This window comes from Pantoea sp. alder81 (assembly GCF_020179835.1).
Classification (GTDB): Bacteria; Pseudomonadota; Gammaproteobacteria; order Enterobacterales; family Enterobacteriaceae; genus Pantoea.
In genome coordinates this window covers 748,349-805,670 of record NZ_JAIUDA010000001.1, presented here as the reverse complement: position 1 = coordinate 805,670, position 57,322 = coordinate 748,349, and the positions used below count along the sequence as shown (strand labels likewise).

56 protein-coding genes (2 of these 56 cut by a window edge) are annotated in these 57,322 nt (G+C 55.0%); 22 read left to right on the top strand and 34 right to left on the bottom strand.

The genetic code is table 11. The features are described 5' to 3' along the window. The 3 genes from LBW88_RS03880 to uxuR all read left to right on the top strand — a co-directional run. Positions 1-533: the 3' end of a fructuronate reductase gene (locus tag LBW88_RS03880; protein ID WP_224928527.1), read on the top strand. It extends 949 nt beyond the left edge of the window; only the last 533 of its 1,482 coding nucleotides appear in the window; its start codon lies beyond the left edge, outside the window; it ends in the stop codon at positions 531-533. Continuing rightward, positions 530-1,948, top strand: a complete 1,419-nt coding sequence (gene uxaC, locus LBW88_RS03875) for a glucuronate isomerase (RefSeq protein WP_224928530.1) — start codon at positions 530-532, stop codon at positions 1,946-1,948. The genes LBW88_RS03880 and uxaC overlap by 4 nt, the downstream gene beginning before the upstream one ends. A gap of 84 nt (positions 1,949-2,032) precedes the next feature. Further along, positions 2,033-2,800: a Uxu operon transcriptional regulator gene (uxuR, locus tag LBW88_RS03870; RefSeq protein WP_224928533.1), complete on the top strand. Its 768-nt coding sequence runs from the start codon at positions 2,033-2,035 to the stop codon at positions 2,798-2,800. Positions 2,801-2,836: 36 nt separating this feature from the next. On the opposite strand, the gene LBW88_RS03865 is transcribed toward uxuR, so the two are convergent. The 4 genes from LBW88_RS03865 to LBW88_RS03850 form a co-directional block, all read right to left on the bottom strand. Then, positions 2,837-4,024, bottom strand: a complete 1,188-nt coding sequence (locus LBW88_RS03865) for a PLP-dependent aminotransferase family protein (RefSeq protein ID WP_224928536.1) — start codon at positions 4,022-4,024, stop codon at positions 2,837-2,839. 666 nt (positions 4,025-4,690) lie between these two features. Next, positions 4,691-5,983 carry a PQQ-dependent sugar dehydrogenase gene (locus LBW88_RS03860; RefSeq protein ID WP_224928539.1) on the bottom strand — a complete coding sequence of 431 codons (1,293 nt, stop codon included), beginning with the start codon at positions 5,981-5,983 and terminating at the stop codon, positions 4,691-4,693. Beyond that, the gene (locus tag LBW88_RS03855; RefSeq protein WP_182057278.1) at positions 5,980-6,402 is read right to left on the bottom strand and encodes a DUF2231 domain-containing protein; all 423 of its coding nucleotides are present in this window, start codon (positions 6,400-6,402) and stop codon (positions 5,980-5,982) included. Before LBW88_RS03855 ends, LBW88_RS03860 begins: the two co-directional genes overlap by 4 nt. Positions 6,403-6,534: 132 nt before the next feature. Continuing rightward, positions 6,535-7,650, bottom strand: a complete 1,116-nt coding sequence (locus LBW88_RS03850; RefSeq protein ID WP_224928542.1) for an ABC transporter substrate-binding protein — start codon at positions 7,648-7,650, stop codon at positions 6,535-6,537. A gap of 299 nt (positions 7,651-7,949) precedes the next feature. Here LBW88_RS03850 and LBW88_RS03845 point away from each other — a divergent pair, with 299 nt between their 5' ends. The 6 genes from LBW88_RS03845 to LBW88_RS03820 all read left to right on the top strand — a co-directional run bounded on the left by LBW88_RS03845 (position 7,950) and on the right by LBW88_RS03820 (position 14,341). Next, the gene (locus LBW88_RS03845; protein WP_234473198.1) at positions 7,950-9,131 is read left to right on the top strand and encodes a mandelate racemase family protein; all 1,182 of its coding nucleotides are present in this window, start codon (positions 7,950-7,952) and stop codon (positions 9,129-9,131) included. Between the two features lie 165 nt (positions 9,132-9,296). Further along, positions 9,297-10,823 (top strand): ABC transporter substrate-binding protein, encoded by a 1,527-nt coding sequence (locus LBW88_RS03840; RefSeq protein ID WP_414004071.1) that lies wholly within the window; start codon positions 9,297-9,299, stop codon positions 10,821-10,823. After that, positions 10,820-11,845: an ABC transporter permease gene (locus LBW88_RS03835; protein ID WP_224928547.1), complete on the top strand. Its 1,026-nt coding sequence runs from the start codon at positions 10,820-10,822 to the stop codon at positions 11,843-11,845. The genes LBW88_RS03840 and LBW88_RS03835 overlap by 4 nt, the downstream gene beginning before the upstream one ends. A gap of 95 nt (positions 11,846-11,940) precedes the next feature. Then, entirely contained in the window at positions 11,941-12,747 is an 807-nt protein-coding gene (locus tag LBW88_RS03830) for an ABC transporter permease (protein ID WP_414004072.1), read from the top strand. Continuing rightward, positions 12,719-13,585: an ABC transporter ATP-binding protein gene (locus LBW88_RS03825; RefSeq protein WP_224928553.1), complete on the top strand. Its 867-nt coding sequence runs from the start codon at positions 12,719-12,721 to the stop codon at positions 13,583-13,585. Before LBW88_RS03830 ends, LBW88_RS03825 begins: the two co-directional genes overlap by 29 nt. An 18-nt stretch (positions 13,586-13,603) precedes the next feature. Beyond that, positions 13,604-14,341, top strand: a complete 738-nt coding sequence (locus tag LBW88_RS03820) for an ABC transporter ATP-binding protein (RefSeq protein WP_224930250.1) — start codon at positions 13,604-13,606, stop codon at positions 14,339-14,341. Between the two features lie 87 nt (positions 14,342-14,428). Here the strand turns inward: LBW88_RS03820 and LBW88_RS03815 are convergent, their stop codons facing one another. After that, positions 14,429-15,064, bottom strand: a complete 636-nt coding sequence (locus tag LBW88_RS03815) for an RpiB/LacA/LacB family sugar-phosphate isomerase (protein ID WP_224928557.1) — start codon at positions 15,062-15,064, stop codon at positions 14,429-14,431. Between the two features lie 127 nt (positions 15,065-15,191). Between LBW88_RS03815 and LBW88_RS03810 the strand changes: the two genes are divergently transcribed. Beyond that, positions 15,192-15,521 carry a cupin domain-containing protein gene (locus tag LBW88_RS03810; protein WP_224928559.1) on the top strand — a complete coding sequence of 110 codons (330 nt, stop codon included), beginning with the start codon at positions 15,192-15,194 and terminating at the stop codon, positions 15,519-15,521. Between the two features lie 313 nt (positions 15,522-15,834). Here the strand turns inward: LBW88_RS03810 and LBW88_RS03805 are convergent, their stop codons facing one another. The 7 genes from LBW88_RS03805 to LBW88_RS03775 form a co-directional block, all read right to left on the bottom strand. Next, positions 15,835-16,338, bottom strand: coding sequence for a protein disulfide oxidoreductase (locus tag LBW88_RS03805; RefSeq protein ID WP_224928562.1), 504 nt, complete (start codon positions 16,336-16,338; stop codon positions 15,835-15,837). Then, positions 16,335-17,057, bottom strand: a complete 723-nt coding sequence (locus tag LBW88_RS03800; protein WP_224930252.1) for a DsbA family protein — start codon at positions 17,055-17,057, stop codon at positions 16,335-16,337. Before LBW88_RS03800 ends, LBW88_RS03805 begins: the two co-directional genes overlap by 4 nt. Beyond that, positions 17,057-19,057, bottom strand: a complete 2,001-nt coding sequence (locus tag LBW88_RS03795; protein ID WP_224928565.1) for a protein-disulfide reductase DsbD family protein — start codon at positions 19,055-19,057, stop codon at positions 17,057-17,059. Before LBW88_RS03795 ends, LBW88_RS03800 begins: the two co-directional genes overlap by 1 nt. Positions 19,058-19,105: 48 nt before the next feature. Beyond that, on the bottom strand, positions 19,106-19,456 hold the full coding sequence (locus LBW88_RS03790) for a hypothetical protein (protein WP_224928568.1): 351 nt from the start codon (positions 19,454-19,456) through the stop codon (positions 19,106-19,108). A gap of 198 nt (positions 19,457-19,654) precedes the next feature. After that, positions 19,655-20,449, bottom strand: a complete 795-nt coding sequence (locus LBW88_RS03785) for an SDR family NAD(P)-dependent oxidoreductase (protein ID WP_224928571.1) — start codon at positions 20,447-20,449, stop codon at positions 19,655-19,657. A gap of 83 nt (positions 20,450-20,532) precedes the next feature. Further along, positions 20,533-21,702 (bottom strand): MFS transporter, encoded by a 1,170-nt coding sequence (locus tag LBW88_RS03780; protein WP_224928574.1) that lies wholly within the window; start codon positions 21,700-21,702, stop codon positions 20,533-20,535. Further along, on the bottom strand, positions 21,699-22,844 hold the full coding sequence (locus LBW88_RS03775; protein ID WP_224928576.1) for a serine hydrolase domain-containing protein: 1,146 nt from the start codon (positions 22,842-22,844) through the stop codon (positions 21,699-21,701). The genes LBW88_RS03780 and LBW88_RS03775 overlap by 4 nt, the downstream gene beginning before the upstream one ends. Positions 22,845-22,957: 113 nt before the next feature. Here LBW88_RS03775 and LBW88_RS03770 point away from each other — a divergent pair, with 113 nt between their 5' ends. Further along, complete coding sequence (locus tag LBW88_RS03770; RefSeq protein WP_224928579.1) at positions 22,958-23,848, top strand: LysR family transcriptional regulator; 891 nt, start codon at positions 22,958-22,960, stop codon at positions 23,846-23,848. Positions 23,849-23,933: 85 nt separating this feature from the next. Beyond that, complete coding sequence (locus LBW88_RS03765; protein WP_224928583.1) at positions 23,934-24,791, top strand: NAD(P)-dependent oxidoreductase; 858 nt, start codon at positions 23,934-23,936, stop codon at positions 24,789-24,791. Here LBW88_RS03765 and LBW88_RS03760 read toward each other — a convergent pair. The 7 genes from LBW88_RS03760 to LBW88_RS03730 form a co-directional block, all read right to left on the bottom strand. Beyond that, on the bottom strand, positions 24,764-25,348 hold the full coding sequence (locus LBW88_RS03760) for an AAA family ATPase (protein WP_224928585.1): 585 nt from the start codon (positions 25,346-25,348) through the stop codon (positions 24,764-24,766). The genes LBW88_RS03765 and LBW88_RS03760 overlap by 28 nt on opposite strands. Continuing rightward, complete coding sequence (locus tag LBW88_RS03755) at positions 25,345-25,782, bottom strand: PTS sugar transporter subunit IIA (RefSeq protein ID WP_224928588.1); 438 nt, start codon at positions 25,780-25,782, stop codon at positions 25,345-25,347. Before LBW88_RS03755 ends, LBW88_RS03760 begins: the two co-directional genes overlap by 4 nt. A 9-nt stretch (positions 25,783-25,791) precedes the next feature. Next, complete coding sequence (locus LBW88_RS03750) at positions 25,792-26,061, bottom strand: hypothetical protein (protein ID WP_034827286.1); 270 nt, start codon at positions 26,059-26,061, stop codon at positions 25,792-25,794. Positions 26,062-26,125: 64 nt separating this feature from the next. Then, positions 26,126-26,968 (bottom strand): class II fructose-bisphosphate aldolase, encoded by an 843-nt coding sequence (locus tag LBW88_RS03745; protein ID WP_224928591.1) that lies wholly within the window; start codon positions 26,966-26,968, stop codon positions 26,126-26,128. Then, positions 26,955-28,322 (bottom strand): PTS sugar transporter subunit IIC, encoded by a 1,368-nt coding sequence (locus tag LBW88_RS03740; RefSeq protein WP_224928594.1) that lies wholly within the window; start codon positions 28,320-28,322, stop codon positions 26,955-26,957. Before LBW88_RS03740 ends, LBW88_RS03745 begins: the two co-directional genes overlap by 14 nt. Then, positions 28,315-28,629 carry a PTS sugar transporter subunit IIB gene (locus LBW88_RS03735; protein WP_034827292.1) on the bottom strand — a complete coding sequence of 105 codons (315 nt, stop codon included), beginning with the start codon at positions 28,627-28,629 and terminating at the stop codon, positions 28,315-28,317. The genes LBW88_RS03740 and LBW88_RS03735 overlap by 8 nt, the downstream gene beginning before the upstream one ends. Positions 28,630-28,639: 10 nt before the next feature. Further along, positions 28,640-29,620, bottom strand: coding sequence for a 6-phosphofructokinase (locus LBW88_RS03730; RefSeq protein ID WP_224928597.1), 981 nt, complete (start codon positions 29,618-29,620; stop codon positions 28,640-28,642). Positions 29,621-30,055: 435 nt separating this feature from the next. Between LBW88_RS03730 and dld the strand changes: the two genes are divergently transcribed. Then, the gene (gene dld / locus LBW88_RS03725) at positions 30,056-31,750 is read left to right on the top strand and encodes a D-lactate dehydrogenase (RefSeq protein WP_224928601.1); all 1,695 of its coding nucleotides are present in this window, start codon (positions 30,056-30,058) and stop codon (positions 31,748-31,750) included. A 101-nt stretch (positions 31,751-31,851) separates the two neighbouring features. On the opposite strand, the gene LBW88_RS03720 is transcribed toward dld, so the two are convergent. From LBW88_RS03720 to LBW88_RS03680, 9 genes are all read right to left on the bottom strand, one after another. After that, positions 31,852-32,436 (bottom strand): YceI family protein, encoded by a 585-nt coding sequence (locus LBW88_RS03720; RefSeq protein WP_224928604.1) that lies wholly within the window; start codon positions 32,434-32,436, stop codon positions 31,852-31,854. A gap of 136 nt (positions 32,437-32,572) precedes the next feature. Beyond that, positions 32,573-34,897: a pyrroloquinoline quinone biosynthesis protein PqqF gene (pqqF, locus tag LBW88_RS03715; RefSeq protein ID WP_224928607.1), complete on the bottom strand. Its 2,325-nt coding sequence runs from the start codon at positions 34,895-34,897 to the stop codon at positions 32,573-32,575. Further along, positions 34,897-36,036: a pyrroloquinoline quinone biosynthesis protein PqqE gene (gene pqqE, locus LBW88_RS03710; RefSeq protein ID WP_224928610.1), complete on the bottom strand. Its 1,140-nt coding sequence runs from the start codon at positions 36,034-36,036 to the stop codon at positions 34,897-34,899. Before pqqE ends, pqqF begins: the two co-directional genes overlap by 1 nt. Continuing rightward, the gene (gene pqqD, locus LBW88_RS03705) at positions 36,023-36,301 is read right to left on the bottom strand and encodes a pyrroloquinoline quinone biosynthesis peptide chaperone PqqD (RefSeq protein ID WP_224928612.1); all 279 of its coding nucleotides are present in this window, start codon (positions 36,299-36,301) and stop codon (positions 36,023-36,025) included. The genes pqqE and pqqD overlap by 14 nt, the downstream gene beginning before the upstream one ends. A gap of 4 nt (positions 36,302-36,305) precedes the next feature. Further along, on the bottom strand, positions 36,306-37,061 hold the full coding sequence (pqqC, locus tag LBW88_RS03700) for a pyrroloquinoline-quinone synthase PqqC (RefSeq protein ID WP_224928615.1): 756 nt from the start codon (positions 37,059-37,061) through the stop codon (positions 36,306-36,308). Continuing rightward, the gene (gene pqqB, locus LBW88_RS03695; protein ID WP_224928619.1) at positions 37,058-37,984 is read right to left on the bottom strand and encodes a pyrroloquinoline quinone biosynthesis protein PqqB; all 927 of its coding nucleotides are present in this window, start codon (positions 37,982-37,984) and stop codon (positions 37,058-37,060) included. The genes pqqC and pqqB overlap by 4 nt, the downstream gene beginning before the upstream one ends. A gap of 55 nt (positions 37,985-38,039) precedes the next feature. Then, positions 38,040-38,111: a pyrroloquinoline quinone precursor peptide PqqA gene (gene pqqA / locus LBW88_RS03690; RefSeq protein WP_010617686.1), complete on the bottom strand. Its 72-nt coding sequence runs from the start codon at positions 38,109-38,111 to the stop codon at positions 38,040-38,042. A 150-nt stretch (positions 38,112-38,261) separates the two neighbouring features. After that, positions 38,262-39,287: a dipeptidase gene (locus LBW88_RS03685; protein WP_224928622.1), complete on the bottom strand. Its 1,026-nt coding sequence runs from the start codon at positions 39,285-39,287 to the stop codon at positions 38,262-38,264. 79 nt (positions 39,288-39,366) lie between these two features. Beyond that, positions 39,367-40,299: an ABC transporter substrate-binding protein gene (locus LBW88_RS03680; protein ID WP_224928625.1), complete on the bottom strand. Its 933-nt coding sequence runs from the start codon at positions 40,297-40,299 to the stop codon at positions 39,367-39,369. 312 nt (positions 40,300-40,611) lie between these two features. On the opposite strand from LBW88_RS03680, the gene leuA reads away from it, so the two are divergent. Beyond that, complete coding sequence (leuA, locus tag LBW88_RS03675) at positions 40,612-42,297, top strand: 2-isopropylmalate synthase (protein ID WP_224928628.1); 1,686 nt, start codon at positions 40,612-40,614, stop codon at positions 42,295-42,297. Here leuA and LBW88_RS03670 read toward each other — a convergent pair. Next, entirely contained in the window at positions 42,248-43,030 is a 783-nt protein-coding gene (locus LBW88_RS03670; RefSeq protein WP_224928631.1) for an AraC family transcriptional regulator, read from the bottom strand. The genes leuA and LBW88_RS03670 overlap by 50 nt on opposite strands. Then, entirely contained in the window at positions 43,031-43,894 is an 864-nt protein-coding gene (locus LBW88_RS03665; protein WP_224928633.1) for an NAD(P)-dependent oxidoreductase, read from the bottom strand. Between the two features lie 184 nt (positions 43,895-44,078). On the opposite strand from LBW88_RS03665, the gene LBW88_RS03660 reads away from it, so the two are divergent. Continuing rightward, positions 44,079-44,696 carry a TetR/AcrR family transcriptional regulator gene (locus tag LBW88_RS03660; protein ID WP_320442520.1) on the top strand — a complete coding sequence of 206 codons (618 nt, stop codon included), beginning with the start codon at positions 44,079-44,081 and terminating at the stop codon, positions 44,694-44,696. 154 nt (positions 44,697-44,850) lie between these two features. Beyond that, a complete protein-coding gene (locus LBW88_RS03655; protein ID WP_224928640.1) occupies positions 44,851-45,090 on the top strand; it encodes a biofilm development regulator YmgB/AriR family protein in 240 nt (79 codons plus the stop codon). A gap of 350 nt (positions 45,091-45,440) precedes the next feature. Here the strand turns inward: LBW88_RS03655 and LBW88_RS03650 are convergent, their stop codons facing one another. After that, positions 45,441-45,758, bottom strand: a complete 318-nt coding sequence (locus LBW88_RS03650) for a hypothetical protein (protein WP_224928643.1) — start codon at positions 45,756-45,758, stop codon at positions 45,441-45,443. A gap of 556 nt (positions 45,759-46,314) precedes the next feature. Between LBW88_RS03650 and LBW88_RS03645 the strand changes: the two genes are divergently transcribed. Together LBW88_RS03645 and pqqU are read left to right on the top strand one after the other, a co-directional pair. Next, positions 46,315-46,569, top strand: coding sequence for a biofilm development regulator YmgB/AriR family protein (locus LBW88_RS03645; RefSeq protein WP_224928645.1), 255 nt, complete (start codon positions 46,315-46,317; stop codon positions 46,567-46,569). A 312-nt stretch (positions 46,570-46,881) separates the two neighbouring features. Further along, positions 46,882-49,005 carry a TonB-dependent receptor PqqU gene (pqqU, locus tag LBW88_RS03640; RefSeq protein ID WP_224928648.1) on the top strand — a complete coding sequence of 708 codons (2,124 nt, stop codon included), beginning with the start codon at positions 46,882-46,884 and terminating at the stop codon, positions 49,003-49,005. A gap of 113 nt (positions 49,006-49,118) precedes the next feature. Here the strand turns inward: pqqU and LBW88_RS03635 are convergent, their stop codons facing one another. The 3 genes from LBW88_RS03635 to LBW88_RS03625 form a co-directional block, all read right to left on the bottom strand. Then, positions 49,119-49,673: an isochorismatase family protein gene (locus tag LBW88_RS03635; protein WP_224928651.1), complete on the bottom strand. Its 555-nt coding sequence runs from the start codon at positions 49,671-49,673 to the stop codon at positions 49,119-49,121. A gap of 17 nt (positions 49,674-49,690) precedes the next feature. After that, positions 49,691-50,116 carry a MarR family winged helix-turn-helix transcriptional regulator gene (locus LBW88_RS03630; RefSeq protein WP_224928654.1) on the bottom strand — a complete coding sequence of 142 codons (426 nt, stop codon included), beginning with the start codon at positions 50,114-50,116 and terminating at the stop codon, positions 49,691-49,693. A gap of 88 nt (positions 50,117-50,204) precedes the next feature. Next, entirely contained in the window at positions 50,205-50,750 is a 546-nt protein-coding gene (locus LBW88_RS03625) for a helix-turn-helix domain-containing protein (RefSeq protein ID WP_224928656.1), read from the bottom strand. Between the two features lie 97 nt (positions 50,751-50,847). Between LBW88_RS03625 and LBW88_RS03620 the strand changes: the two genes are divergently transcribed. From LBW88_RS03620 to LBW88_RS03605, 4 genes are all read left to right on the top strand, one after another. Next, positions 50,848-52,026 carry a benzoate/H(+) symporter BenE family transporter gene (locus tag LBW88_RS03620; protein ID WP_224928659.1) on the top strand — a complete coding sequence of 393 codons (1,179 nt, stop codon included), beginning with the start codon at positions 50,848-50,850 and terminating at the stop codon, positions 52,024-52,026. 153 nt (positions 52,027-52,179) lie between these two features. After that, on the top strand, positions 52,180-53,523 hold the full coding sequence (locus LBW88_RS03615; RefSeq protein ID WP_224928662.1) for an SrfA family protein: 1,344 nt from the start codon (positions 52,180-52,182) through the stop codon (positions 53,521-53,523). 2 nt (positions 53,524-53,525) lie between these two features. Then, positions 53,526-56,498 (top strand): virulence factor SrfB, encoded by a 2,973-nt coding sequence (locus tag LBW88_RS03610; protein WP_224928665.1) that lies wholly within the window; start codon positions 53,526-53,528, stop codon positions 56,496-56,498. Beyond that, positions 56,495-57,322 carry the beginning of a virulence factor SrfC family protein gene (locus tag LBW88_RS03605; protein ID WP_224928668.1) on the top strand. Its footprint extends 1,542 nt past the window's final position, so the window shows 828 of its 2,370 coding nt (coding positions 1-828); it begins with the start codon at positions 56,495-56,497; the stop codon falls past the right edge of the window. The genes LBW88_RS03610 and LBW88_RS03605 overlap by 4 nt, the downstream gene beginning before the upstream one ends.

Below are 57,322 nucleotides of genomic sequence, written 5' to 3'. Positions count from 1 at the left end.
ACACCATGCAACTTCCGGCCTATCGTCAGGCGGCATTAGCATTAATGCTGCAGGAGCAGGTGCCCACGCTATCGATGCCAGACGGAATTGATCTGCAAGCCTATGCCCATCAGCTGATCGAACGCTTTCGCAACCCTTCACTGCGCCACCGGACGCAACAGATTGCGATGGATGGCAGTCAGAAGCTGCCGCAGCGCTGGCTGGATTCTGTGCGCTATCACCTAAAGCACGGCAGTGACTATCGCCACCTGGCGCTGGGGATTGCCGGATGGATGCGTTACGTGCTTGGGCAGGATGAGCGTGGTGAGCCATTTGATGTGGTTGACCCATTACATGCCACCTTGCATGACATTAACCAGCACACGCCAGAAGGCGATGCGCGCGTTAGCGCCCTGCTCGCTGTGAAAACCATTTTTGGTGACGACTTGCCTGCCAATGCAGGATTCGTCAGTACCCTACAACAGGTGTACGCACAACTTTGCCAGTATGGTGCCCGCGCCACCGTTACATCCCTGAATCAGGAGCCGAAATGAAGCACTTTATGGATGACGATTTCCTGCTGCAAAGCGATGTTGCTCGTCGTTTGTACCATGACTTTGCCGCAGATATGCCGATCTACGATTATCACTGCCATCTTAATCCGCAGGAGATTGCCGAAGATCGTCAATTCGCCAACCTCGGACAGATTTGGCTGGAAGGCGATCACTACAAATGGCGTGCGCTGCGTGCGGCGGGCGTCGATGAATCGCTGATCACCGGTAAAACCACCAACGACTACGACAAATATCTCGCCTGGGCACACACCGTGCCAAAGACTCTTGGTAACCCGCTGTATCACTGGACCCATCTGGAACTGCGCCGCCCGTTTGGCATCACCGATACGCTGTTTGGACCCGACACCGCGCAACGCGTGTGGGATGAGTGTGCCGAGAAGCTGGCAACGCCTGCGTTTTCCGCGCGCGGCATAATGCGCCAGATGAAGGTGCGTATGGTGGGTACCACAGATGATCCGATTGATTCCCTGCAGTATCACCGCCAGATTGCCGAAGATAGCAGCATTGACATCGATGTTGCACCGAGCTGGCGTCCGGACAAGATATTTAAGATTGAGCTGGATGGCTTTGTTGACTATCTGGGTCGCCTGGAATCGGCAGCGGATGTCGCAATCAATAACTTTGATGCACTGCGCACCGCCCTGCTGCGCCGTTTAGATCACTTCTCCGCCCACGGCTGCCGGGCATCAGATCACGGTATTGAAGTGCTGCGCTTCGCCCCGGTTCCGGATGACAACGTGCTGGACGCCATTCTGTCTAAGCGCCGCAACGGCGACACGCTCAGCGAGCTGGAGGTCGCCCAGTTTAGCAGCGCAGTGCTGGTGTGGCTCGGCGCTGAATATGCGAAACGTGATTGGGTGATGCAGCTGCATATCGGCGCCATCCGCAACAACAGCACCCGCCTGTTCCGTCTGCTGGGTGCTGACAGCGGTTTTGACTCGATTGGTGATAACAATATTGCCCTGCCGCTTTCACGCCTGCTTGATGCGATGGATATCAACGATCAACTGCCCAAAACCATTCTCTATTGCCTCAATCCACGTGATAACGAAGTGCTGGCCACGATGGCAGGTAACTTCCAGGGCACAGGGATTGCGGGCAAAGTGCAATTTGGGTCTGGCTGGTGGTTCAACGATCAACGCGATGGCATGTTGCGTCAGCTGGAGCAACTCTCACAGATCGGCCTGCTCAGCCAGTTCGTTGGCATGTTGACGGATTCACGCAGCTTCCTCTCCTATACGCGCCATGAATACTTCCGTCGTATTCTGTGCAATCTGCTTGCCCAATGGGTGCAGGAAGGGATTGTGCCGCACGATGAAGCGGTGCTCGGCAGCATGCTGCAAGATATTTGCTTCAATAACGCACAGCGCTACTTCACCCTCAATCCGAAGTGAAAATCACGCCCTGTGCTATAGTGCAGGGCGCAAATGATGGCAGCGTCGGTGGTCGTAAACTTCTTAATCAGCAGAAAAGAGCTCATGAAAACACAAGCATCAGCACAGCGCCCTTATCAGGAAGTAGGGGAAATGTTGCGTAACATGATTACGCAAAAGCAGTACGCCGTGGGTGAACGGTTGCCACCTGAGCGTGAACTGGCTGCCTTGCTGGATGTGACCCGCACGCTGGTGCGTGAAGCACTGATCATGCTGGAGCTGGAGGGTTTGATCGAGGTACGTCGTGGTGCTGGGATCTACGTGGTAAACGACAGCCCCGCACCGCGCGCGACGGCTCAAGCCGCCTGTAATGATGCCGGCCCGTTTGAGATGCTGCAGGCGCGTCAGCTTCTGGAGAGTAACATCGCGGAGTTTGCCGCCCTTCAGGCCACGCGTGAAGACATCATCAAGATGCGTCAGGCGCTGGAACTGGAAGAGAAAGAGCTGGCTTCTGGTGCGGTCAACGAAAGCGAGAATGGCGACCGTAATTTCCATTTAGCGATTGCGGAAGCGACCCATAACAGCATGTTGGTCGAGCTGTTTAAACAATCCTGGCAGTGGCGTGAAGATAACGTGATGTGGAGTCAGCTACATCGACATTTGGTGAATAACGATTACCGCAAACAGTGGCTTGACGATCACAAGAAGATCCTCGCCACGCTGATCAAGAAAGACGCGCGCGCCGCCAAGCAAGCCATGTGGCAGCATCTGGAGAACGTGAAGCAGCGACTGCTGGAGTTTTCAGATGTCGATGACATCGATTTTGATGGTTATCTGTTTGAATCCTGGCCGCTGGACAGTGCCAACGGCTAGGATGAGCCCTTTCAGCAAAGGGCTCTTTCAGAACGCTTACTGCGGTAATGAGGCTTTCAAGCGCTGTGCTGCCACGGCCAGATTGGTTTCTGATACTGAGGCATACGAAATACGCAGCGTTGAAGTATCCGGATTATCACAGTAGAAGAACTCACCCGGCACATACACCACGCCGTTGCTCAGGGTGGTTTTCAGCCATTCTGTGGTGTTGAACGCTTCTTTGAAGGTTGCCCACAGGAACATCCCGCCCAGCGGACGATAGAAGTGCAGCCGGTCGCCCAGCTCTGTCTCAAGTGCCGTACACAGCGCATCACACTTCTGTTTGTAGGCCGCACGGATCAATTTAATCTGCTCCGGTAAACGCCCCGTTTCCAGATAATGACGCGTCATAGACTGCGACAATGAACTGGTATGCAGATCCGTTGCCTGCTTCAGGTTCACCACCGATGACTTCAACCAGCCCGGCATGGTGATCCAACCAACGCGTGCGCCCGGCGCCAGGATTTTAGAGAAGGTCGAGGTATAAATCACATTCTCGCTGGCACCCATGGCTTGCGCGTGGGATTTCAGCGGGCGGAAAGTCTGGTTGGTGAAGTTAATCTCGCTGTAGGGATCGTCTTCAAAAATCAGGAAGTCATACTGTTTCGACAGCGCGACTAACTGCTGACGACGCGCATCAGATAAGGTGACGCCGCTTGGGTTGCCAAAGGTCGGTACAATATAGACGGCTTTAATGGGCGTCTGTTTAACCAACTCTTCCAGCTCATCGACAATCATGCCTTCGCCGTCAGTACCTACAGATTTGAACTGCGCTTCAGCCAGCTGGAAAACCTGCAATGCGGCAAGATAAGTTGGACGCTCAACGACCACAATGTCGCCTGGGTTGATCAAGGCACGGGCGAGAATATCCAGTGATTGCTGTGAGCCAGAGGTGATTACAACGTCGTCCGGCGTGCAATCAATACCGCGGTCGGCTGAAATGCGGCAGATCGCTTCACGTAACAGCGGATCCCCTTCACTCAAGCCATACTGAAACGCGTTGTGGCCATCCTGCGATAACGCACGATCCATCGCAATCTGCAGGCCTTCGGTATCAAACAGATCCGGATTAGGGATACCGCCACCGAGTGAGATCACCCCTTCCATTTTGCTGTGTTTCAATAAATCACGAATGGCAGATGAATGAATGCGTTGAACGCTGTTGGACAATTTTTGCGACGACATAAAACCTTTACCTGATTATATTTTTCTAAGACTAAATTCATAACATAAGTTAGCTAAGCTGATAATCACATTTTCACTGAATGGCAAAGAGAATTTAGTGCCGGAAGGTAACTACAGGCATTGAGAAAAAATCACCTGGTGAAACTAACGAAAAAAGGCGGAGGGGTAAGCTCCGCCTTGTTTCAAGTTCCGGTCAGTGCGCCTGACCGGTCAGTTGCAAAAGGGCAACGATGATTTGCAGGACGACCCGGACCAGGTCCAGGAGCAATCGAACAAGTTCCATCACTTTCCTTCTCCTCTGACAGGAGCGCGTCTTTCGGCTACCGGGGCTTTGACTCCACCCGCCGATGGCCTAAGCACAATTGTGAGGAGTGCTGAGCGCCACTCATTGTGGAAGCCACAGGCCAGCACCACCTGAAACCTGCCGGGATTTGACAATCCGCGCCCCTGGGAGTCATCAGAAAACAATGAGACTGCGCTCGCCACTCAACACCTGTATAACCATACAGTACTTTTGCGAAACTTGAAATATTCCCCCGCACATTTTATGATTTGCTTTGTGAGGAGTGCTGAGCACCCCGTTCGCAGCGCGGTTACCAGCCGGTTAGCGAACATAAAAAAAGGATTTGGCTATCAAGCCAAGTCCTTTTTTATTGCCTGCAGAAATCAGTTGGCAGAGCTGATACGCCAAATGGCATTACCGGCATCATCCGCGATCAGCACACCGCCCTGCTGATCTGACGCCAGTCCCACCGGTAAGCCCCGTACCTGTTTTTGGTCATCGGTCAGGAATCCCGTGACCACCGGCTGTGGCTGCCCAACCGGTTTGCCGTTTTCGAATTTCACCCACACCACCTGATAGCCATTCAACGGCGTGCGGTTCCAGCTGCCGTGCTCACTAATAAACGCCCCACCACGATACTGCGGCATGTTGTCAGCGCCATAGAACAGCAGGCCGAGCGGTGCCACGTGCGAACTGAGCGCGTAATCTGGCTTGATGGCTTTATCTACTAAGTCAGGCCGCTGTGGCTGCGCCCGCACATCGACATGTTGGCCATAATAGCTGTACGGCCAGCCATAGAAGCCTTTGTCCTGCACCGAGGTCATATAATCCGGCACCAGATCCGAGCCAATCTCGTCACGTTCATTGACGATCGCCCACAGCTTGCCCGTTTGCGGCTCCCATTGCAGACCGGTGGGGTTGCGCAGCCCACTGGCATAGATACGGCTGGCACCGCTCGCCGCATCGACTTCGAGTACCGCCGCTCGACGATATTCGGCACCAATGCCATTTTCCGTAATGTTACTGTTCGATCCTACCCCGACGTACAGCTTGCTGCCGTCGGGGCTGGCCAGCAGTGACTTAGTCCAGTGATGGTTAATCGGCCCGCCGGGCAGTTCAGTCACCACCACGGGCGGCGTACGAATCTCAGTTTGTCCGGTTTCATACGGGAATTTCACCAGGCTATCGGCGTTGGCAACATACAACGTATTGCCCACCAGCTGCATGCCAAACGGCGCGGTCAGGTTATCGATAAATCGATGTTGCTCCCACTTGCCGTTCACATTACGCAACAGCGTGATGCGATTGCCGCCCGCCCCGCCTTTGCCCGAAGCATTTTTCACGAGGCCGGTAATGAGATCTTTCGGCGCGGTAGTGGGTTTCGGTGTGCCGTTGGATTCGGCCACCAGCACATCATTGTTCGGCAACACTAATACCTGACGTGGATGCTGTAAGTTATCCGCGATCTTTTCAATCTTCAGCCCGTCCGCCACTTTTGGCATTTCACCGGCTTTCCATGGGATACCCTCCGGCACCTGCATCGGCGGTACGAAGAAGTTTTGCGCCTGGGGGAGTTCAGGATTGGGGCCAATCTGTTTTTGCGGATCGATCAGTGCGCCATCATCACAGGCGCTGAGAAGCATAGCGAGGGTCACTGCACTCAGAATCTGTTTCATGCGCGACCTCCTGCTGTGGTGCGTCCACGCAGCGCTAACTGCACGTTGGCGAGCAACAGCAGTGCCACCACCAGAGTCGATAGCGTTACCCCTAGCGGTACCACGGCATACGCATCACGACTGTGAATGAAGGCATTTGCGATAGCCACGACGATGGCCAGGAGTGACAGCCAGAAATGGGTCTTCTCACTGGGATAAGGGCCGCGAAATAAGTAAACAAGACTGATTAATCTTGGCAGGATGGCGAGCACCAGACCGATAGCAATCAACCAACTGGCTGATTTGGTCCACATGATGACGAAGGTTTGCAGATAGATGATATCAAACAGCCAGGCTGCAACAAAAAAGCCCAGCGGTAGCGGTTCCAGCAGAGCGTAAAGCCCCACCGCAAACGCTGAACGTCCCGAGGTATACAACATTTCACTCTCCCTATTACGTTTATTATTCAGGCGATGGCTACGTTTCGCTTCCCCGAAATCGCAGTCAACCGCCTGTAAAATATTAGTAAAGATGAAGAGTAATGCGCGCTATTAGCGCAAAAAGCCTAAAGGTTATGACTTATCCGCAGGCAATGTCACCCAGTAACCCGGCTGATAAGGCAATGGCAGAAACTTCTCATGGAACTCGCGGAAAGTGGCGTCGGGATCGAGATCTTTGAACAGATCCGGATGCAGCCACTTGGCCAATGCCTGAATCGCGACGAACTGATACGGGCTATCGTAGAACTGGTGCCAGATGGCGTGTGCATTGCCGTTGTGGGCAACCGGCAGGGTTTTAAACGCATCGCGCATCATCAGCAACTTCAGACGTGCCGTGGCTTCTTTGGTGTCTGCGCCAGGGCCAACGCCCACCCATTTGCCCACGGTGTTGTAGTTCTTCCAGTTGGCACCGGTCACCACCACCACATCCGGGCGGCTGGCAATGATTTGCTCTGGGTTTAGCGTACCGAAGGTGCCAGGGATGAGATCTTTAGCGATATTGCTCCCGCCGGAGATTTCGACCATCTGACCAAAGTTTTCATCACCAAAGGACATGCAGCATTCGTCGGTGTAGCCGCCTGCACGGTCAATCATCACTTTTGGACGTGTGCCGGTGAAGTTTTTCAGGCGATCGGTCACCTTTTCAATCTCTGCGCGACGGAAGGCCACAATCTCTTCAGCACGCTGCGGATTATTCACCAATTCGCCCATGATGCGGATGCTTTTCTCGGCGTGCTCCATCGGCTTCTCGCGGAAGTCGATAAACACCACCGGAACGCCCACCGCCTGCAACTTCTCAATCAGCTTGCCTTCATCCGTGGCGGCTTTTGATTCGAGGTTCATCAGCACCAGATCTGGCTTTAACGTCAGCGCCTGCTCAACGTTGAAGGTGCCATCTTTCGCCCCACCAAAGGTCGGCAGCTTTTTGATCTCAGGATATTTTTTCTCGTACGCCATATAGCCGTCGTAGTCGGCTTTATGGAAATCATCACGCCAGCCCACTACGCGATGGAAAGGCGCGGCGGTATCGAATGCCGCCAGCAGATACATCTGGCGCCCTTCACCCAGAATGATGCGTTTTGATTCTTCTTTGACTTCAACCTGACGCCCGGCGATGTCAGTGATGATTTTTGCCGAAGCAGAACCCGTTACAGCCAGTAACCCCAGTGCTAACAGCCATTGTTTCATTTTGTCTACCCATACAAATGATAATGATTATTATTAAAATTTCGCGGCGTCACTATTACCTGGCTGAAAAGAAATGAAAAGCCCCAGCGACACATTTTTTTACATCCCCTTGCCGTTTTTCTTACTGTGTAGCCGCTCACAAAACGACCTCCTTTCGTGAAAGTGCTCACAGCACCCCATGCAACTGCCCAGGTAATCGCCCTCTCTTCCCGCATTTCAGCTAATGCGTAAACAAATTGTGAACGCTAAATTACGAATTGAAACGCTGTTTTATTTTTAATTTAACGCTCGCCCTGAGCATGGAAATCCTGTCTGGAGGTCTTACCGTGAAGATCAGCGCCATTGATGTCACTCTCTTTACCTACCCTACGCGCCGCGTATCAGATAGCGCGGGCCACTCGCACCCTGGTGCAGAAACCGATGCGCAAATGGCGCTGCTCACGCTGACAAGCGAAGACGGCGATTGTGGATACGCCTTTGCGCCAGCAGAAGTCATACGACCGCATGTGGTCAACGCCTTCTTCCGCAAGGTATTGATCGGGCAAAACGCTTTTGATCGTGAACGCCTGTGGCAGGATTTGGTGCACTGGCAGCGTGGCAGCGCGCACCAACTTACCGAGCGCGCCCTCTCCGCTGTCGAACAGGCGATGTGGGATCTGATTGGCCGCAAGCTCAAGCAACCGGTGCACAAACTGCTGGGCGGCTATCGTGAAAAAATTCCCGCCTACGGCAGCACCATGTGTGGCGACGAACTGGAAGGCGGCCTCTCAACGCCGGATGAATATGCACAGTTTGCTGAAAAGCTGGTGGCGCGTGGTTATCAGGCGATCAAGTTACATACCTGGATGCCGCCGGTCTCCTTTGCACCCAGCACCACGATGGACATCAAGGCCTGCGCGGCGGTGCGTGAAGCGGTGGGCCCGGATATCGCCCTGATGCTGGATGGCTACCACTGGTACAGCCGCAGTGAGGCGCTCACCATCGGCAAGGCGCTGGAAAAGCTCAACTTCGCCTGGTTTGAAGAGCCGATGGAAGAGGAGAGCATGGCTTCTTATGCCTGGCTGGCGGAGAACCTCAGTATCGATGTACTCGGCCCGGAAAGCCTCGGCGGCAAACACCACAGTCGTGCCGACTGGGTACGTGCAGGTGCCTGTGACATCCTGCGTGCCGGAGCCAACGGCGTTGGCGGCATTTCTGCCACCATGAAAGTGGCCAGCCTGGCAGAAGCCTTCGGCATGGATTGTGAAGTGCACGGCAACGGCGCGGCCAGCATCGCGGTGGTGGGTGCGATTCGTAACTGCCGCTGGTACGAACGGGGATTGTTGCACCCCTTCCTCGATTATGAACAGCCACCTGCCTATCTCAACAGTCTGGTCGATCCGATGGACGATCAGGGCTTTGTTCACCTGCCTACCCGGCCTGGACTTGGGGAGGACATTAATTTCAGCTGGATTGAAACGCATACGCTCAATCGCTGGTAAGCGTCGAACACAAGCAGTACGGCAAACAACTATAAACCTCTGACCTGCTGGACTTTGCTTATGAACATCTCTCGTTATTGCAGAGCGTGGTGCGCCGCGCTGTTGCTGCTCACGGGTAGCCCGTCGCTGCTGGCCGCCACGCCAGACGACCAGCTGATCGTGGGCATGAACATGAACAACCTGTTGACGCTGGACCCCGCCGCGATGACCGGCAATGAAGTGGTGGGCATTGTGGTCAATCTCTATGATGGGCTCGTCGAGTTGGATCCGCGCCAGCTCACCCACGTGCGCCCTGCACTGGCGGAACGCTGGGAGATCAGCGCCGATCATCGCCGACTCACTTTCCATCTGCGCGACGGCGTGCATTTCCATTCCGGTAACCCGCTCACCAGCGAAGACGTGATTTGGTCGATGCGCCGGGTGTTGCACCTTAATCTGGCGCAAGCCTCCGTGTGGAAATCCTACGGCTTCAGTAAAGACAACGTGGATCAGATGATCACTGCCCCCGATGCCCGCACGGTGGTGATCCAGCTGCCTAAGCCTAACGATCCGCAACTGGTGATCTATTCCCTGGCCGCACTTGGCAGCATGGTGGTGCTGGACAGCAAAACGGTGCAGGCCAACGCGGTGAACAATGATTGGGGCAACCGCTGGCTGACCACGCACGAAGCCGGTTCCGGCCCGTTCCGTCTTGATATCTGGCAGGCCAAAGATGTATTGCGCATGAGCAGGGATGAAAATTACTGGCGTGGCGCTCCCAGGTTAACCCGCGTGGTGTTCCGCCATTTGCAAGAGTCACAAACCCTGCGCTTGATGATGGAGAAAGGCGATATCGACATTGCCAGTAACATGGCGATCCCCGATGTGCAGGCGCTGCGCCACGATCCGGATCTCACCATTGATGCGGTGCAGAAAGGCACGATCTATTACCTGGCGATGAGCATGAAGGATGACCATTTCGCCAATCCGCAGGTGCGCGAAGCCGTGCGCTACTTAGTCGATTATCAGGGCATCAATAAAACGTTGATGGCCGGTTATGGCACCTTGCATCAGCGTCCGATTCAATCCGGTATGCCTGAGACACTGCCCGATCCCGGTTATCGCCTCGATGTGCCGCGCGCCAAAGCGTTGCTAGCCGCAGCGGGCTACCCTAATGGCTTCGACACCACCTTGCGCGTGCTGGCGGATCAGCCGTTCCTCAATATCGCCATCGCCATTCAATCCACGCTGATGCAGGCAGGGATTCGCGCCAAAATCATCACCGGCACCGGTAACCAGATTTACGGTGCGATGCGTGAACGTCAGTTCAATCTGCTGGTGGGACGCGGCGGCAGTGGTGTGGAGCCGCATCCGCACTCCAGCCTGCGCTCGCTGGTGTATAACCCCAACAATGCTGACAGCGCCCGACTCACCAACTTCCAGGGTTGGCGCACTGGCTTCTACGATGCTCAGCTTAATCAGATGATCGATCAGGCGCTGCTGGAGCGAGACACCACCAAACAGCAGCAGGATTACGTCGCGATTCAACAGCGTTACGACCAGTTGATCCCCGCACTGATGCCGATTTCGCAGATGACCGATTCGGTGGTGGTGAATAATCGCGTGCAAGATTATGTGCCGCATCCTTCTGCCACCACCTTCCTGCGTGATGTGTGGAAAACGCCAGACAGCCTGGCCGGAGGTGTCCAATGACCTTAACAAAACGCTACTGGAGGCGGGTGCGTAGCCGCGCATTGCAGGTCGCCATCACGCTGTTTGGCCTGTTGCTGCTGACCTTCTTTATTGGCCGCGTCATGCCGCTCGACCCGGTACTGGCGATTGTCGGGCCAGACGCCGACCACGCCACTTACCAGCAGGTTTATCACCAGTTAGGCTTTGATAAACCGCTGTGGATGCAGTTCTGGATCTACCTGCAAGGCTTGCTGCACGGCAACCTGGGCCTGGCGCTGCTCACTGGGCAGCAGGTGATCAACGATATCCTGCGCGTATTTCCTGCCACCCTGGAACTCGCCACGCTGGCGATTGTGCTCGGCACCGGACTCGGTGTGCCGCTGGGCGTCTGGGCTGCGGCACGCCGCAACAGCCTGGTGGATTATCTGGTGCGCATTATCAGTCTGGCCGGTTACTCCACGCCAATCTTCTGGGTCGGCATGATCGGTTTACTGCTGTTTTACGCGCATTTGGGCTGGGTCGGCGGTGCCGGTCGGGTTGATTTCAGTCTGGATGGCATTGTGCCGCGCCGCACTGGTCTGCTGCTGGTGGATGCGCTGCTGGCGGGCAATATCACGGTGTTTAACAACGCGCTCAATCACCTGATCCTGCCCGCTTCGCTGCTGGGTTTCCATTCACTCGCCTACATCAGCCGCATGACGCGCAGCTTTATGCTGGCGCAGTTGTCGCAGGAGTTCATTTTGACTGCGCGAGTGAAAGGCCTGACCGAGTGGCAGGTGATCTGGCAACACGCCTTCCGCAACATTCTGGTGCAACTGCTGACGGTGGTGGCGCTGGCATACGGATCGCTGCTTGAAGGCGCGGTGCTGATTGAAACCGTATTCTCCTGGCCTGGCTTTGGCTCTTATCTCACGGGCAGCCTGATGCTCGGCGATATGAATGCGGTGATGGGTTGCGTATTGGTGGTCGGCCTGATTTTCGTGCTGCTTAACCTGCTCTCTGACCTGCTTTATCAGGTATTCGATCCGAGGACCAAAGTATGACTGCCTCTCTCGATCTGCTTCATGCCAGCACCACCCGCGAACGCGTGGCACGCTGTCGTCGTACCCTCTCGCGTATAGGCCATTTCCTGTGGCAAATGGCCTGCAATCCCCTCACGGCCATCGGCGGAGGCATCATTTTACTGCTGCTGATCGTGGCGCTGTTTGCGCCGTGGATCGCCCCTTACCATCCATTGATTCAGGATTTGAATAACGCACTCACGCCGCCGAACGCACAGCACTGGTTTGGCACCGATGAGTTTGGACGCGATATCTTCAGTCGTTTGGTGTGGGGGGCGCGCATTACCTTGTATATCGTCATGCTGGTGTCGATTACCGTCGGGCCATTAGGCCTGCTGTTGGGCGTCACTGCCGGCTACTTTGGCGGCAAAGTGGACAGTGTATTAATGCGTGTCACCGATATCTTCATCTCATTCCCGAGTCTGGTGCTGGCACTGGCGTTTGTTGCGGCGCTTGGCCCGGGCCTGGAACATGTGGTGATGGCGATTACCCTCACCGCCTGGCCGCCGATTGCTCGCCTGGCACGCGCAGAAGCGCTGTCACTGCGGCAGGCAGACTTTGTTTCTGCCGTGCGCTTACAGGGCGCGTCTCCCCTGCGCATTCTGTGGAAACACATTATGCCGCTGTGCCTGCCCTCGGTGATCATCCGTATCACCATGAACATGGCGGGCATCATTTTGACCGCGGCAGGTCTGGGTTTCCTCGGTTTAGGCGCACAGCCGCCCGATCCGGAATGGGGCGCGATGATCGCCAGTGGCCGCACTTATATGCTGGAGTGCTGGTGGGTGGTCACCGTGCCTGGGTTAGCGATTCTGATTAACAGTCTGGCGTTTAACTTCTTAGGAGATGGCTTACGTGACATCCTCGATCCCCGCAGCGAATAGCGCTGCCCCCCTGCTCGACGTGCAGGATCTTCAGGTTAATTTCGTCAATGGCCGCCTGATTACCCCAGCGGTGCGCGGCATCTCTTTCCAGTTGGGCAAGGAGAAGCTGGCGATTGTCGGTGAATCGGGCTCGGGCAAATCCACGGTGGGTCGCGCGCTGTTGCAACTGCATCCGCGCAGCGCGCAAGTGACCGCCCAGCGCATGCAGTTTGCTGATGTCGACCTGCTGCGGGCTTCCCCTGCACAGATGCGTGCCGTGCGCGGCAAGCGTATTTCAATGATCATGCAGGACCCCAAATACTCGCTGAACCCGGTGGTACGCGTGGGCGAACAAATTGCCGAAGCCTGGCGCAGCCACCATCCCGGACAACGTGAGGAGGCACGCCAGCGGGCGCTAGAGATGCTTGAGGTGGTGCAGATCCGCGACCCAAAGCGCGTGTATCAGTGCTACCCACATGAGATCTCCGGCGGACAAGGTCAGCGCGTGATGATCGCCATGATGCTGATTACCGACCCGGAACTGCTGATTGCCGATGAGCCGACCTCGGCGCTGGATGTTTCCGTTCGTTTGCAGGTGCTGACGCTGCTGGATGAACTGGTGCAGCAGCGCGGGCTGGGTCTGATCTTCATCAGCCACGACCTCAATCTGGTGCGACGTTTTTGCGATCGCGTGTTGGTGATGTATGCCGGCCGCGTGGTCGAATCGCTGGCCGCCGATCAACTCGATCACGCTCAGCATCCTTATACCCAGGGATTGCTGGCCGCGCTGCCGGATATGGACGCACGCCGCTCGCGATTGCCGGTGCTACAGCGTCAGGCAAGCTGGTTACAACCTTAAGGAGAGAGCATGAACGAGATGATCCGTGTGAGTCACCTTAACCTCAGTTTCGGCGAAGACGAGCAGCGCAATCAGGTGCTGTATGACGTCAATTTGTCGGTGCGTGAAGGGGAAATTTTTGGCCTGGTCGGCGAGTCTGGATCGGGGAAAACTACGGTGCTGAAGTGTCTTGCCGGGCTGTTTACCCATTGGGATGGTGAACTTGCGATTGCCGGGCAAAAACTGGAGCATCGCATTGCTCGCGCCCGCTGTCGCGAGGTGCAGATGGTATTTCAGGATCCCTACGGCTCGTTGCATCCACGCCACACCATTGGCGATATTCTGGAAGAGCCGCTGCACATTCACGGTATCGGACAACGTACGCAGCGCGTCATTGCGATGCTGGAGAAGGTTGGATTGAACCGGGCATGGCAGACCCGCTATCCGCATCAGCTGTCTGGCGGTCAGCGCCAGCGTGTGGCCATTGCGCGTGCGTTGATCCTCAAACCGCGCGTGTTATTACTGGATGAGCCAACCTCAGCGCTGGACGTGTCGGTACAGGCGGAGATCCTGAACCTGTTGAGTGATTTGCAGCAGCAGGAAAATCTCACCTATTTGATGGTGACACACGATCTCGGCGTGGTGGCGCATTTGTGTCATCGGGTTGCGGTGATGCAGCACGGGAAAGTGCTGGAGACGCTGGATATCGATGCATTGGTGGGGAATCGGGCGCAGGTGGGTTATACGCAGATGCTGGTGGAGTCGAGTCGAACGTAAACGTTAATGGTGGCTTTAACGACAACGCTAAATGTTTAATCAGGTGCGCATCGATGCGCACCTGATTTGACGCTTAACGGTGCTGCTTTACAGCAATTCACGCACGTATCGCACAATATCCTGATTCTGTCCGTGCTCGAACAGGCACTCCTGCAGACGCGCCCCGCTCACGGCAGTTTTCACCAACTCAGGGTCCAGCGCGCGCAGTGAATCCAGGTAATTGTCTTTTAGCAGCGCGGCTTTGACTTCATTGAGAATGCCCGCATTGCGCACCTGCGGCTCTTTGCGCTCTGGCGGGTAACCCAGACCTTTTTCGCCGGTGAAGGCTTTCTCAAAGATAAAGCGCAGATTCAGTTCTGCACCCCAGCCAAAACCTTTGGCGAACGGCAGCGAAAGCGCGTTGCCATTGTTGATCTGAGCAAACAAATAGGCATCAGCAGGATCGATACAGTAGCCACACACCACGCCAGGATGCAGGTTGAGCGATACCAACGCGCCCTGCCCGGTACCGCAACCGGCGACCACAAAGTCCACCGCTTTGCTGTTCAGCAACACGCTGGCCATGATACCGAGGTGAATATAGGTCAGATGATGATCTTGCTCGTCGCTCATGCCGACGTTAAACACCTCATGGCCGAGCGGTTGCGCGACGGTTTGCAGTTCTTTCCATACGGTTGCGTTCTTTGCGGCCTGGCTATTTTCCATCATCAAAGCAATTTTCATGATCCGTCCTCAGATTAATTTGAAACACCGTTTCATTTTAATCAAGGTGCGCTAAAATGCAGCCTGAAATGTCTCTTTCGATGTGAGGCATGTCACACATTGATGAAGTCACTGGAGAGGAGAACCCATGTTTATTTATAAAAGTGCAACCACTCAGGAAGACCTCGGCAACGGCGTGACGCGACGAGTCATGGCCCACGGTGGGCGAATGATGGCGGTCGAAGTGACCTTTGAAAAGGATGCGGTTGGACCGTTGCATCATCATCCACATGAACAACTGACTTATGTACTGTCGGGACGTTTCGCTTTCACGATTGATGGGGTTACGCAGGAAGTGAGCGCGGGTGACACGTTATATAAAGCGCCCAGTGTGGTGCACGGTTGCGTCTGTCTGCAAGCGGGTACGCTGCTGGATACCTTTACGCCGCAGCGCGAGGATTTTCTCGGAGCGCGGTAGATAACGGATACACATGCAGGTGCATCCCTGGATAGAGCATGAGTGCCTGCTGGATTGCCGCTTGTCTGTTAAACGATCAGCATTAACGCAGTCTGGGGCCGCTTTGGGGCTGGCGGTCCCAGCCTGCTCATTAACTTCTGTGCGTGGTGTCAAAAGGATACAAAAACGGCGGGTAGCTCAGAGGTGACTGGATAGCATTCGCCTTAATGCGCAAAAAAAAAGCTGCCACTTCGGAAAGTAACAGCTTAACTAATAAATCGCCTAAACTGACAGCCAACGTATTGGTTTTGCCGATCTGGCGTGCACACTTGTGTTAGCTAAATTTTTCCGCCCACCAGAGTCGCAACTTCAATCCCCAACTGCTGCTCCAGCCGGTGGTGGTGCTCACCACTTTGCCCTGCTGCAATACGATAAAGGTCGGTGTCACGCTGATGTCCCAGCGTTGACTCACTGCACCGTTTTCATCGTTAACCGCCGGACCACGCAGACCTTTCTTCTCCAGCCAGGTCGCGACACGCGAGTCATCACCAGAGCGCAAGGCCACACTCACCACCTGCGTACCGTTCTGGCTCAGCGCCGCGACCGTTGGCGTGGTCAGTTTGCACACCCCACACCAGGTAGCCCACACATACACCAGCACCGGCTTATCCTGGCTTAACGTGGCCAGATTGACTTCGCCTTGCAGCGCCGTTAGCGGCTGTTGCGCCAGATCGGCAGGCAGCTGCGGAGATCGCAGCCAATCCATACCCCAAATGACAGCAGCGGCGATCAGCACCAGCCAGAGCGCTTCACGCAGCCAGCGCTTGATGCGCGTCATGGCTTCGCCTGCAACGCGCCCTTCACTGCCGCCTCCAGTTGCGCATACGGCACCGCGCCGCTGATCAACTCATTGCCCACCAGCGTGGCGGGTGTGCCCTGAACACCTAACTGCTGCGCCAGCGTCAGGTTTTCGTTGATGGTGTCGAGGCTGGCTTTGCTGGGTTCTTTCAGCTTAATGCCGGTTTTATCCAGCGCCGCTGCAATGCTCGCTTCATCGTGGTTACCCTTTTTCGCCATTAAGCGCTCATGCAATTTCAGGAAGTTTTTTGGTTGCTGCTCCCAGACAGTCAACGCCAGCCGCGCGGAGGTCAGCGAAGTTTCGGCGCGATACGGCAGTGGTTTCAACACCACCCCCACCTGCGGATAGGTTTTCAGCAATTTCTCGATGTCCGCATCGAATTTCTTGCAGAACACGCAGTTGTAGTCGGTGAAGTACACCAGCGTCAGCGCCGGTTTTTCTGCACCGATGCGCGGCGAGCCAGCGTCGTTAAACAAGGCATCGTGGTTTTTCTTCACCATCTGCGCGACAACGCTCTGCTGCTGTTTCGCTGCTTCTTTATCAAAGGCATCCGCCGCTTCGGCCAGAATTGCCGGGTTCTGCACCAGCGTTTCACGAATCAGCTCTTTAATACGCGCCTCCTGCTCCGGGGTAAAAGGTGCAGCCGCCAGTGCAGGCAGCGTCAGGAACATCAGTGGCAGGAACAGGGATTTTTTCATCATTTTTTGGCCTCAGAGAGAGTTGAAATCACCGCTTCACGACTCAGCAGCGGTGACAAAATGTGGCCATGCGGCAGTGCCGGGCCATAAATTTGGTTAAAAGGAATGGCGACACGATCGCGCTTGCGCAGGAATTCGCCAATGGCTGGATCAGGTTGGGTCCAGTCACCGCGTAGCAGCACCACATCGTCGGCTTTCAGTGCGGCGCGTACGTCAGGTTGATTCAGCACGCGGGATTTATTCACTTTGCAGGTGATACACCAGTCGGCGGTAACATCGACAAACACACGTTTATCTTGCTCCAGCGCCTGATTGATCGCCGCTTCGGTCAGTGGCTGCCAGTAAAGCGTTTCTTCCTCTGGCGCGATACGTGTCATCAGGAACACGGCACCTGCCAGCGTCAGGGTGATAAACACCACGCCAGCCTGTTGCAAAGCGCGACGCTGCACCAGCCATGCACACAGCACCAATAGCAAGACTCCGCCAAGTACCATGGCGAAAGTCTCCCCCCAATGCGGGATCAACAGCGAGACCAGCCAGAAGGTGGCGATCAGCATCAATAAGCCGAGCATGGTGCGCAGATGCACCATCCAGCGACCCGGACGCGGCAGACAACGCGCCAAACCTGGCAATGCCGCCACCAACAGCCATGGCAGGCTCATGCCAATACCCAATGCAGCAAACAGCAGCCACAGCTGCGGTAGAGGCGCAGTGAGCGCATAGGCCACGGCGGTACCCAGGAACGGCGCGCTGCACGGCGTCGCTAAAAAGGTGGCAAACGCCCCCTGGCCAAAATGACCCAGCAGCCCGTTACCGCCCTGCGTTGCCAGTTTGGTGTTGAAGCTGGAGGGCAAACGGAAGTGCAGCAAATCGAACAAACTGGCGGTGAACAGGAACATCACCAGTACCATCAAAAGCAGGAACCCACTGCTCTGGAACTGGATGCCCCACCCCAGCGCCTGGCCGCTGAGCCGCAGACCGGTCATTAAGGCGGCCAGCAGCAGGAACGAGAACAGGATTCCGGCGCTGGACGCGAGGAACTGCTGGCGGGTCTGACGGCGTGATTGCCCCTGTTGCTGCACGAGGCTACTGAGTTTGATCGCCAGCACCGGCAACACGCAAGGCATCAGATTGAGGATCAAGCCACCCAGAAGCGCCAGCAACATCACCGACCAGAGGGTTTGCGTTCCGCTGCCAGATACCAGCGGCTCAGAACCTATCATGACTGAACTCTGCTGAGCGATGCCCGCGTCTGCCACCACCAGCGACAAGGTTTTACCGCGCAAATCGGGCGCTGTTTCGCCCCACTCATCGGTGACCGCCACGCGCGCCGTTAAGGCATCGCCTTCGACACTGATCTGCGGTGCAGCTAGCATGCTGCCTTGCGGATAATCGAAGAACAGTTCTGGCTTATCCCAACCCTCCTGCCGTTGCGCACGAATCTGCAATTCACCCTGGCCATAGCTTGCCTGCAGTTGATCGGTCAGCCCGCTTTCAGGCGGTATTTGGCCTAATGCCTGCGCATAGTCACGGACAAAATCGCCATCAGCGGCTTGCGAAAGATCGAGGCTGAACGGAAAGTCGGTCAGGATACAGACGTCACTGCAGGTGGAGAGCGTCAGCGTGCCTGATAAGGTTTGACCCGGCACGTTTCCCAGCGCAATCGGCAGCGTGATGTTGCCTTTATAGCCTTGCGTCGTTAGCCCACTGACGTCGAAACGTGCGGGTGCGGGCCAAAGCCACTGCGCGTTGACGCCGGGGGTTTGCCAACGGATTGCCGGGGCTACGCCACCTTCCCCCGGCGATCGCCAGTAGGTTTTCCAGCCTTTCTCCAGGCGGATATCTATCAACAATTGTGCGTTATCGCCCTGGCTGGCGCTGCGCAAACGCACTTCGGCGTGGCTATTTTGCGCATTGCGCAGCCAGCCGCTGTCAGCGGCCTGCGCCACGCTGGCGTAGCACGTCAACAGGAGCAACAGGCTCCTGATAAGGATGTTCATATTTTTTCTCCGGTGAATAACAAGGTTTACGCGATGGAGTGCGTAGTGTTATTCCCGGAAGACGCAGAAGGTCAGATGCCGCCGCTGTACGGGCGGAAAGAGAGGCTCACGACGATAGCCTGTTGTTGGCTTAGATGAGAATAGCGTGGTGAGTAATGCGATAACCATCAACAGGAATGGCATGGTGCTGTCGATAACTGGCGCAGCCGCGTGCAGTGATTTGGCGCTGATTGAGCAGAGTTTTTCACCACCGACAGAATCGACATCACTGATGGATGACGCGCTGATAGTGGTCTGCGATGCAGTGGGCAAGTTAAAGCTACGCTGGGCGAGACAAAACGCCAGCACCAGACAGAGCAGTGCCAGAATCCATTTTGCGCGTTGTGATGATTTGGTCATGCCATCGCCCCAGAGTAAAGTGCGGGCATTTTATGCACATGCAGCAGAAACACCAAGCATTGCAGTGTAAACTTTTGTCTTAGTGTTCTTGCCTGTGCTTAACGTAGCGGCACAATGCGATGTCCTCTCTGGCAGCTTGATTGCTGTTAGAGGGCGAGATAAATCTCGCCGCTACGGTTTTGTCGGTGTCATTAATCGTTAAACAATATCGTCCACCACACCGCCATCGACACGCAATGCCGCGCCGGAGGTGGCTGAAGCTTGTTGCGAACAAACATACACCACCATATTCGCCACCTCTTCCACTGTGGCAGCGCGCTGGATTACCGAACTCGGACGCTGGGCCATCACGAACTCTTTTGCCAAAACCTCCAGTGATTTTCCGGTGCGTTTCACTTCCTCTTCCATCATTGCAGCAAAGCCATCGGAGAGCGTTGGCCCAGGCAGCACGCTGTTCACCGTCACGCCGCTGCCCGCCGCCACTTTCGCCAAACCGCGCGCCAATGAGAGCTGCGCGGTTTTGGTCACACCGTAATGCACCATATCGGCGGGGATATTGCGTGCCGATTCAGAAGAGATAAACACCACGCGACCCCAACCGCGTTTCACCATCTCCGGCAGCAAGGCGCGAGACAGTCGCACACCCGACATCACGTTGGTTTGCCAGTAGGCTTCCCAGGTTTCATCATCGGTGGCGTAAAAATCCTGTGGTCCATAAATACCGGCGTTGTTAACCAGAATATCGATGGGCGGTAATCCGTTTAGCAACTGCTTCACACCCTCTGCGCTGCCGAGATCGGCAATAAAAGTATGAATTTTGGCTCCCGCCACCAATCCATTCAGCTTCTCACGCGCCCGGCTCACTGAGGCTTCACTGCGCCCGTTAAGCACCACTTCGGCACCACTCTCAGCCAATCCCTGAGCAATCGCAAAACCAATGCCGCCTGTTGATGCAGTGACTAATGCGGTTTTACCGTGCAAATCGATTTTCATAAAGGTCTCCTTGATGGATGCGGAACATCCATCAAGCCTGGTTGAGACTGCAAAATATGCCTTATCAAATCATGCGGTTATTATTACGCCCCGGGATTAGCATACGCGCGAACGGCCCGCTTTCTACCTCGCCAAATCGCCCACAGCGCCATCGCCAGCAGCAATAAAAGCGCCGGGGCAAAACTACTGACGCCGACGCTTTTCAATAACGCACCACCGACGATTCCGCCACCGGCAATCGCCAGATTCCATATCGTGACCAGCATCGACTGTGCAACATCCACCGCTTTACCGGCATGCTCCACCATCGCGGTTTGAAACAGTGTGGCCACTCCGCCAAACGCCAATCCCCACAGCATCACGGCTAACCAGATCGCCATTGTCGTGGCGGGAAACAGTTGCAGCAACAGTGCGGCAACCATAAACAACAGAGTGCTGATCAACAGCATCGGCTGTAAGTAGCGATCCACCCACCAGCCAGTGATAAAAATGCTGATCAGCGAACTGACGCCAAACAGCAGCAATACCGCGTCGGCGCGGGCTGCCAGTCCGGCAGGTTGTAAAAACGGCACGATATAGGTGTAGAGAATGTTGTGCGCCAGTACGACACAGAGCACCAGCATGAGCACTCTTGCCACACCGGGAAGCATTAACACCTGGCGCAAAGGCAAACGCTGCTGCGCCAGCTGCCCTGGCCGCTCAGGCGCAGTCAGCCGCAATATCAACATCAGCAGAAGCGATAAACCACTCAGTGCGGCAAAACTCAGGCGCCAACCGATGACATTGCCCACCAAAGTTCCCAGCGGCACGCCGAACGCCAGCGCCAGTGGCGTACCGGCCATCGCTATCGCGATAGCTTTGCCCTTCTGCTCAGGCGGCACCATGGCGGCGGCATAACCCGCCAATAGCGCCCATAGCAAACCCGCTGCAATCCCGGCCAGTACCCGAGACACCAGCATTAACGGATAACTGCTCGCCAGCGCGGTTGCCGCGTTGGCAAGGGTAAATCCCACTAGCGCCAATAGCAGCAGGCGACGTCGCGGCACGCCCTGCAACATAGCCATCAACGGTATGGCCGCCAGGAAAGAACCTATCGCATAGGTCGATACACTCTGGCCCGCAGCAGCCACTGAAACCCGTAAGTCTTGCGCCATGGGCGCCAGTAGTCCGGCGGGCAAGGCTTCCGTAACGATGGTGACAAACGCCGCCAGACTGAGTGTTAATAGAGGCACTAAGGGTAGACGTGCGCTCATTGGGCCCCCTGTATCGCCAGGTAAACGGCATCGCGCAGGTCATTAACAAATTGTCCGGACATGCCTTCGTAAAGCGTGTTGGTAAAGGCCACCACACTCAGTGCCTGTTGCGGATCGACAAACCACGCATGACCGTAAGCGCCACCCCAGCGCCAGGTGCCAACGGATTCAGGTGAGTCCGCCAGCAGCGGATCGCGCAATACCGAGAAGCCCAGCCCAAAACCGACCCCGGGCATATCCGGCAATACGTGCTGGCTGACTTGATCACGCGCCATCTCTGCTACCCATTCAGCTGGCAATAAAGTGCTGCCTCCGTGGCGCAGCATTTCCAACAGCGTCATGAAATCGCTGACCGTTCCGACCATGCCTGCACCGCCGGATGGAAACGCCTGAGGATCGTACACGCGTGCGGGGCTGTACGGGATACCTACCGTCCCTTCAAACGGTGCCACCACTTCTCCCTCACGCAAGATATGTGGACGCGGCTGGTCGCTGACGTAAGCGGTTGCCACAGATTGATCGGCTGGCAGTGAGAAGCCCGTCTTTTTCATCCCGAGTGGCCCGGTGACCAGATGATGTATGGCTTCAGGCAATGGCTGTTGCTGGACCTGTTCAATAATCGCCCCCACAACATCAGTCGCCAGTGAATAGCACCACGCAGTTCCTGGTGCGAATAGCAAGGGGACAGTGCTAAGCCGCTGAAGATTCTCCTGCAGGGATAATGGGGTCGCATCCATTCCATCTGAGACACCCGCCCGCGCATAGGGTCCATTTGGTGTGGCTTCAAGGAAGCGATAGCTGAGACCGGCGCTGTGGCTCAGCAGTTGACGCAGCGTGATCAGCGCCCTGCTGCCATCAGGCTGCAGCGGTTTAAACGTTGGCAGCCAGCGGGTGATATCGCTATCCAGTGACAGCCTTCCTGCTGCGACCAGCATCATCGCCGCAGTACTGACTATCGGCTTGCTGACGGAGGCGAGGCGAAAACGCTCGCCCACAGTCATCGGTCGTTGGTTTTCGCGATCGGCATAGCCTGCTGCCTGATGGAACAGGGTTACGCCATCGCGCTTCACCATCACCTCCATCCCTACCAGACGCTGTTCATCCAGCGCCGTTTGCATCACCTGCTGAAGTATCTTTTGCATTATTTTCGCTCCTGATTCATGAGTTCGATTAAGGTAGCCACTTCCCGATTGCGGAAAAAGTAGGGTACATTTCATGACTCACCGGACATTTTTGTCCTGAATAAGGGGTCGAGATGGACAGCCTCAATGGATTTATGGTGTTCGTTCAGGTGGCGGAAACACGCAGCTTTGTAGCCGCGGGACGACATCTGGGGATTACGGCGTCGGCGGTTGGGAAAAGTATCGCCCGTCTGGAGGACCGGTTAGGAGTGAGGCTGTTTCATCGCAGTACGCGTAGCATCACCCTCACCGCTGAAGGCACGCTGTTTCTGGAGCGCAGCAGGCGCATTCTTGCTGAGATTGAAGCAGCTGAAAGCGAGTTGTCTCAGGCTGCACAACGTCCGACCGGGAGATTAAAACTTAGCCTGCCTATCGTCAGCTCACTGATTCTGCCCGCGCTGGGTGATTTTATGGCGGCTTATCCTGATATTCAGCTGGATCTCGATTTTAGCGATCGTCTGGTGGATGTGATTGCCGAAGGCTATGACGCGGTGATGCGGGGTGGCCCGCCAACGGACTCGCGCCTTTCGGCGCGCAAGTTAGGTTACGCCTATTCTGTTGCCGTCGCGTCACCCGAGTATCTGGCGCGTCACGGTACGCCACAGACGCCCGAAGCGTTACAGCAACATGCTTGTCTGCATTATCGCTTCAATACCACCGGCAAGCTGGAACGCTGGGTGCTGCGCGGTTATGAAGATGAACATGAGTTGGCCTTACCCCAGAGCATGGTGTGTAACAACATTGAGACGCGCGTCTGCTTTGCGATGCGAGGTTTAGGGATCGCCATGCTGCCGGATTTCTCAGTGCGGGAAGCCCTCGCGCAAGGCACGTTAGTTGAAGTCCTCAGCGATTATGCCTGTCACCGCAATGTGTTTCATCTGCTGTGGCCGGCCAGTAAGCACCCTTCACCTAAGGTTCGCGCGTTAATCGATTTTCTCAGTACGCGAGTCTTTTCGCCGGGTTAACGGTTGTATTTGCTTGCACTTCCCTGCGCACGATCCTTTTCGCACGTTCCATACTGAGAACATGAAGCCTAAAGGAGTTATCGTGATGACAACCATTGCTATCGCCGCACCCGGCGCTATGGGCGCGGCCATCGGGGGTGTACTTGCCCAACACGGGGCGCGGGTGATTGCCCCGTTGAGCCAACGCTCCGCCCAATCTCAACAGCGTGCACAACAGGCCAATATTGCCAACTGCAGCGCAGAGGCGATTTGCGAGGCCGATATTATCCTATCAATCCTGCCGCCCGAATCGGCACTCAGCTGGGCGCAGCAGATAGCCCCGCTTCTGCAAGCTGCCGCACATAAGCCGCTGTATGTGGATTGCAACGCCATCAGCCCCGAAACGCTAAAGCAGGTGGCGCAGGTGATCGAAAGCACCGGCACACCCTTTGCCGATGCGGCGATTATTGGCTTGCCGCCGGGCGAGCAGAATCCTTCCGGGCCACGCTTCTGGTTTGCAGGGCCCCATGCCGGGAAACTGGCACAGTTAAGCGATTTTGGATTACGCGTGCGGGTGATGAACGCTGAAAACGGTGCTGCTTCGGCATTGAAGATGGCTTACGCCGGTATCAACAAAGGTATCACTCTGCTGACCTCGGCAATGTTGATTAACGCCAGCCGCGTGGGTGCTGCGGATGCGTTACGTGAAGAGATGCAGGAGAGCCAGCAGGCTCTGCTGCAAAGAATGGCAAAAGCCACGCCGGATATGTTACCGAAGGCCTGGCGCTGGGCGGCGGAGATGGATGAGATTGCCACGCTAAATCAGGGCGAATTGGCCACCGAACAACTCTATCGGGCATTAGGCGAAATCTGCCGCCAGCTGGCTGATGATCAACAACACGATCAACAGTTCAGCGCCCTGCTGGCGGCCTTCTTTCAGCCTGAAGCGGATAAAGCGGGTTGAGCATTCACTGGTAAACGCAGTTGCCGTTGCAGCCAGGCCGTCGCAGCGCCCTCGTCAGGATCGCAGGCATCGAGTTGCAACACCGGCCCGAGCGCCATCGGCTGCGCCGTTTCCGCCAGCTTACGCAGTTCAGGCAGGTACTCGGCACCCGGATGCCCCGGCATACGATCGGTGAGTCGTGACTGATAACGCGCCACCGCTTCATCTGGTGTTATGGAAAGCCACAGCTCCAGTACCCGGGTAACACCCGCCTGCTGCAACCCTTGCTGCAACACGTCTTTGGGCTGGAAGCCAAACCAGGCGTCAATCAGGTAAACGCAGCAGCTGGGCGCTTGTCCAACGACCTTCCAAATCGCCTGATACGCGGCACAGCCCAATTGACGGTTGCGCAGACGATCCACTGGCGCAAAGCTTGCCATAAACGGTTCTTTAAGGCTGTCCAGCGTCAGCACTGGGAAACCAAACTGTTGCGCCATGGCCCGTGTTAGCGTGCTTTTACCCGATGCAGGAATGCCGTTGACCAGCACCACCACCTTTTCTTCAGTGTGAGAAGTCATAGAATTTCTATCACCTCCGCGACACTGCTGGCCCGGCGTAACCGCACCAGCGTTTCTTCATCCTCCAGCAATGAAACAATCGCGCGAATGCCTTCTTCAATGTGAGCATTGCTGTCACGCGCACCGAACATAATCACGATGTCGGCTTTGTCACTGCCTTCGAACGATATCGGCTCATCCAGCAGAATCATGCTGAAGCAATCCTTGAGCACGCCGGTCTCTGGACGCGCATGCGGAATCGCGATCCCTTCCTCAAATACATAATAAGCACCGTGCGTTAGCGTATTGGCAATCACCGCCTCTGGATACGAATCTTTCACATATCCACCGCTAACCAACGGTTGTGCGGCGAGCGCGATCACTTCGCGCCAGTCCGTGGCGCTGATTCCCACCTGAATCGCATTCGCTTCTTGCAGCAGTCGTTTAATACTCATACTGCCTCCTTAAATTGACTTGCGGATGGTATTACGCAGTTCATCAATTTTAACGAACAGCGGATCAATTTCCTGACGAAAACGGCGGCTTTTCGCAAAGATATTTAATGCGCGATTATATTCCAGCATTAATTGTTTCTGCGTATCGACCGCCTGCGGATTAACAGCGAGCTGTTGTTCCAGCTCGCTAATTTTTCCACTGATGGTTTCTGCCTGAAGATCTATTTCTTGTGAATCCTGGCTCTTATTCTCCGAGCCCTTTTTCAAGAATCCAAACATAGCGTCTCCTGCCCCGAATGGCGCCAGGGCACCTCAGGTTTATTACATCATGAGTGAGTCGTAATTAACGGAACAGTGAAATCTTTTCTACCAGCACATTGGTCACGGCATCGTTAGCGGGCACCAGGAAATTACGCACGCTGTCGTTCACCCGGCCTTTTTCAAACGTCTGCTTGCAGTTTGCCACCCACTGCACGTTCATTTCCGTGCCGACGTTCACTTTTTCGATACCGCTGCGTACGGCCAGACGCATATCTTCATCGCTGACGCCGGTGCCGCCATGCAGTACCAGAGGCGTTTTGGTGGCATCCGTGATATCCGCCAGACGCTGATGCTGAATGTGTGCCTTACCGGTATACAACCCGTGTACCGTACCGATGGAGATGGCCAGCATATCCACGCCGGTTTCTTCGACGAAGCGTTTGGCATCATCTACGGTGGTGAAGGAAGCATCGTTCATCTCCACTTCTTTACCGTCTTCAGAACCGCCAATCGCACCCAGTTCCGCTTCTACTGAGACGTGCAGTGGACGCGCCATATCAATTACGCGACGGGTATTGGCAATATTCTCTTCAATCGATAAATGTGAGCCGTCATACATAATTGAACTGAATCCGGCGTCCAGTGCCGTTTGAATGGCATCGAGATCTGAACAGTGATCCAAATGCAGGCACGTTGGCACATTACGACTTTCTGATAACGAGCAAATTGCATCGACTAATAATTTATGTCCGAGATATTTCGCCGTACCGGTTGAGATCTGAATCATTAATGGACTGTTGGTTTTCTCTGCTGCTTTAAAAAAGGCCGGTAACATTTCCAGGCAGTGCAAATTAAAGGAACCGAGCGCTTTAAATTCACGTTCTTTAGCCACCTGTAACAGATCGGTAAAGTTATAAAGTTTCATGAAGCTTTTCCTCGTGGGATTTAGGGGATTTTCCGTTAACAAACCAGGCGATCAGAGTGATGAAGAGAACAAACAGCGCGACGAACAACCAGTTGCCCTGGAACGCATGTCCCAATACCAGACCGGTACTGATGACGTCAGAGTCACTGAAGGTCACACCGGTGAAACCGTAGCTTTCGAGCATCGGCACCAGAATGGCCGGCAGGAAAGTGATGAACAGGCCGTGCACAAAACCGCCGATCATTGCGCCGCGACGTCCGCCCAGCGCGTTACCAAACACGCCTGCAGTGCCACCGGCAAAGAAGTTGGTCAGCAGCCCTGGCAAAATCATCGCCAGACCAAACATTGGGAACACCAGCATGCCGACCACAGAACCCAGCGTTGTCGCCAGGAAGCCGACGATCACGGCATTCGGCGCGTAAGGGAACATCACCGGGCAGTCGAGTGCGGGCTTAGCATCCGGGACCAGGCGCATGGCGATACCGCGGAAGGCTGGCACAAGTTCGTTCAGCAGTAAACGCACGCCGCTGTACAACACGAACACGCCAGCAACAAACTGAATCGATTGCATGAAGGCATACATCAGGTAGTTCATGCCGTTGCTGTACTGACCAATAAATTCCGGACCTGCTGCCACGGCTGGGATCAGGTACATCGGCACCATCACCACCGCCATCGACAGATAGGTGTCCTGCAGGAACTTAAAGTTGTCCGGCAGTTTAAGGTCTTCCGTCGAGCGAGAACCTTTGCCTACCACTTTCGCCACAGCCGCCGTCAGCAGATAGCCGATGGTGCAGAAGTGTCCAAGTGCCACGTCGTCAGAATCCGTGATACGACGTACCACAGGTTGTGCCAGCGCAGGCATCACCACCGCCATAATGCCGCCGAAAATGCCACCGGTAAGGATCAGAGGTAAACCTGTCAGCCCCGCTTTATAGCCAATCACCGCACCGATGGTCGCCATCCACAGCAGCGCTTGCCCGGTGAGGAAGATGTATTTGAACGGCGTCAGACGCGCGATGATGATGTTGACGATAAAGATCACCAACAATGTCAGCGCCACTTCTGAGCCCAGCTCGCGGCTCGCTAACCCGGCAATGGCGGCAACGTCGGTGATATAACCCTTCATGCCAAAACCGTGGGTGAAGATGGTGTTCAGGAAGGTCAGCGTACCCACAATAATGTTGATACCCGCCATCATGATTAAGAAGCCCAACAGGGTTTTAAAGGTGCCTTCCACCACCTTACCTGCGGATTTTTTCTGCAGTAGCAGACCAATCAGGGCAATAAAGGCGATCAGAATCGATGCCTGCCCTAATAAGTCTTTTACCAGGAAGTCGATCACACTATTCATGGTTAGCAACCTTCAGATTACGTTCTTTCATAAACGCCACGATTTTTTCTTCAATTTCTGCCTTGTCGGTCAGCTTATTGAGAATAATCACCCGTTTGATTTGCTCGGGGCTGGCATCGGCATTCAGGACATCGGCAAAGGCTTTCTGGGTCAGAATCATGTCGGATTTAAAAGCATTGGCTTCTGAAATCGTGGTGTGATCAATATCCGCTTCAATTTCGAGTTTCTTTAATACGGATTTGGCGCTCATTTCAATAGCGAAACTGGAACCCAGACCACATCCACAGACACATAATATTTTCAGCATGGTGTTTTCCTCACAGAATATGCAGTTGTTTAGCGAGTTTGTAATGATGCCCTTCGGTATCAACCAGGCGTTTTTTCATGCTTATAAGATCAATCGGTATCGGTCGATTACTGCCATTAATAATCACCGCTTTGTTGCGCATCCCCGACTGAATACAGCGCGCAACTTCACTGGCCATAATGGTGCCTTGATAAATCTCTTCACAGGTCGGGTCACCACTACGCAAGCCGTAACCGATGATAGTTTTACGAATACGTACACCAATCAGCGGTTCAATCTGTTTAATTAAGGTATCTATTGCTCCCTGAAAGCCCGGCGAATATTCACGCGTGTAACCTTCAGAGCAGAGAATCACTACGCTGTTCTGCGCGGCAAGGCGCTGTTTGATACGGTCTGCCAGCTCCTGCGGCGGAATCTGACACTCTGGAATCAGTGCGAAGTCAGCATTCGATTTAATCGCCGATTGCAGCGTCAACTCGCCACAATAGCCACCGAGTAGTTCCACCATAAATACGCGACCGGTTAACGCGCGGCCGGTATTTCTTAATTTCGAGACTTCTTTTAATACCTGCTCACAGGCGGTGGAAAAACCAATGGTGTAGTCACTGCCGAAAACGTCATTATCAATGGTCATGCCCACGCCAAAGCAATTCACGCCAAATTCACTCAACGTATGCAGGAATTGTAATGAGCCATCCCCCCCGGCCATGATTAATACATCGATACGCAGCGCCTTGAGGTGTTTAGTGATAATTTCATATTCCGGACGAATTAATTTCCTTGTGGTTCTCCCTGACTGCATAACCGGAATAGAAGTGATGGCATAATCCACTAAATCACGCTGCGATATTTCCTGATGCCGATTTTCCAGCAATCCTGGAATGCCGCCATTAAATAACACCATATTCGCCTGAGTCATGCGTGATAATTGAAACACGAAGTTATTGATTCCGGTTACATCGCCACCGCTGATCACTATGCCAATTCTCATTGTCATCCATCCGTATGCTGTGCGTCTGACATCCATTCTTCCGGTGAACGACTTTTCTATTTGCAATGAAGATCACATTTTCACCATGAATTTATCTGCCCGGATCATTGACACCGTCCCTGAAACTTAATTTTATGTGATATATATCACATTGAATATTTTGACCACTAATCTATAAAGTCATTAAAATCATTCAGTTAAATTTATTTTGCCCTGTAAAATGCACAGGCCGTTTAATCGCTTCGCCAGCTTCATTTCTTTCGATCCGAATTGTGATTGCCCACGCATTTTTATAGGAACGCAGACGTTTCCCCACGAAAGATAAAGGGATAATGATTCAGTGCGTTATTTCTTGATCAGTGCCGATGAATGATTGACGTCACGTTTATCTGGCTGTCCAATATCGCAGCAAATAAATGACGAAGAAGAGAAATTATGACCAACTCGCAGGAGATGTTGCGTCAGCTCGCTGGCATAGTGGGCGACAAACAGGTATTGACCCACGCCGATGACAAAGCCAGGTACACCAAAGGATTTAGAGTGGGCCGAGGCGAAGCGTTGGCGGTGGTGCTGCCGCTAAGCGTGCAGCATCTGTGGCAAACACTAGAAGTCTGCGTGGCACAGGGTGCCATTATTTTGATGCAAGCCTCGAATACCGGCGTGACCGGCGGGTCAACCCCGGATGGCAATGATTACGATCGCGACGTGGTCATCATCAGCACTCGCCTACTTAAGGGTGTACAGGTGATCGATCAGGCGCGCCAGGTGATCGCTTTCCCCGGTACTACTTTGACCGAACTGGAACAGACGCTGCAACCGTTGGGACGCGAACCGCACTCGGTGATTGGTTCCAGCTGCATTGGCGCGTCGGTGGTTGGCGGTATCTGCAATAACTCTGGCGGTTCACTGATTCGCCGGGGCCCTGCATTTACCGAGAAATCACTGTTTGCCCGCATTCATGACGATGGTCGCCTGGAAATGGTGAATCATCTGGGTATCGATTTGGGTGAAACACCCGAAGCGATGCTGAAGAATTTGGTTGCGCAACAGTATCAGACCGGCGATCAACCCGACTGGCAGGGCAAAATCTGGGCCGAAGATTACGCCGATCGCCTGCGAGATGTCACCGCCGACTCCCCTTCACGCTTCAATGGCGATCTGCGTTATCTGCACGACAGTTCCGGCAGCGCAGGCAAGGTGGTGGTATTTGCGGTGCGTTTGCCCACTTTTGAAGCCAGCGCGGGCAGCGATACCTTCTATATTGGCACTCACGATGAACAAGAGTTGGTGGCACTGCGCCGTTTTCTCCTCACCGAGATGAGCGAACTGCCGTTGCAGGCCGAATATATTCATCGCAACGCGTTCGATTTAACCGTGCGCTACGCCAAGCATATGTATCTGGCGATTCGTAAACTCGGCCCGCAGGCTATTCCTAAGATGATGGGAAATAAAGCGAAATGGGATGTGCGTGTCAGTCATCTCCCTTTCCTGCCGCGCAATTTTGTTGATCGGGCACTGCAATGTTTTAACCAGTTAACGCCGAGCTTTATCGCCCCGCGCATCATGGCCTACCGCGATGAGTATCAACACCATCTGATGATCAAGGTCGATGCGCAGCAGACCCGCGAGTTGCAGACGTTGTTGCAACGATTCTTTGCTGATAATAGCGGCGGCTTTTTCCATTGCAACGCACGCGAAGCCGCGGATGCCTTCCTGGTGCGCTTTGGCGTGGGCGGGTGCACCATCTCTTATTGTGATGCGCTAGGTTACAACCCGAATGAGCGTCTGGTGGCGTTTGACGTGGCGCTGCGTCGCAATGACGATGACTGGCGAATCACCCTTCCGGAGCATCTGGCGGCACAGGTACAAGTCGACTCCTGCTGCGGACACTTTTTCTGTTATGTGAATCATCAGGATTATGTGCTGAAGGAAGGGGTGGATGCGAAGGCGTTTAAAGAGGCGGTGAAAGTCTATCTTGAACAGCGCGGTGCGAAATATCCGGCTGAGCATAATGTCGGACATCTCTATCAGGCGTCGTGTGAGCATGTGGCCCACTGGAAGCAGTTGGATCCGACCAATAGCTGCAATCCCGGCGTAGGAAAGACCAGCAAGAAGAAGTATTGGGCGTAAAGGCATAACCGAAAACCGTCTCATCTTCTTCGTGGTTACGCATCCTGCCCTCTGTCCAGAAACAGGATGCGTAACCTAACTTGTCTGGCATGCAGTACGAATTACTTTGCGTACGCCTCGGTGGAAAGGGTCAGCGTCACATCATCGCTTACGGCTGGAACATACTTATCCAGTTTGAAGTCCGAACGTTTGATCACGCCTGTGGCATCAAAACCAATCGCCTGCTTCTTCACCATTGGGTGAATACCCTGCTGATTCAGTGTGGCGTGCAGCGTGATCGGTTTAGTAATGCCTTTCAGTGTCAGATTGCCTTCCACATCAAACTTGTTATCGCCCTTCGCCACCACTTTGGTGCTGTGGAAAACGGCTGAGGGATATTTGGCGGTATTAAAATATTCCGCGCCGAGAAACTCTTTGGTCAGCGCGGGCACATGTGAATCAATCTGTGAAACCGGCAATGTAACATCCACGCGCGACTGCTCTGGATGATCCTTATCAAATACCAGCGTACCTTTGCTGTTGGGGATGTCAGCCGTTGGATGGGAAAAACCGAAGTGCGTCCAGGTCACAATAACCGACGTATGCGCGGGGTCGAGATCATAATGCATCGCCGCAGCCTGCGAAACGGGAGCATACAATGCAGCGGTTGCCAGCAACGGCAGGACCAGGCGGGTAACGTTTTTCACTCAGAGTTCCTTTTAGATCGGGAGAATCTATTGAGTGTCTCGAAATCCCGGGCTGAGGAATAGTGAAGAGATTTGCCCGTGACCTTCAAATATATTCAAAGATATCAGTGGGTAATAATTTACAGTGGTGAAAGTTTTACGGCTTTTCTACCGCGATGAGAATTCGCCAGCGGCGGCGTTCGCGCATTAAGCGAGTATGAAGCTGCTGGATAAGGGGCAACGTCAGGGATGCAACCGCATCACGCGTGAGGTTCGGCAATCCTTGCTGTTGCCGCAGCCCCTGCAGTGCGGCTTCCGCATTATCGCTGGCATCGCACTGCTCGCGCAGCGTGGCTTGCCAGGCCGCTAAAGTTTGCGGCGAGATTGCACCTAATTCTGCCAAGGTCTCACGCAAAAAGCGTTTGCAGTGTCCCAGCAGCGTTTGCCATGGAATCTGTGGCGACTGAAGTGCCAGCATCATCCCATCGACATCCGCCACGCGCTGGTAGCGCGCCGACACCACATAGCCAATCTGCTGATCGACCCGCAGTCGCTGGAAAAAGCGCGGTTCCAGCAGCAACGACAGCGCGCGCAATGCGGCTAAATGCCTGTCATCAGCCAGCGGCAGCGGAATAAACAGCAGCAGTGCCTGATCGCCTCCGGTACAAGGAATCGGCTTAATACCTCGTTGCAAGCGCGGCGGCTGAACACAGTTTGCCAAATCGAGTGCGAAGTCGCTGAGTAAACGCGACACACGCTGATGTAAATGCGTGTGTTTGCCACACCATGCTACCAGCCATTGAGCGTCAATGGTCGGGGCAATCAATTGATTCGGTAAGGCTGCGAGAAGCTGTCGAATCACGATCGTTTGGGCAGGCGGCAGCGGTTTGGGCTGGGGTGTCAGGTTCAATGCCTCAAGTGCGTGATGCACGGCCAGCAAAGCGTGTGACTCACATGCTGGCAGATTCAGCACCAACTGCCAGATACCCTGCCTCTGTTGCCAACTGCCACTTCCTCCAGCATGCCTCAACTCTGCCAGCACTGGACGCAGTCGGATTTGCCGTGCCTGCGCTTCGGCATCACTCAGCGTGTGGTAAAAGGCGGGTCGCAACAGCAAGGTTTCAACCTGCTGTCGGGGCGCGAAACGCGGTAGCGGCATCGCTATCGGCGATAACGGGGGCCATACGGCCAGTTGCGCAGTGGGATAGAAAAAGAGTGCAGCCGTTGGGAATGTGCTCGGGCTTTGCGGCAGCCCTTTTTTGCGCAGCAGCGTGAAACCTTGCGTCTGGACGCTTTCTGGCGAGTCCAGCTGCTGCTGTGTGAGCAAGCGTGAGCAAGGCACCTGTGCCAATGCGGCTATAAAAGCACTGAAACCCTGCGGCACATAATCGGCAGGCGCAAAGCCCAGCGCCCGGCCTCGCAACTGCTCCAGTGGCGATAAACAGGCAAAATCGTGCCGCGCCAGCTGCGCATAATGCTGCTGTTGCTCAGAGGAGCAAAGTTTGATGGCGTCTAAATGTTGCCAGAAGCAGTGTTCAATGTGATGAGCCTGCTCCGCACTGATTTTAAGCCCGCTGAAGCGCAGCGCTAACCAACCGTACTGCGCATCCTGCCACAGCCATTGCCCCTGTAGCGTATCGCACAATCCACCTTCTCTAAGCGCGTTCAGCAGGCTGCCCGGCGCTTCATCTTGCCAGAATACGCTGAGCAAGGTGACGTTGTCACGTAGCGTGTGTTCATCACCCGATAACATCAGCGTTAGCCAGAAGCTTTCATCACCTGATAGCTGCAACATCGCGTCGTCTGGAGGCAGTGTGGGTGTTGGGTTTGCGTGTTTGCTTTTAGCTGAACTGAGCGAAGAAAAATGCTGCGCGAGTTGCGCCAGCTCATCCAGCGATTGCGGGCCCTGTAACCACAACTCCATGGCATTCGCGTGATAAAAACGCTGATGGAAGTCTCGCAACGCAACCTGCAATAACGTGACGTTGTCACCAAAAACCTGCTGATTACCGACGCGAAAACGTTGAAATGCCCCACCCAACACATCCACCAGGGCCGTTTCACAAAGCGTGTCGGCATGATGTTGCAGAAGTTGACATTCCGCATCGATCACCGCCACTTCCTGCTCAATAGCCTGCTGGCTTAACAGCGGCGCGGCGATCATATCGCTCAACCGCTGCACACCTTCAGACAGGTTCGCCGCAGGGAGCTGGAAAAAAAAGGCGCTGTGGCTGAGTTGCGTGGTGGCGTTGACCTGCCCACCGCGCTGTTGCATCCACGGCATCAGGCGCTCGCTCTCTTTAAAACGCTCGCTACCGCAGAACAACAGATGTTCCAGCAAGTGCGCTAAACCCGGCCAGCGGTCGGGTTCATCCAGACTGCCTGCCTGCACGCGGATCAACGCGGCAGCGTCGCGCGCCCCAGCTTGATGATGCAGGTGGCAACGCAGGCCATTGGCTAACACCAGCTGGCGCGAGGTCATCAGGTGACTCGCTGCTTGAAGATCAGCTCGGAGTTGGAGCGATTGCGGAACTGAAGCTGGGCGATTTTGATGTCGCTGCAGGTGGCTTCGCGCCGCGCTTCCAGGATTTTGCCGTGATGCGGTGACTTACTGCACACCGGGTCGGTATTATCCGCATTGCCGGTCAGCATATAGGCCTGGCAACGGCAGCCACCGAAGTCCTTCTCTTTCTCATCACAGGAGCGGCACGGCTCCGGCATCCAGTCATAACCACGATAGCGATTGAAACCAAACGAGTTATACCAGATGTCTTCCAGGCTGTGTTCAAGCACCGACGGGAACTCCACCGGCAACTGACGCGCACTGTGGCACGGTAACGCTGTGCCTTCCGGTGTCACACTCAGGAAGATCGAACCCCAACCGCCCATACAAGGCTTTGGCCGCTCTTCGTAATAATCCGGCGTGACGAACAGCAGATTAGTGAGATTGCCGGTTTCGCTCATGCGCTCACGGTACTCCGCCACCACCGCTTCCGCATGGGCAATCTGCTCACGCGTTGGCAATAAGCCCTGACGGTTAAGGTGCGCCCAGCCATAGAACTGACAGGTCGCCAGCTCCACGTCGTCGGCTTCCAGCTCAATGCACAGGTCGATGATCTTGTCGATTTGATCGATATTGTGGCGATGCAACACGAAGTTCAGCACCATCGGATAACCGTGCGCTTTAACCGCTTTTGCCATCTCCAGTTTCTGCTGGAAAGCTTTTTTCGAACCGGCCAGCGCAGCGTTGAGCGTTTCATCGCTCGCCTGGAAGCTAATCTGGATATGATCGAGCCCGGCATCCGCGAAGGCATCGAGTTTTTTCGCCGTCAGGCCAATACCGGAGGTGATCAGGTTGGTGTAGAAGCCAAGATCGCGCGCTGCCTTGATCAACTCAGGCAGATCTTTACGCGTCAGCGGTTCGCCGCCCGAGAAGCCCATCTGCACGCTGCCCATGGCGCGTGCCTGACGGAACACGTCGATCCACTGCTCAGTGGTCAGCTCTTTCTCCTGTTGCGAGAAGTCGAGCGGGTTTGAACAGTAAGGGCACTGCAGCGGACAGCGATAAGTCAGCTCAGCCAGCAGCCACAGTGGCGGCGTGGCGGTTTTATTCAGGTTCACGACACTGGATCCATTTCTGTTCAACGGCGGATTGCAGGAATTCCTTTACGTCATCATCTACGCCGCCTGCTTCCGGAAAGCGGCTGTTCAAAATAGCGATAATCGCCGCAACATCCTGCTTGCCGGTGACCAGTTCAAGAATAGCCGTGGCGGTCTCATTCAGTTTGGCCATACCTTCTGGATACAGCACCACGTGGCTATCTTGTGCCGCTTCCCACTGCATGCGATAACCACGACGAAAAGCCGGAATCAAATTATCGTTCATCATCTTATACCAGTCTTGTACTGTGCCATGACACCTGATCGGTGACGGTGTGGTAAGGCGGACGTTGAAGCGCATACGCCATGGTCATCGCATCCAGCAGCGTCCAGAGAATGTCGAGTTTGAACTGCAGGATTTCCAGCATACGGTTCTGCTGCTCGGCGGTGGTAAACACCTCCAGTGCCAGTGCCAGGCCGTGTTCCACATCGCGATTCGCCTGGCTCAGACGGCTGCGGAAGTAGAAGTACCCTTCTTCTTTGATCCACGGATAGTGCTGCGGCCAGCTGTCAAGGCGCGACTGGTGGATTTGCGGCGCGAACAGCTCGGTTAGCGAGCTACAGGCCGCTTCCTGCCAGTTGGCACGACGGGCAAAGTTAACGTAGGCATCCACGGCAAAACGCACACCTGGCAGCACCAGTTTTTCTGACAGCAGGACTTCACGATCCAATCCCACCGCTTCACCCAATTGTAGCCAGGCTTCGATACCGCCTTCCTGTCCGTTGCTGCCATCATGGTCGAGAATGCGTTGCACCCATTTGCGACGCGTCGCCGGATCCGGGCAGTTAGACATGATCGCCGCATCTTTCAGCGGGATATTGGTCTGATAGTAAAAACGGTTCGCGACCCAGCCCTGAATCTGTTCACGGGTCGCGTCGCCATTATGCATCGCGATATGGTACGGATGATGAATATGGTAAAACGCGCCTTTGGCACGCAGCGCCTGCTCGAACTCTTGCGGCGATAAGGCTTCGGTAATAATCACGATGCACTCTCCTGCAGATGAATCGCCATCCCGTCCCAGCTCACTTCAATGCCCTGCTGCGCCAGATACTGACGCTGCGGCGACTGCTCGTTGAGAATCGGATTGGTGTTGTTAATGTGAATCAAAATTTTTCGTTGCGCGGGTAGCGCAGCCAGCAGCGCCATCAGGCCGTGCTCTTCTGCCAGCGCCAGATGGCCCATGGCTTTGCCGGTGTTTTTACCGACACCCGTCGCCAACAGTTCGTCGTCCTGCCAGACGGTGCCGTCAATCAACAGGCAATCGGCTTTTTCCAGCCACGGCATGATCACGGCATCGGGTTCACCCAGACCTGGCGCATACAGCAGCGTCTGGCCATTGGCGGTATTTTCAATAAATAACGCGACGTTATGACCCGGCAACGGGCGATCGCGATAAGGCGAATACGGTGGCGCATTGCTGAGAATCGGGATCGCGGTGAACTGCAGGTTACGGCACACATCGACGCGGAACGGTTCGAGTGGCGTAAGACCATGATGCTGCAGCCCGCCATTCCAGTGCTGCAACATGGTGAAAATCGGGAAACCGCTGGTGAGATCGGCATGGACCTCGGGCGTACACCACACCTGATGTGGGCAGCCTTCACGCAGACTGAGCAAACCGGTGGTGTGATCGATCTGACTGTCGGTGAGAATGATGCTGCCAATCGCCGTGCCGCGCAGCACCCCTTTTTTATTCAATGCGGGCGTGTGGGCGATCTGCTGGCTGATATCCGGCGATGCGTTACACAGCACCCAATCTTCGCCGTTGTCACTGACAATGATCGAGGATTGCGTCCGCGCCTGAGCCTGAATCGTACCGTTGCGCAGGCCGCTGCAATTGGCGCAGTTACAGTTCCACTGCGGAAAGCCGCCGCCTGCCGCTGAACCGAGCACTTTAATAAACATGAGAGATGACCAGAAAGAAAAATAAAATGCCCGCACGAACGGCGGGCAGAAAGTCTTAGCGGTTGGAGATGTACAGAGTCACTTCCAGGCCCAGACGCAGGTCAACAAATTCAGGTTTTTTCCACATAACTTTCATCCTCAAATCAAATAACGCAGAGCAGGCTCTGCTGGAAATGCTTGCACCAGTAAACGAATTTTCTGGTAACAAGGCACGACGCGGGCTGATGTTGCGCCAATGTAACGGTCAGATCAACCCCGATTAGGTAAGGGAATTGTGCTAATCCTGCCAAATCTGTTGCAGGACACGCTGCCAGTTACCCCAGGCAAACTGCTCAATCACGGTATGATCATAGTCGAGCGAGTTGAGCAGTGCATACAGACGCGGCAGCCCAGACACATCTTTCAATTCATCTGGCACACTGATGCCGTCAAAATCCGAACCAAATGCTACGTTTTCTGTCCCCATTATTTCAACTAAATGATCCAGATGTTTAACAATTTCGATCAATGGCGTATCAGTATCGCGTTTGCCATCTGGCCGTAAGAAAGCGTTACCAAAATTAATACCCACCACACCGCCGCTATCGCGAATGGCACGCAGTTGATCGTCAGTGAGGTTGCGCGGCTGGGCGCAGAGCACGTGTGCGTTGGAGTGGCTGGCCACCAGCGGTGCGTTTGAGAGCCGAGCGGTATCCCAAAACGCTTTCTCATTCATGTGTGACACGTCGATCATCATGCGATGCCGATTGGCAGCAGCGATCAGCTGCTCTCCTGCAGCAGTCAGGCCTGGCCCGGTATCGGGTGAATGCGGGAAAGCACCGTTTACCCCCTCACCGAAGCGGTTAGGCAGGTTCCAGAAGGGACCGATGCTGCGCACGCCGGCCTGATAAAAGGCATGCAGGTCTTCGCCATCAGCATCGAATCCATCGGCCCCTTCGATATGCGCCACCATCGCAAGCACACCTTCCTGGCGGCAGGCAGCGATATCCGCGGCGGTCAGACACAAACGCGCGCGCCCGGCGGACTGTGCCACCAGCGTTTTCAGGATATCGAGTTGCTGCCTGAGAATTTCCAGCGGCTGCCACGGCTCATTTGCACGTTGTGCTGCCACTTCGTTGATGTAACGCTGCGGCGGGACAAAGAGCGCAAATAGCCCGCCAGCAAATCCGCCTTGCTGCATACGCGGAAAATCCAGATGCCCTTTCTCTATACCGGAAAAAAAGGCGTCAGCGGGATCGTCACGATGATGCAGCCACAGGTTGAGCAGCAGGTCGTTATGGCCATCAAAGGTTTTAAATAACATAGGGAGTTACACAGCGAGACAACATGGGCGCTATGCTACGCGCGCCCTGCTGATTCACCAAACAAAGGGGCACAAAGCGTTAGTTCTGTGCAACCTTTAAGCCATGATAGAAAGTGGATTTAACGTCGAGATGCTGCTTGATCAACCCATATTTTTGATAAAAATCGGCGGTGTCCTGCTGTTGTGCGATGGTGGCGTCATCAATGGCTTGCCAGTGCGACTGGCGTCGTGCAAAGGACTTTGCCGCCGCTTCTTTGGGAAAACCGATGATTTTCGCCAGCGTGGTGGAGTATTCATCAACGTGGCTATTGGCCCAGCGATCCGCTGCCGCCAGACGGTTGACGTAATCCTGCAGCGCCGCGCGTTTGGCCTCATCGTTGAGGGCCGCATCGGTCGCCGCCAGGAAACTGTTACCGCTAGAAAGACCCACGCCGTTGATTAATACGCGGCCTGTATGGGTGACTTCCGCCAGCGCGGTATAAGGATCCCAGGTTGACCAGGCATCTACCGAACCGTTGGCTAATGCGATGCGTGCATCGGCGGGCGTCAGGAAACGGAAGTTGACGTCTTTATCCGTTAAACCGGCCTTTTCCAGTGCTTTCAGCGCTTCAAAATGACCGATAGAGCCCCGCCCGGTGGCAATATTTTTGCCTTTCAGATCGGCCACGGTTTTGATCGCTGAATCCGGGCTCACCAATACCGCTAAGCCTGCGGGTACGGATTTACTCACCGCCACCGCTTTCACCTGCGAACCGGCCGCCAGCGAAAACAGCAGCGGCGCATCACCGATGATACCCGCATCGACGGCTCCCGCATTCAGCGCTTCCGCCAGCGGTGCCGCTGCCGGGAACTCCGCCCATTCGATTTTGTAATTGAGATGATTAAGTTGCTGCGCCGCTTCCATCTCGGCGTGCATATTGCCCTTCTGGTCGGCAATACGTAGCGTGACCGTTTCCGCCGCGGCGGTTCCGCTGGCAAGCATCACAAACAGGGCTAAAGCTGTTCTTTTCATTCTGTTTTCTCTTCTGGTGTAAAACCCCAGACTACCCTGCAGTGCTAAAAGCCCAGATGCTGATTTCGTCTGAGGAATATCATCCTGCGCATAAGCAGTACAACGCTTTTGGTGGTCGATTCTCATCACCCTCCACACTTCCTCGCGTGGGTTGTAAACGGTTAGGTTAAAGAGGGTTCACAGAATGTGGTGCCCGGCTGCTGCGGCAACTTCACAACGATATGTCAGTTATGCAACGCGAGTTGTCAGTTATGCGTGAGCAGCACGCGGCGATGTGGTCCAGACTGAGTACAGACCCATAAGGAGAACCTCATGCTGAAGCACCCTGCAGAAAAATACCGTCCCTACCCGGTGATTGATTTACCCGATCGTCAGTGGCCTTCGCGCCAGCTCACCCAGGCTCCACGCTGGCTATCCACCGATCTGCGTGACGGTAACCAGGCGCTGGCTACGCCCATGGACAGCGCACGCAAGCTGGAATTCTGGCAGCTATTACTGCGCTGCGGTTTCAAAGAGATTGAAGTGGCGTTTCCTGCCGCCTCGCAAACCGATTTCGACTTTGTACGCCTGCTAATTGAGCAGCATCATATTCCGCAGGGTGTGGCGATTCAGGTGCTGACGCAAGCGCGTAGCGACCTGATCGAGCGCACCTTTGAAGCGTTGCGTGGTGCACCGCAGGCGATTATTCACATGTACAACGCCACTGCACCGTTGTTCCGCGAACGCGTATTCCGCCAGAGCAAAGCGGAGATCATTGAGCTGGCCTGCGCCGGGGCACGGCAAATCCGCGCACAGTGTGAAGCACAAAGCGATACCGCCTGGACCTTCCAGTATTCGCCAGAAACGTTCTGCTTTACTGAACCAGAATTTGCGCTGGAGATCTGTGAAGCGGTGGCGGCGATCTGGCAACCGGGTCCAGAGCGCCCGATGATCATCAACTTGCCCGCCACAGTGGAAGTGAATACCCCGAACGTCTATGCAGACCAAATCGAGTATTTCTGCCGCCATTTTAGCCATCGATCGCAGGTGGCGATTTGCGTGCATCCGCATAACGATCGCGGTACTGGCGTGGCCTGCGCCGAGTTGGCGATACTGGCCGGAGCCGATCGCGTTGAAGGCTGCTTGTTTGGTAATGGCGAGCGCACCGGTAATGTCGATATCGTGACGCTGGCGCTGAATTTGTATACCCAGGGCGTGGCCCCGGAACTCAATTTCAGCGATATCCAGCAGGTGCTGGAAGTGGTAACCCGCTGTAACCAGTTGCCGGTTCATCCGCGCCATCCGTATGCCGGAGAACTGGTGTTTACCGCGTTTTCGGGTTCGCATCAGGATGCAATTCGCAAAGGCTTTGCCGAGCGTAATGAACGTCAGGAAGCCGTCTGGCAAATGCCGTATTTGCCGCTCGACCCTATCGACATCGGTTGCAGCTATGAAGCGGTGATTCGCGTCAACAGTCAGTCGGGTAAAGGCGGTGCCGCCTGGCTGCTGGAACAGAACCATGGCCTGCAGTTGCCGCGCGGATTGCAGCAGGATTTCAGCCGCATTGTGCAGCAGCAAACGGATGGTCACGGTCAGGAGATGACACATCACGCGTTGTGGCAGCTGTTCTGCCAGCATTACGGTTTAACGCAACCTGCACGTCGCTTACTTGAAGCGGAAAGCCACAGCGATGAGAAAGGTGAAACGCGTTTTAAAGCGCGAGTGCAGGATGGTGAGAAACCGTTGACGCTGGAGGGCAAAGGGAATGGATTGCTGTCGGCGGCGGTCGCGGCACTGCGACAGCGCTATGATCTGGCCATTAGCATTGAGGATTATCACGAGCATACGTTGGGTAAACGCAGTGACAGCCGCTCCGTCACTTATATCAGCTGCATCAATGCGCGCGGCGAACGTGCGTGGGGCGTGGGCATCGATAATGATGTAGCACGTGCCTCGTTACAGGCATTGCTCAACGCTGCCCACGCTTTTCTGCCGCAGGAAAGTAATTCGCCGGCGTAACACCGAGCACACGGCGAAACATCGCACTGAAGGCGCTCGGGCTGTCATAGCCCAGTTCGAGCGCCACCGTTAACACCGTTTCACCCTGTGCCAGCCGTGCCAACGCCACGCTGAGGCGCGCGCGGCGCACCCAGTCGCTGAACTGCAAGCCGGTTTCGCGGTTGAAATGACGTGCCAGCGTGCGTTCAGCGACACAGAGTTCGCTGGCCGCTCTCGCGAGTGTCCAGCTTTCTCCCGGCTGCTGGTGGATCTGCTGGCACAGTGCGCGCAGCCGTTCACTCTCCGGCCACGGCAGGCCAAACGGCAATACATCCATCACGCGGATTTCATCGAGAATCAATTCGTAGATGCGTTCGGCACGACTGCCAGAGGCGTATTGATCCGGCAATGCCAGCGCACTGACGATCAGCTCCCGCAGCAGCGGGGAAATCTGCACTACCTGACAGCTGGCAGGCAGATCGGCTCGCGCCAGCGGATCGACAAACAGTGTGCGTGCCGCCACCGATCCCACAATATGCAGCGCGTGCCCGGTACCCGCCGGTAACCAGACGCCACGACTTGGCGGCACAATCCAGCTTCCCTGCCGGGTCTCGACTTTCACCACGCCGCTTAAGGTATGGATCAACTGCGCGCAATCATGGTGATGCCACGACTCCGCCTCACCATGCGCATAATCGTGCGCATATGGCACCAGCGGGCGATGGGTAAAATCGAAGTTGAGCCGTGGACTCATTTAACGTTTCAGGTACTGGTAGACCGCCGCCAGGTCTTGCTCGCCGTAACCGGCATCCACCGCCTGCTGCCACACATCGACGATATTCTCCAGCGCGGGCAGTTTGGTCTCTCCAGCTGCATCCAGCGCCAGCCTGGCGTCTTTGAGCGCCCAAATCAGATGCATCTGCGGGGTGTAATCGCCACTGGCCATCATGCCGAGCTTCATTTTGGCGTAAGGTGCCGCCAGCGGTCCGCCCTCCAGCACTTTCCACAGATCGTCGGTACTGAATCCAAACTGCTCCGCCAGGCGTGTACTCTCGGCCAGACTTTGCATCAGGCCAATCAGCCAGCTGTTTACCACCAGCTTCATGCGCGAACTGGCGCCCGCTTCACCCAGCCACTGTGTGCCTTTACCAATCGCAGCAAACACCTGCTCTGCTGCCTGCGCTTTGCTTTGATCGCCGCTGGCCATCACCAGGATTTGAGCGTTTTCGGCAGGCGTTTTGGTGCCGGATACCGGGGCATCAATAAAGAGCACATCCGGACGTGAGTGCTGCAATTCAGCAATCAGTGCATCAGTCGCCTCCACGCCAATGGTGCCCATCTGGCAGACGGTCGCGCCCTGCTTTAATACATCGCTCGCGTCAGCCAATGTCTGGCGCGTGGTGTCGCCGTCAGAGAGCATGGCGATCACCACGTCTGCGCCTTCAACGGCCTGCGCTGCGCTGTCAGCCAGTTGCAAACCGGCATCCAGCAGATCTTCACCCTTCGCACGTGTGCGGTTCCAGCCACGCACCACGAATCCTTTTTTCAGTAAGTTGGCGGCAAATGCATGCCCCATTGCGCCTAAACCTAATACCGCGACAACCGGTTGCTGACTCATCTTCACTCCCTTATGTGCTTGCAGACAAAACCGCCAGACTGACAGAAATTCCTGCTGACAGCCAGGCGAGAGGTGCGGGGAAAAATATGTTTCACGTCTCCAGGACGCTCACAAACGCCATTCGATTATTTTTAGGCGTTCACTTATAATCAATTGGAAATATTCACACTATAAATCATTACTTATGGCATCAGATATTCAAACCACAAAAGTGACACGCGAGCGTGGCAGGCCAAGAGTCTTTGTCATGGATGAAGTCCTGGATAAGGCAATGATTGTCTTCCGGAAAAAAGGATACCACGCATCATCCATCGCTGACCTTGGCGAAGCCATGGGCCTGACAGCGGGAAGCATATACAAGGCTTTTATCGATAAACGTACGCTGTTTCTGCGCGTTTTTGAACGCTACATTGCCATACGCAATGCGGACTTGCGTCAACGCCTGCAGCATTTTCCGAATGGCAGAGCGCGCATCGAAGAGTTGCTCCAGTTCTATCTGGATTCCGCTGTTGAGATTGAAGGCCGCAGAGGATGCCTGGTGGTCGGAAGCACCGTTGAACTTCAGACGCTCGATGAAGAGTTGTCCGAGCTTGTTCGGCAAGCCGTGATGCGCAACCAAAATTTTCTCATTTCGCTTGTCGCGGATGGCCAAAAAGATGGCTCTATTTCATCTCATGTCGATGCTGAAACAGCAGCAGGTCTACTATTGTGCGTGGCATTTGGCATGCGCGTGGTGGGTAAAGTACAAGATGTGACTAACGGAAAAAAAACCATTAGTATGGTCATGAAGGTTTTGGATTAATTCATTTGCCCTATTAGGAAATATGCATTTCCTAATTAAGCCGGGTTATTCACCCTGATGGATTGTTGTCGAACAGGCTTAAGCGAGCCGTAAATGGCAAGACATGCGCAGCCCGATGTTTTTAACTTTTGCGATTAGCCTTAGGGAAATTAATATGTGCACCAATGATGCAGCAGACCCACAAAAGCCTTTTACCGAGGATGAAGCAGAAAATCGTTCAGAAATTTCTGAAGAGGAAGCGCTGGGAAAACTCGTGGCCGAAATTTTAAGCTCAGGTAAAACGTTGAGCAGAAAAACGCTTTGCTTTGAGTTATTGAAACAACTTGACGTCTGCGAAGAGGCATCTGCAAAACAACACTATGCAAATATATTCAAGAAATTACTCTCCTGTTAAGGACAGCACGAATAAGCCAACCGCTGGATGACTGCTTTTCATTTGCCCAGAAAATAGACATTTTCTGCACGCTGGTTTCCGGTGTTTTCACAGGGAACATAACAATGCGATTTTACGCTTCGGTTATATTGCCGCGTAGATGCCAGGTTATTAGCAAACTGAATGATTTCACCTAAACACCCAGACATTGAAGTAACACTGACTCTCATCGGCGTTGAGGGTAATCCACTGTTATGCCACTACCCTCTCTATTTAAAATGCGATGCTCGCTTTGATATTCAACCTGTCACCTGATACGGACCCCGACCAGAGAGCCAGAATGCTGGCAAACGCATAGGGCAATAAACCCGCTACGCTTTGGGATTAAATCGCCCTCTTCCATGAATCAAAGTACTACGCCTGCTTTTTATACGGAACCGGGCATGATTAATAACGGTTCTCCAGAGCGGATCTGCGGTACTGCTTTGGAAACTTTCGAGTTTATTGAGAAGCTCCGTCCACTTAACCACCTGATAATTCTTATCTTTACCTAATGAATCTTTCATGTCTTGTATGATCTTATCGACACCTTCTTTTGCGTGCTTCAGGCTAACGCCTGACTGGTGCTCAGCTGCGTGCTTTTTTATCAGGCGTGCAAAAACGTCAACATCAATTTCATATGCGTCCAAGCGCACCTCTACATTGTTAGAAACTGCATATATCAATACTGGGTTCCAGTGATTAAGAAAGCGAAGCGGAATAACCAAACTTAAGATGCATATTAAATATATTTATTAGCCTTACTGCAATTTACTCTCAGTCAGATGAAAACGCGTGGGTGACTTTGAATAAAATTGTACGGAATTTGACTAACTTTTGCTTTGTTTTATTAATCTTAGATTCATACACTATTTTTGAACAACTTCACAGGAAAAACTCACGATCAGCACTCCAGGTATTCATAACTGTGAGTTTTATTTCATTTATTTTGAATGAATGAAAAGATATAGATAATATACATGTCAGACCACACGAATTGATCATTAGTTTATTGTACAACTTTTTAAGATTTGTATAACTTTGATTGTCTGAGCAAGCCTTGTTGTGGATACCGAGTCGTGATGGCTAGAAAGATCGCTTCTCCTTTCAATATTGTGGTTTTAAAAGATAACCCAATCTTGCTGGATCCTGCAATAACGCTAACGGATACACATAACTTCCACCCTTACTTTAATTGAGGCTTTTATGCAAGAATCGACTACCGCTGAGTCTCGACTACTCGACTATTTCCAGACGACTGGCGAGCAATATTTAAGCGAACGCGTGATTATTTCTGAAATCCGCCTGGAACTGCTGGCTAAAAAACACCGCATTACCAATAAGGATATCATTCTTGCACTGATACTAAGGCTTGAGTGCGAAAGTGACATTATTAAGCAGGATATTTACCGAAACGCACTGGAAATTGTTGTCCAGCGCACCCCGGATGACATTTCATAAACAAACATTTGAGTGGAACCCGCGTTGTGATGGGCAAGGATGCCTAATCAATGTATACAATGCACACGCCGCGGTTTAACTGCTTACATTCACCCTGCATATTTTCAGCCCAAAGATGCCCCAGATTCGTCCCCCTCTCTGTCGATGCCATCAAATACGTTGTCTTATCCCCATTAAAAACAGGCCCAATGGCCGCATTTATTGAATAAATTCGCTGAAAATGTAATACCCTGTATCGCCAAAAAAGAATTATTCTATGCGCGATTAATGTTCCGCTTGGTTCATTCCACGTCTTTTATACGGTCTTTCATAATGAAAATTGCTTTACTGCGACAGGCACCGTTGCTGATGCTGCCTGCGTTATTCCCCCTGCAGCTGATGGCGGCGGATAATGCCAGCAATACCATGGTGGTCAGTGCCGCACCTGCAGGCTCCGGTTTGTCTGAGCTGGATACCCCTGCGGCGGTGAGTGTGGTGTCCGGTGACGATATGCGTCATGCAGCACCACGCGTTAACCTCTCAGAAAACCTCGCCAGCGTGCCAGGCATGCAGATTCAGAATCGTCAGAACTATGCGCAGGATTTGCAAATTTCCGTGCGTGGATTTGGTTCGCGATCAACTTTCGGCCTGCGCGGTATCCGCATGTATGTTGACGGTATTCCCGCCACAATGCCGGATGGCCAGGGACAAACCTCAAATATCGACATTGGTTCGATTGACCACGTTGAAGTGCTGCGCGGCCCGTTTTCCGCGCTGTACGGTAACTCTTCAGGCGGCGTGATTAACGTTGAAACCCAAACCGGCCAGCAGCCTACCACGCTGGAAGCCAGCACCTGGTACGGCAGCTACGGCAGCTGGCGCAACAGCGTCAAAGCCAGCGGCGCCACCGGTGATGGCACCCAGGCGGGCGATGTGAATTACACCATTTCGGCCTCGCGCTTTACCACACATGGCTACCGCGACCACAGCTCGGCACAGAAGAACCTCGGGAACGCCAAACTTGGCGTGCGCATTGACGATGTCAGCACCCTGACGCTGCTGTTTAACAGTGTTCACGTGGATGCACAGGACCCCGGTGGTTTAACCGAAGCGCAGTGGAAAGAGAACCCGCGTCAGGTTGCCAGCAACGTGACGCTGTATAACGCGCGTAAAACCGTCGACCAAACCCAGGCTGGCCTGCATTATCAGCGCCAGATGAGTGAAAACGACGATCTTAGCGTGATGATGTACGCCGGTGAGCGTGAAACCACGCAGTATCAATCGATTCCGATGGCTACTCAGCAGAAAGCGGGCTATCCCGGCGGTGTGATCTCGCTGGCGCGTCACTATCAGGGAATTGATACCCGCTGGACGCATCGCGATACCATGTTCACCCTTCCCGTGACGCTGACCGCCGGTCTCGACTATGAAACCATGACCGAAAAGCGTAAAGGCTATCAGAACTTCACCACCAGCAACGGCGCGACGGACTACGGCGTACAGGGCGATATGCGTCGCAATGAGCGCAACCTGATGTGGAACCTCGATCCATACCTGCAAACGGCGTGGCAGTTCACGGATAAGTGGTCACTGGATGCCGGTGTGCGTTTGAGCACGGTGAATTTCGACTCCAACGATTATTACGTCACCTCAAGCGACCCGGACGACAGCGGCAATCGCCGTTATCACCGCTGGCTGCCTGCCGCATCGTTGAAGTATGCGATTGATAATAGCTGGAATGCTTATGTGTCAGCCGGCCGCGGCTTTGAAACGCCAACGCTGAATGAACTCTCATACCGTTCAGCCGATCAAGCTGGCCTGAACCTCAATCTCAAGCCGGCGACCAGCGATACGGTTGAACTGGGCACCAAAAAGCGTATCGGTAACGGTTTAATTACCGCCGCCGTGTTCCAGACCGATACTAAAAACGAGATCGTCTCTGACAGCAGCTATGAAGGCCGCACCAGCTATAAAAATGCCGGTGAAACGCGTCGTCGCGGGCTGGAACTGGGGCTGGATCAAGAGTTTGGCTATAATTGGCGCCTGAAAGCTGCGTGGACCCTGCTGGATGCGCGCTATCGCTCCAACGCCTGCGGCACTGACAGCTGTGACGGCAACCGTATTCCAGGTATTGCACGCAATATGGCCTATGCCGGATTCGCCTATGCACCGGATCAGGGATGGTATGCGGGCGGAGATGTGCGCTACATGAGCGACATTGCCGCTGACGATGAAAATGATGTTAAAGCACCGTCCTATACCGTTTTCGGCCTGAATTCTGGCTATAAGTGGCTGGTGCAGAACTGGACGCTGGATCTGTTTGGTCGCGTGGATAACCTGTTCGACCGCACCTATGTGGGATCGGTGATCGTCAATGAAAGCAACGGTCGTTATTACGAACCGGCGCCAGGACGGAACTACAGCGTGGGTCTGACGGTAAGCTATGCGTTTCAGTAACTGACATCGCGCCTCATAAAAAGCCATGCAACCTTATTCGGATTGCAGGGCTTTTTTTTCGATGCCATTTTGCCACTGCGAGCACGACTAGTGCGCGCGCGTGGCAGTGAAGATTATTTCAGCAGTGCCAGAACATCGGCGGTTGAGCCGGTTTCGCCCAGACGCGGGAAGATGCGCTCGACGCTGTTTTGGTGAGTATCAGCATTCAGGCAGGTCATTGCATCCGTCGCCAGCGTGACGTTGTAACCTAACTCATAGGCCTGACGTGCAGTAGATTCCACGCCAATGCTGGTGGCAATACCACAGACAACCACCTGAGTAATGCCACGCTGCTGCAGCTGCTCATGCAAATCCGTGTTGTGGAAACCACCCCAGGTTTTTTTGGTCACGGCAATTTCACCGGCCTTCAACGCCATTTCTGGCACCAGTACGGCCCAGTCGGCTGGCAGTTCGCCACTGTGGCGCGCCTGCTCGTTACGACCTGGTGCACCACCCGCCACATTCACTTTCACTACCGGCAGGTTTTTGCCATGAAACGCCTCAACCAGCTGTGCACAACGCTCAACCACAACATCAGCTGACAGGGGCGCAACAGGGAGACGGACAATGCCGTGCTGCAGATCAATCACAATCAGGGCGGTTTTTGCGTCTAAGGTTGTTAAAGCCATGGGAATTCCTCTCAGGATTATTGGTCGGCAATACGTTGCAGTAAGGGAATAGCGGCCAGTAACGTTTTCTGTTCATCACGATTAAGTGTGGTTGCTATGCTCTGTAGCAGCCAGTCATCACGCTGTGCACGATTGGCGGCGATCAGCGTCAGGCAACTTTCGGTCGGCAGATAACGGGTTTTACGACCGTCCAGCGGATCGGCTTCACCTTTAACTAACCCCTGCGCCTGTAAGCTGGCAACGGTGGCGCCCATTGACTGGCTGCGCACGCCTTCCAACCCGGCCAGTTCCGTCACTGTCATCGCGCCATCCCGCACCAGATAACCCAACACGGAAACCTGAGGCCAGGTAAGATCGCCCGGTGGGGCCGATTCGCGTAGCCGCCGCGCCAGTTTGCCATTCACGCTGCGTAAGGTCGCAGCCGCGCTATTCAGGTCACTCATGGCACCTTCTCCTTACTGATGAAGCGCGAGTATATAAATACGAAGGCAAACTGTGTAGTTTACCTTCGTATCAATTTGTAATTGGCGCTCACGGTCGCTTGATGTAATGAATCAGACTGTGAAAACGCAGAGGCGTGCTGAGAGGATTGCGGTAACTGTGCGCGACGTCCGCCGCAAATTGATGTGCTTCGCCGTTTAGCAGGCGACGCCAGGTTCCTTCCACGCACAGCAGCAGTTCACCTTCCAGCACCACCACTTGCTCAATCACCCCATTTTCGTGTGCAGAAGAGTCGCTTTGTGCGCCCCCGGCCAGAGTGACCTCCAGCAGATCAAAGCGCAGTGCGGCGTCATAAGGCAGCAGCGGCTTCACCTGCATTTGCGCATTGGGTTGGCTAAAGGTTGCGGCGATACCCGGTGGTTGATCGCTGCCCTGAACAAAGAACGAAAAAGGCACATTGAAACCGGTGGCGATTTTCCACAATGTCGCCACCGTCGGGCTCGATTCACCGCGTTCGATTTGGCCCAACATCGCTTTACTGACGCCGGTGCGATCCGCTGCCAGTGTCAGGCTCCAGCCGTTCGCCTGGCGCAATTGTTTTAACGCCTGACTCAAATGTTGATGCAGATTTTCCATGATATCTCCAGGCAAATTCGCGCGCAGTGTAGCACTTGTGCGTTATAACACACTCGTGCAATAGTGTGCGCTATAACGCACAGCAGGATGCATTCCGATGATCACCGCCACTTCGCGCAGCGCTTTCTCTTTCCCTATGCTGGTTTCCGGCTTTATCGCGGTGCTGGTGGGATACAGCAGCACTGCCGCATTGATTTTCCAGGCCGCTCAGGCCGCAGGCGCCTCGCCAGAACAGATCGGCGGCTGGCTGTCGATGCTCGGCATCGGCATGGGGCTCGCCTCTTTCGGCCTTTCGGTGTGGACGCGCATGCCCATTCTGGCCGCCTGGTCGACGCCGGGCGCGGCACTGTTGGCCACCAGCGTGCAGGGTCTGACCTTAAATGAAGTGGTCGGCGTTTTTGTGGCGACCAATGCGCTGATCGTATTGAGTGGCGTGACCGGACTGTTTGCCCGTTTAATGAACCACATTCCTCAATCTCTGGCAGCGGCGATGCTGGCGGGGATATTACTGCGCTTCGGAATCGGCACCTTCACCGGTTTACAAGGCAACTTTGCGCTGTGCGGCAGTATGTGTCTGGTGTGGTTGTTAAGCCGACGCTGGCTGCCGCGCTATGCCATCATTCTGGCCCTGATCGCTGGCGTGGTGGTGGCACTTGGTCAGCAGGCGATTCACTTCCCGCCGCATGCCCTGACGCTGAGCGTGCCGGAATTTATCATGCCGCAGTTCACGCTGGCATCGCTGATTGGCGTGGGATTGCCCTATTTCCTGGTCACCATGGCATCACAAAATGCGCCTGGCATTGCGACCTTACAGGCGCATGGTTACCGGCCTCCTGTCTCCGCCCTCACCGGCTGGACCGGTTTTATTGCGCTGATCTTGTCTCCTTTCGGCGGCTTTTCGGTGTGCATAGCGGCCATTACCGCTGCCATTTGCATGGGAGACGATGTGGATGCCGATCCGAAACGACGCTGGATGGCCTCTGCGATTGCCGGCATTTTCTACCTGCTAACCGGCTTTACCGGCGCGCTGATTGCCATTCTGTTGAGTGCCTTGCCGCAGGTGCTGATCGCCACGCTGGCCGGGCTGGCGCTGCTGGCTACCCTCTCCGGCAGTCTGCAACGCGCACTCGTTGAACCCGATCACCGTGACAGCGCCATCATCGCTTTTCTGATCACCGCCAGTGGCATATCCCTGCTCGGCATTGGTTCAGCCTTCTGGGGATTGATCGGCGGCATGATCACCCATCTGGTGCTTAGCCGCCGCTCACGCGCTTAAAATTTCAGCAACCTACCCTTGCACGCGGGAAAAACACCCTGTTTTTCCCCCTTTATCAGCCGTTTGATTCCCCTGCATTTGGCTTAAGATCACCAGCATCGCCAAATACACACACTGTTTTGCTTCAGGCAACCACCGATAAGGGCCCTACGAGTGGCAAAAACTTTTCTGCGCAGCGGCAATCTGGATTCGGTACTGGCACTGGGTGAAAACGGCCAGCCGGTCTGGGCCTCCGCCCTGCAAATCCGTGAAACACTGCGTTTGCGCCGTCAGACGGCGCTGGCAAACTGCCTCGCCATTCCTCAGGCCAACGAGCGTGGTGACCGCCTCGACTGGTATGCGCCCTTTAACGGCAAAGTGAAATCCTGGCGCGGCGCCAGCGACCACGAACGGCAAAAAGCGCTGGAATTACTGACGCTCAATCAGCAGGATTTACTGGCTGCAAGTTTACGCGCGCGTGACGCTGAGAACCCGGCGATGCGCCTGTTTGGCGCCTTACTGAGCAAGACGCTGCAGTTCCCGGATCAGCAATATGTTTATCTGGTTGATGGCAAACCTGTCATCACCTTCTGGGGCTTTGTCGATCCACAGGCGCGCTCACGCGATGACGCGCTGGCCTGCCTGCGCGACAGCCTGGAAGAAGATTTACCGCCGTTGCTGCCAGAACCACCGGCTGCGGTTGTCGTAGCACCGATTATCGCGCCATTGATTGAAGTGCCTGCCGCTGCGGCTGCACCCGTGGTGGAAGAGCCCGTCGAGATCGTCCAGCCTGAACCCGAAGCGCCACAACCCGCGCCTGAACCTGCACCTCAAGTCGAGCAACCGCCTGTTCGCCGCCCTTCCGCACTGCGTCCATTGGCATTGCTGCTGCCGGTCGCCGCCGTAGCTGCGGCTGGCGTGGCGTTCTGGCTGCACAGTTCAGCGCCTGAAGCCACACCGCCAGCCCAGGTTGCCGATGTGCCGGCTCCCGTTTTCACGCCACCGCCAGTGGTCGCGAAAGCTGAAAAACTGGCCGCGACGCTGCCGCAGAAAACCGCCACGGTCACCGCTGCGCCTGTGCCTGCCGCACCTCCTGCTCCACCAGAGGTGATTGCTGAACATACCGAACCGGCCAAAGCCGATGATCTGGTGATGACCACCGAAGATGCGCGTATTGGTTCCGTGAAGTTCATCAACGGCACCTGGCGCGTGGTACTGCGTCAGACTAATCTGCCAACCGGTAAGCCGCCGAGCCTCCGTTATCAGCTGCGCAACGGCAAAGGCATCGCCACCATTACGCAGGGCGATAACATTCGCTGTAAAGCCGATGTCACTGCCGCGATGACGGTGGATGGCACCATGGTGGTACGCAGCCGCTATACTGCGACCTGCAGCGACAAATCGCGCTACCGCATGCCGGAACTGGTGTGTAAAGCCGGTGATGGCATTGCCAGTTGCACTGCGCAGTACGGCGCAGATCAGGTCTTCCCGTTGACGATTAAGCGTGAGAGTAAGTAAACATGTTGGCTCCCCTCATCGATGACAAACAAAAAATCACGCTGATTGAAGATAGCGGTGTGCAGTTTCTCGATTTTGGCTTACGCCTGCCTGCCTTGCAGGCGCGCCGCCAGTTCGTTCGTCAAACTGCTAACGGCCCGCTGTTGCGGCTGAATGTTGACGGCAACAGCGGTAAATTCTTGCTCTATCCCGAAGACGGTGGCGCAGCGGAAGTGGTGCGTCCCGAGTCGGATATTGCGCTGGCAGATTCGTTGACGCTGCTGGCACATCAGTGGCTGCCACTGCCGGTGCTGCGCTGCACCAGCGGTCGCCGTTTTATCGGCGGGCCAGATAACTGGGCACGTCTGCATCTGGCACCGCTGGATCAGCCGGATGCCGCAGGTAATACTCATCGCATTACGTTGGCGTTTGATACCCGTATCGTGCCGGAACAGGACGGCGGCGAGCAGCACGGTCTGAGCAAGGCCGATGCGCAAAACGGCGTGAGCTTTGCTCTCGCGTGGCACAACTATGAACTGGGTGAGTTTCTTGATCACACCTGGGTGGATGGCTGGCTGCGCGAAACCTTCGCTCAGCAGGTTAATGCACTGGAGTCACGCCGTGAGCAGGAGCTGAATCAGGCGCTGCGTGAATTTGAATACCAGGCGCATTATCTCAACCTGCTGGAGCTGTTGGGCGAGCAGTTGGATCTGGCTGAAATCTACATCCAGGCCACCTCGCTGCAAACCCCGGCGGTGAATGTCGATATCATCCTCGACGTTGGCAACTCGCACACCTGCGGCATTCTGGTAGAAGACCACGCTGAAGAGAGCAACGGTCTGCGCCAGACTTACGAACTGCAACTGCGCGACCTCTCCGAACCGCATCAGGTGTATAACGAGCTGTTTGACAGCCGTCTCGAATTCGCAGAAACCCGTTTTGGTAAAGCTAACTTCTCACTGGAGAGCGGCCGCGAAAACGCCTTTATGTGGCCATCGCTGACGCGCGTCGGTCGTGAAGCCAGCCGCCTGGCGCTGCTGCGCGCGGGCACCGAAGGCAGCACCGGGCTCTCCAGTCCGCGCCGCTATCTGTGGGATGAAGCACGTTATCAGCCAGGCTGGCGCTTCAATGCTAACGGCAGCAGTGATGAGCCGCAGGCAACGGCTTTGCCCTTCACTTTACTGCTGAATGATGAAGGCCAGCCGCTGCATGCGCTGGCAGAAGACGATCGCTTGCCGGTGTTTTCGGCCAGCTACAGCCGCAGTTCGCTGATGACCTTTATGCTGTGTGAGCTGCTGGCTCAGGCGATGATGCAGATGAACAGCGTGGCACAGCGTCAGCGCATGCCGCAAAGCCAGGCACCGCGTCAGCTGCGCCACGTGATCCTGACGTTACCTTCCGCCATGCCGAAGCCGGAGCGCGAGATTTTCCGTCGTCGCATGCAGGAAGCCATCGCGCTGGTGTGGAAAGCCGAAGACTGGCATCCAGCCGAAGACGATTTCAGCGTGCAGAGCCAGGCAAAAAGCCTGCGCCCGGTGCCCGATGTGCAGATGGAGTGGGACGAAGCCACCTGCGGCCAGATGGTGTGGCTGTTTAATGAAACCCAGGTGAACTTTGCCGGGCGTGCCGAAGATTTCTTCAGCAGCATGGCGCGCCCGGATCGTCCGCGCGAAGCTGACGAAGTGCCGGGAAAAAGCCTGCGCATCGCTTCTATTGATATCGGCGGCGGCACCACCGATCTGGCCATCACCCAATATCGACTGGACGATGGCCAGGGCAACAACGTTAAAATCACCCCACGCCTGCTGTTCCGTGAAGGCTTCAAAGTGGCGGGCGACGATATTCTGCTGGATGTGATTCAACTGTGGATTCTGCCTGCACTGCAACAAAGCCTGCAGAAGGCTGGCCTGACGCTGGCCGAACCGCTGATGAACAAACTGTTCGGTCACGACAGCCGCATGGATGGGCAAGCCACGCTGCGTCAGCAAGTCACCTTGCAGCTGTTTATCCCGCTGGCGCAGGCGGTGCTGGAACGTTATGAAAACTGGGATCCGCTCGACAGCCACAGCGAAATCAATGCGCTGTTCGGCGAGCTGGTGCCACAAAAACCGGCCAGCAGCGTGCTGGCGTTTGTGAACGGCGAGATTCAGCGCACGCTGGGCGGCGACAACCGCTTCGATCTGCTTGATGTGCCTTTGGTGGTCAGCATGGCGCAGCTGCACGGTGAATTCCTGCAACATCGGATGGCCATCATCCCGGCCCTGCGCGCCATGTGCGAAGTGGTGTCACTCTATCAGTGTGATGTGTTGTTACTGACGGGCCGTCCTTCGCGCTTCCCTGGCATTCAGGCATTGGTACGCCATCTGCAGCCGCTGCCGGGCAGCCGTATTCTGTCGCTGGAAGGCTATCACACCAGCGACTGGTATCCGTTTAACAAGCAAGGTCGTATCGATAACCCGAAATCCACGGCCGCCGTGGGCGCGATGCTGTGTCTGCTGGCGCTCGATCTGCGTCTCAGCAGCTTCTGGTTCCGCGCCGGTGATTTCGAGCCTTACTCCACCATTCGCTATCTCGGCGTGCTGGATGAAACGGCCACACTGAGCGATGACAACCTGTGCTATAGCGAGATCGATCTCGATAAAGGGGATTTCGCGCTGGATCGTAAAAGCAGCTTCCGGATTCGCGGCAATGTCTGCCTCGGTTTCCGTCAGCTGGATAATGACCGCTGGCCAGCTTCACCGCTGTACAGTCTGAGCATCACCGATCCGAATCTGGCGCGTAAAGTCGCCGGCGAAAGCATCCTGCGTATTAAGCTGGCGGTGCAGCCGGGGCCGGACAACTTTGGTCCGGAGCGTCTGGTGCTGAGCGATGCCCGTATGGATGACGGCACCCGCGTGCCACTGGAGCAACTGAGTCTGAAACTGAATACGCTGTCTGCGACGGGCAATGCCAACGCGCAGTATTGGATTGACAGCGGGAGCGTCTGCAAACGATGAGAACTGCCAAAAGAGCCACCTCTGTTACGCCCGCCAAACGTCTGAGCCTGATGCAGGAGACGCTGGACGGCGCACTGAACTGGATTGAAACCCATCAGGCGCAGGCACCGCGTCTGGCACTGGAAGCCGACACCCTGCGGCTGCAACTGCGCCGCGCGCGCGTGGAAAGTCATGCGCTGGCGCGTCAACTGGCACGTCCGGTGACGCTGGCGATGTTTGGCCAGTCACAGGCGGGCAAAGCGTGGCTGTTGAGTGAAATGGTGGGTGATGCGCAGGGCCAGCTCATGGCGCGTCTGGGCGATAGAATCGTGAACCATTTCCAGAACATCAATCCCGGCAATCTCGATTTTGCCATTGCCACCCGCTTCAGCCATCAGCGTGAAACGCAGTCCAGCGCCTGGCCACTGGAGATGACGCTGCTCAATGACGTGGAGTTGATTCGCCTGGTGCTGGCCTGTGCCAAAACTGAATTGCAGCCAGACAGTGCAGTGATCGATGCCGCGCTACAGCGTTTACAGCGCCATCGTCAGGACGAGCCACAGCCGGGCCTCGACGGCGATGCGCTGATCACGTTATGGGCGTGGAGCCGCCGCCAGCATCGTCATGCAGAGGTGCTGGATCGCCACTTCTGGCCGCAGGCGGTGGAACTTGCCCCGTGGTTAAACGTCGATGACCGCATCCAGCTGTTTTCGCTGCTGTGGCCTAATCAGGTGGCGCTAAACGAACAGCTGCGTAATCTGATGCACCTGCGCCATCAACTGCGTCAGGCGCCGCGCCTGCTCGCGCCGCTGAGCCTGTTAACCGATGACGCCTCGCTGCCTGCG

Excerpts from the sequence above, each read along its gene's own strand:
- uxaC (WP_224928530.1), top strand. The coding sequence starts at position 530 with ATGAAGCACTTTATGGATGACGATTTCCTGCTGCAAAGCGATGTTGCT.
- uxuR (WP_224928533.1), top strand. The coding sequence starts at position 2,033 with ATGAAAACACAAGCATCAGCACAGCGCCCTTATCAGGAAGTAGGGGAA.
- LBW88_RS03865 (WP_224928536.1), bottom strand. The coding sequence starts at position 4,024 with ATGTCGTCGCAAAAATTGTCCAACAGCGTTCAACGCATTCATTCATCT.
- LBW88_RS03860 (WP_224928539.1), bottom strand. The coding sequence starts at position 5,983 with ATGAAACAGATTCTGAGTGCAGTGACCCTCGCTATGCTTCTCAGCGCC.
- LBW88_RS03855 (WP_182057278.1), bottom strand. The coding sequence starts at position 6,402 with ATGTTGTATACCTCGGGACGTTCAGCGTTTGCGGTGGGGCTTTACGCT.
- LBW88_RS03850 (WP_224928542.1), bottom strand. The coding sequence starts at position 7,650 with ATGAAACAATGGCTGTTAGCACTGGGGTTACTGGCTGTAACGGGTTCT.
- LBW88_RS03845 (WP_234473198.1), top strand. The coding sequence starts at position 7,950 with ATGGAAATCCTGTCTGGAGGTCTTACCGTGAAGATCAGCGCCATTGAT.
- LBW88_RS03840 (WP_414004071.1), top strand. The coding sequence starts at position 9,297 with ATGAACATGAACAACCTGTTGACGCTGGACCCCGCCGCGATGACCGGC.
- LBW88_RS03835 (WP_224928547.1), top strand. The coding sequence starts at position 10,820 with ATGACCTTAACAAAACGCTACTGGAGGCGGGTGCGTAGCCGCGCATTG.
- LBW88_RS03830 (WP_414004072.1), top strand. The coding sequence starts at position 11,941 with ATGGCCTGCAATCCCCTCACGGCCATCGGCGGAGGCATCATTTTACTG.
- LBW88_RS03820 (WP_224930250.1), top strand. The coding sequence starts at position 13,604 with ATGATCCGTGTGAGTCACCTTAACCTCAGTTTCGGCGAAGACGAGCAG.
- LBW88_RS03815 (WP_224928557.1), bottom strand. The coding sequence starts at position 15,064 with ATGAAAATTGCTTTGATGATGGAAAATAGCCAGGCCGCAAAGAACGCA.
- LBW88_RS03810 (WP_224928559.1), top strand. The coding sequence starts at position 15,192 with ATGTTTATTTATAAAAGTGCAACCACTCAGGAAGACCTCGGCAACGGC.
- LBW88_RS03805 (WP_224928562.1), bottom strand. The coding sequence starts at position 16,338 with ATGACGCGCATCAAGCGCTGGCTGCGTGAAGCGCTCTGGCTGGTGCTG.
- LBW88_RS03800 (WP_224930252.1), bottom strand. The coding sequence starts at position 17,057 with ATGAAAAAATCCCTGTTCCTGCCACTGATGTTCCTGACGCTGCCTGCA.
- LBW88_RS03795 (WP_224928565.1), bottom strand. The coding sequence starts at position 19,057 with ATGAACATCCTTATCAGGAGCCTGTTGCTCCTGTTGACGTGCTACGCC.
- LBW88_RS03790 (WP_224928568.1), bottom strand. The coding sequence starts at position 19,456 with ATGACCAAATCATCACAACGCGCAAAATGGATTCTGGCACTGCTCTGT.
- LBW88_RS03785 (WP_224928571.1), bottom strand. The coding sequence starts at position 20,449 with ATGAAAATCGATTTGCACGGTAAAACCGCATTAGTCACTGCATCAACA.
- LBW88_RS03780 (WP_224928574.1), bottom strand. The coding sequence starts at position 21,702 with ATGAGCGCACGTCTACCCTTAGTGCCTCTATTAACACTCAGTCTGGCG.
- LBW88_RS03775 (WP_224928576.1), bottom strand. The coding sequence starts at position 22,844 with ATGCAAAAGATACTTCAGCAGGTGATGCAAACGGCGCTGGATGAACAG.
- LBW88_RS03770 (WP_224928579.1), top strand. The coding sequence starts at position 22,958 with ATGGACAGCCTCAATGGATTTATGGTGTTCGTTCAGGTGGCGGAAACA.
- LBW88_RS03765 (WP_224928583.1), top strand. The coding sequence starts at position 23,934 with ATGACAACCATTGCTATCGCCGCACCCGGCGCTATGGGCGCGGCCATC.
- LBW88_RS03760 (WP_224928585.1), bottom strand. The coding sequence starts at position 25,348 with ATGACTTCTCACACTGAAGAAAAGGTGGTGGTGCTGGTCAACGGCATT.
- LBW88_RS03755 (WP_224928588.1), bottom strand. The coding sequence starts at position 25,782 with ATGAGTATTAAACGACTGCTGCAAGAAGCGAATGCGATTCAGGTGGGA.
- LBW88_RS03750 (WP_034827286.1), bottom strand. The coding sequence starts at position 26,061 with ATGTTTGGATTCTTGAAAAAGGGCTCGGAGAATAAGAGCCAGGATTCA.
- LBW88_RS03745 (WP_224928591.1), bottom strand. The coding sequence starts at position 26,968 with ATGAAACTTTATAACTTTACCGATCTGTTACAGGTGGCTAAAGAACGT.
- LBW88_RS03740 (WP_224928594.1), bottom strand. The coding sequence starts at position 28,322 with ATGAATAGTGTGATCGACTTCCTGGTAAAAGACTTATTAGGGCAGGCA.
- LBW88_RS03735 (WP_034827292.1), bottom strand. The coding sequence starts at position 28,629 with ATGCTGAAAATATTATGTGTCTGTGGATGTGGTCTGGGTTCCAGTTTC.
- LBW88_RS03730 (WP_224928597.1), bottom strand. The coding sequence starts at position 29,620 with ATGAGAATTGGCATAGTGATCAGCGGTGGCGATGTAACCGGAATCAAT.
- dld (WP_224928601.1), top strand. The coding sequence starts at position 30,056 with ATGACCAACTCGCAGGAGATGTTGCGTCAGCTCGCTGGCATAGTGGGC.
- pqqF (WP_224928607.1), bottom strand. The coding sequence starts at position 34,897 with ATGACCTCGCGCCAGCTGGTGTTAGCCAATGGCCTGCGTTGCCACCTG.
- pqqD (WP_224928612.1), bottom strand. The coding sequence starts at position 36,301 with ATGAACGATAATTTGATTCCGGCTTTTCGTCGTGGTTATCGCATGCAG.
- pqqB (WP_224928619.1), bottom strand. The coding sequence starts at position 37,984 with ATGTTTATTAAAGTGCTCGGTTCAGCGGCAGGCGGCGGCTTTCCGCAG.
- LBW88_RS03685 (WP_224928622.1), bottom strand. The coding sequence starts at position 39,287 with ATGTTATTTAAAACCTTTGATGGCCATAACGACCTGCTGCTCAACCTG.
- LBW88_RS03680 (WP_224928625.1), bottom strand. The coding sequence starts at position 40,299 with ATGAAAAGAACAGCTTTAGCCCTGTTTGTGATGCTTGCCAGCGGAACC.
- leuA (WP_224928628.1), top strand. The coding sequence starts at position 40,612 with ATGCTGAAGCACCCTGCAGAAAAATACCGTCCCTACCCGGTGATTGAT.
- LBW88_RS03670 (WP_224928631.1), bottom strand. The coding sequence starts at position 43,030 with ATGAGTCCACGGCTCAACTTCGATTTTACCCATCGCCCGCTGGTGCCA.
- LBW88_RS03665 (WP_224928633.1), bottom strand. The coding sequence starts at position 43,894 with ATGAGTCAGCAACCGGTTGTCGCGGTATTAGGTTTAGGCGCAATGGGG.
- LBW88_RS03660 (WP_320442520.1), top strand. The coding sequence starts at position 44,079 with ATGGCATCAGATATTCAAACCACAAAAGTGACACGCGAGCGTGGCAGG.
- LBW88_RS03655 (WP_224928640.1), top strand. The coding sequence starts at position 44,851 with ATGTGCACCAATGATGCAGCAGACCCACAAAAGCCTTTTACCGAGGAT.
- LBW88_RS03645 (WP_224928645.1), top strand. The coding sequence starts at position 46,315 with ATGCAAGAATCGACTACCGCTGAGTCTCGACTACTCGACTATTTCCAG.
- pqqU (WP_224928648.1), top strand. The coding sequence starts at position 46,882 with ATGAAAATTGCTTTACTGCGACAGGCACCGTTGCTGATGCTGCCTGCG.
- LBW88_RS03635 (WP_224928651.1), bottom strand. The coding sequence starts at position 49,673 with ATGGCTTTAACAACCTTAGACGCAAAAACCGCCCTGATTGTGATTGAT.
- LBW88_RS03630 (WP_224928654.1), bottom strand. The coding sequence starts at position 50,116 with ATGAGTGACCTGAATAGCGCGGCTGCGACCTTACGCAGCGTGAATGGC.
- LBW88_RS03625 (WP_224928656.1), bottom strand. The coding sequence starts at position 50,750 with ATGGAAAATCTGCATCAACATTTGAGTCAGGCGTTAAAACAATTGCGC.
- LBW88_RS03620 (WP_224928659.1), top strand. The coding sequence starts at position 50,848 with ATGATCACCGCCACTTCGCGCAGCGCTTTCTCTTTCCCTATGCTGGTT.
- LBW88_RS03610 (WP_224928665.1), top strand. The coding sequence starts at position 53,526 with ATGTTGGCTCCCCTCATCGATGACAAACAAAAAATCACGCTGATTGAA.